The 54,496-nt window shown below is 66.1% G+C and carries 46 protein-coding genes, 1 tRNA gene and 2 pseudogenes (1 of these 49 only partly in view); 20 read left to right on the top strand and 29 right to left on the bottom strand.

The features are described 5' to 3' along the window. Positions 1-7,909 (top strand): non-ribosomal peptide synthetase (locus tag AC5Y4N_RS20105; protein ID WP_499940547.1); only part of this gene is annotated, 7,909 nt, incomplete at its 5' end. 56 nt (positions 7,910-7,965) lie between these two features. Further along, positions 7,966-8,748, top strand: coding sequence for a methyltransferase domain-containing protein (locus tag AC5Y4N_RS20100; RefSeq protein WP_499912014.1), 783 nt, complete (start codon positions 7,966-7,968; stop codon positions 8,746-8,748). Positions 8,749-8,751: 3 nt separating this feature from the next. Here the strand turns inward: AC5Y4N_RS20100 and AC5Y4N_RS20095 are convergent, their stop codons facing one another. After that, on the bottom strand, positions 8,752-9,069 hold the full coding sequence (locus AC5Y4N_RS20095; RefSeq protein ID WP_499912016.1) for a WhiB family transcriptional regulator: 318 nt from the start codon (positions 9,067-9,069) through the stop codon (positions 8,752-8,754). Between the two features lie 167 nt (positions 9,070-9,236). Between AC5Y4N_RS20095 and AC5Y4N_RS20090 the strand changes: the two genes are divergently transcribed. Beyond that, positions 9,237-10,070 (top strand): glycoside hydrolase family 16 protein, encoded by an 834-nt coding sequence (locus AC5Y4N_RS20090; RefSeq protein WP_499912018.1) that lies wholly within the window; start codon positions 9,237-9,239, stop codon positions 10,068-10,070. 72 nt (positions 10,071-10,142) lie between these two features. Here AC5Y4N_RS20090 and AC5Y4N_RS20085 read toward each other — a convergent pair whose 3' ends face one another. Beyond that, complete coding sequence (locus AC5Y4N_RS20085; RefSeq protein ID WP_499912020.1) at positions 10,143-13,004, bottom strand: MMPL/RND family transporter; 2,862 nt, start codon at positions 13,002-13,004, stop codon at positions 10,143-10,145. Beyond that, positions 13,001-13,432 (bottom strand): MmpS family transport accessory protein, encoded by a 432-nt coding sequence (locus AC5Y4N_RS20080; RefSeq protein ID WP_499912136.1) that lies wholly within the window; start codon positions 13,430-13,432, stop codon positions 13,001-13,003. Before AC5Y4N_RS20080 ends, AC5Y4N_RS20085 begins: the two co-directional genes overlap by 4 nt. A gap of 298 nt (positions 13,433-13,730) precedes the next feature. Here AC5Y4N_RS20080 and AC5Y4N_RS20075 point away from each other — a divergent pair, with 298 nt between their 5' ends. Genes AC5Y4N_RS20075 through AC5Y4N_RS20065 form a run of 3 tightly spaced genes read left to right on the top strand, consistent with a single transcriptional unit; the run spans position 13,731 to position 15,094 of the window. After that, a complete protein-coding gene (locus AC5Y4N_RS20075) occupies positions 13,731-14,120 on the top strand; it encodes a DUF732 domain-containing protein (RefSeq protein ID WP_499912022.1) in 390 nt (129 codons plus the stop codon). A gap of 16 nt (positions 14,121-14,136) precedes the next feature. Further along, complete coding sequence (locus AC5Y4N_RS20070; protein WP_499912024.1) at positions 14,137-14,583, top strand: DUF5078 domain-containing protein; 447 nt, start codon at positions 14,137-14,139, stop codon at positions 14,581-14,583. A gap of 13 nt (positions 14,584-14,596) precedes the next feature. After that, entirely contained in the window at positions 14,597-15,094 is a 498-nt protein-coding gene (locus tag AC5Y4N_RS20065) for an Rv2253 family sensor-like surface protein (RefSeq protein WP_499912027.1), read from the top strand. 6 nt (positions 15,095-15,100) lie between these two features. Here AC5Y4N_RS20065 and AC5Y4N_RS20060 read toward each other — a convergent pair whose 3' ends face one another. From AC5Y4N_RS20060 to AC5Y4N_RS20040, 5 genes are read right to left on the bottom strand one after another with little or no spacing between them, the layout of a single operon-like run. Further along, the gene (locus tag AC5Y4N_RS20060; protein WP_499912030.1) at positions 15,101-15,565 is read right to left on the bottom strand and encodes an SRPBCC family protein; all 465 of its coding nucleotides are present in this window, start codon (positions 15,563-15,565) and stop codon (positions 15,101-15,103) included. After that, positions 15,565-17,127, bottom strand: coding sequence for a dipeptide ABC transporter ATP-binding protein (locus AC5Y4N_RS20055; protein ID WP_499912033.1), 1,563 nt, complete (start codon positions 17,125-17,127; stop codon positions 15,565-15,567). The genes AC5Y4N_RS20060 and AC5Y4N_RS20055 overlap by 1 nt, the downstream gene beginning before the upstream one ends. Continuing rightward, positions 17,121-17,924 carry an ABC transporter permease gene (locus tag AC5Y4N_RS20050; protein WP_499912036.1) on the bottom strand — a complete coding sequence of 268 codons (804 nt, stop codon included), beginning with the start codon at positions 17,922-17,924 and terminating at the stop codon, positions 17,121-17,123. Before AC5Y4N_RS20050 ends, AC5Y4N_RS20055 begins: the two co-directional genes overlap by 7 nt. Further along, positions 17,921-18,865 (bottom strand): ABC transporter permease, encoded by a 945-nt coding sequence (locus tag AC5Y4N_RS20045; RefSeq protein WP_499912038.1) that lies wholly within the window; start codon positions 18,863-18,865, stop codon positions 17,921-17,923. Before AC5Y4N_RS20045 ends, AC5Y4N_RS20050 begins: the two co-directional genes overlap by 4 nt. Beyond that, positions 18,865-20,373 carry an ABC transporter substrate-binding protein gene (locus tag AC5Y4N_RS20040; RefSeq protein ID WP_499912040.1) on the bottom strand — a complete coding sequence of 503 codons (1,509 nt, stop codon included), beginning with the start codon at positions 20,371-20,373 and terminating at the stop codon, positions 18,865-18,867. The genes AC5Y4N_RS20045 and AC5Y4N_RS20040 overlap by 1 nt, the downstream gene beginning before the upstream one ends. A 35-nt stretch (positions 20,374-20,408) precedes the next feature. Here AC5Y4N_RS20040 and AC5Y4N_RS20035 point away from each other — a divergent pair, with 35 nt between their 5' ends. Continuing rightward, the gene (locus tag AC5Y4N_RS20035) at positions 20,409-21,470 is read left to right on the top strand and encodes a glycoside hydrolase family 183 protein (protein WP_499912042.1); all 1,062 of its coding nucleotides are present in this window, start codon (positions 20,409-20,411) and stop codon (positions 21,468-21,470) included. 47 nt (positions 21,471-21,517) lie between these two features. Further along, entirely contained in the window at positions 21,518-22,036 is a 519-nt protein-coding gene (locus AC5Y4N_RS20030; protein WP_499912043.1) for a hypothetical protein, read from the top strand. 4 nt (positions 22,037-22,040) lie between these two features. Here the strand turns inward: AC5Y4N_RS20030 and AC5Y4N_RS20025 are convergent, their stop codons facing one another. After that, on the bottom strand, positions 22,041-22,802 hold the full coding sequence (locus tag AC5Y4N_RS20025; RefSeq protein ID WP_499912045.1) for a deoxyribonuclease IV: 762 nt from the start codon (positions 22,800-22,802) through the stop codon (positions 22,041-22,043). Between the two features lie 159 nt (positions 22,803-22,961). On the opposite strand from AC5Y4N_RS20025, the gene AC5Y4N_RS20020 reads away from it, so the two are divergent. Continuing rightward, positions 22,962-23,363, top strand: coding sequence for a hypothetical protein (locus tag AC5Y4N_RS20020; RefSeq protein ID WP_499912047.1), 402 nt, complete (start codon positions 22,962-22,964; stop codon positions 23,361-23,363). 9 nt (positions 23,364-23,372) lie between these two features. Here AC5Y4N_RS20020 and AC5Y4N_RS20015 read toward each other — a convergent pair whose 3' ends face one another. Next, a complete protein-coding gene (locus AC5Y4N_RS20015; protein WP_499912049.1) occupies positions 23,373-24,677 on the bottom strand; it encodes a cytochrome P450 in 1,305 nt (434 codons plus the stop codon). 79 nt (positions 24,678-24,756) lie between these two features. Here AC5Y4N_RS20015 and AC5Y4N_RS20010 point away from each other — a divergent pair, with 79 nt between their 5' ends. Together AC5Y4N_RS20010 and AC5Y4N_RS20005 are read left to right on the top strand one after the other, a co-directional pair. Further along, positions 24,757-25,785: an NAD(P)H-dependent amine dehydrogenase family protein gene (locus AC5Y4N_RS20010; protein ID WP_499912140.1), complete on the top strand. Its 1,029-nt coding sequence runs from the start codon at positions 24,757-24,759 to the stop codon at positions 25,783-25,785. Between the two features lie 68 nt (positions 25,786-25,853). Further along, complete coding sequence (locus tag AC5Y4N_RS20005; protein WP_499912051.1) at positions 25,854-27,632, top strand: Hsp70 family protein; 1,779 nt, start codon at positions 25,854-25,856, stop codon at positions 27,630-27,632. Between the two features lie 6 nt (positions 27,633-27,638). Here the strand turns inward: AC5Y4N_RS20005 and AC5Y4N_RS20000 are convergent, their stop codons facing one another. Genes AC5Y4N_RS20000 through AC5Y4N_RS19985 form a run of 4 tightly spaced genes read right to left on the bottom strand, consistent with a single transcriptional unit; the run spans position 27,639 to position 31,412 of the window. Then, positions 27,639-28,712, bottom strand: a complete 1,074-nt coding sequence (locus tag AC5Y4N_RS20000) for a class I SAM-dependent methyltransferase (protein WP_499912053.1) — start codon at positions 28,710-28,712, stop codon at positions 27,639-27,641. Beyond that, the gene (locus tag AC5Y4N_RS19995; protein ID WP_499912054.1) at positions 28,712-29,335 is read right to left on the bottom strand and encodes an MBL fold metallo-hydrolase; all 624 of its coding nucleotides are present in this window, start codon (positions 29,333-29,335) and stop codon (positions 28,712-28,714) included. Before AC5Y4N_RS19995 ends, AC5Y4N_RS20000 begins: the two co-directional genes overlap by 1 nt. Continuing rightward, positions 29,332-30,417, bottom strand: a complete 1,086-nt coding sequence (locus tag AC5Y4N_RS19990; protein ID WP_499912056.1) for an S-(hydroxymethyl)mycothiol dehydrogenase — start codon at positions 30,415-30,417, stop codon at positions 29,332-29,334. Before AC5Y4N_RS19990 ends, AC5Y4N_RS19995 begins: the two co-directional genes overlap by 4 nt. 26 nt (positions 30,418-30,443) lie before the next feature. Beyond that, positions 30,444-31,412: an NAD-dependent epimerase/dehydratase family protein gene (locus AC5Y4N_RS19985; RefSeq protein WP_499912058.1), complete on the bottom strand. Its 969-nt coding sequence runs from the start codon at positions 31,410-31,412 to the stop codon at positions 30,444-30,446. 101 nt (positions 31,413-31,513) lie between these two features. Between AC5Y4N_RS19985 and AC5Y4N_RS19980 the strand changes: the two are divergent. From AC5Y4N_RS19980 to AC5Y4N_RS19970, 3 genes and pseudogenes are all read left to right on the top strand, one after another. Further along, a pseudogene (locus tag AC5Y4N_RS19980) lies at positions 31,514-32,532 on the top strand (class I SAM-dependent methyltransferase). A 23-nt stretch (positions 32,533-32,555) separates the two neighbouring features. Beyond that, entirely contained in the window at positions 32,556-33,380 is an 825-nt protein-coding gene (locus AC5Y4N_RS19975; RefSeq protein ID WP_499912059.1) for a serine hydrolase domain-containing protein, read from the top strand. A 118-nt stretch (positions 33,381-33,498) separates the two neighbouring features. After that, positions 33,499-34,011, top strand: coding sequence for a DUF3145 domain-containing protein (locus tag AC5Y4N_RS19970; protein WP_499912061.1), 513 nt, complete (start codon positions 33,499-33,501; stop codon positions 34,009-34,011). Between the two features lie 57 nt (positions 34,012-34,068). On the opposite strand, the gene AC5Y4N_RS19965 is transcribed toward AC5Y4N_RS19970, so the two are convergent. Beyond that, positions 34,069-34,989 carry a diacylglycerol kinase gene (locus AC5Y4N_RS19965; RefSeq protein WP_499912064.1) on the bottom strand — a complete coding sequence of 307 codons (921 nt, stop codon included), beginning with the start codon at positions 34,987-34,989 and terminating at the stop codon, positions 34,069-34,071. After that, on the bottom strand, positions 34,986-36,569 hold the full coding sequence (locus AC5Y4N_RS19960) for an FAD-binding oxidoreductase (protein ID WP_499912144.1): 1,584 nt from the start codon (positions 36,567-36,569) through the stop codon (positions 34,986-34,988). The genes AC5Y4N_RS19965 and AC5Y4N_RS19960 overlap by 4 nt, the downstream gene beginning before the upstream one ends. A gap of 47 nt (positions 36,570-36,616) precedes the next feature. On the opposite strand from AC5Y4N_RS19960, the gene AC5Y4N_RS19955 reads away from it, so the two are divergent. Next, positions 36,617-37,189, top strand: a complete 573-nt coding sequence (locus AC5Y4N_RS19955; RefSeq protein ID WP_499912066.1) for a TetR/AcrR family transcriptional regulator — start codon at positions 36,617-36,619, stop codon at positions 37,187-37,189. Further along, on the top strand, positions 37,189-38,697 hold the full coding sequence (locus AC5Y4N_RS19950; RefSeq protein WP_499912070.1) for a glycerol-3-phosphate dehydrogenase/oxidase: 1,509 nt from the start codon (positions 37,189-37,191) through the stop codon (positions 38,695-38,697). The genes AC5Y4N_RS19955 and AC5Y4N_RS19950 overlap by 1 nt, the downstream gene beginning before the upstream one ends. Positions 38,698-38,718: 21 nt before the next feature. On the opposite strand, the gene AC5Y4N_RS19945 is transcribed toward AC5Y4N_RS19950, so the two are convergent. From AC5Y4N_RS19945 to aceE, 8 genes are all read right to left on the bottom strand, one after another. Beyond that, entirely contained in the window at positions 38,719-39,534 is an 816-nt protein-coding gene (locus AC5Y4N_RS19945; RefSeq protein WP_499912073.1) for a PDDEXK-like family protein, read from the bottom strand. 181 nt (positions 39,535-39,715) lie between these two features. Continuing rightward, positions 39,716-41,137 carry an acyl-CoA carboxylase subunit beta gene (locus tag AC5Y4N_RS19940; protein WP_499912076.1) on the bottom strand — a complete coding sequence of 474 codons (1,422 nt, stop codon included), beginning with the start codon at positions 41,135-41,137 and terminating at the stop codon, positions 39,716-39,718. A 29-nt stretch (positions 41,138-41,166) separates the two neighbouring features. Next, complete coding sequence (kasB, locus tag AC5Y4N_RS19935; protein ID WP_499912078.1) at positions 41,167-42,420, bottom strand: 3-oxoacyl-ACP synthase KasB; 1,254 nt, start codon at positions 42,418-42,420, stop codon at positions 41,167-41,169. A 27-nt stretch (positions 42,421-42,447) separates the two neighbouring features. Then, positions 42,448-43,698 (bottom strand): 3-oxoacyl-ACP synthase KasA, encoded by a 1,251-nt coding sequence (gene kasA, locus AC5Y4N_RS19930; RefSeq protein WP_499912080.1) that lies wholly within the window; start codon positions 43,696-43,698, stop codon positions 42,448-42,450. Next, positions 43,695-43,997: a meromycolate extension acyl carrier protein AcpM gene (acpM, locus tag AC5Y4N_RS19925; RefSeq protein WP_499912082.1), complete on the bottom strand. Its 303-nt coding sequence runs from the start codon at positions 43,995-43,997 to the stop codon at positions 43,695-43,697. The genes kasA and acpM overlap by 4 nt, the downstream gene beginning before the upstream one ends. A 76-nt stretch (positions 43,998-44,073) precedes the next feature. Continuing rightward, positions 44,074-44,979, bottom strand: coding sequence for an ACP S-malonyltransferase (locus AC5Y4N_RS19920; RefSeq protein ID WP_499912146.1), 906 nt, complete (start codon positions 44,977-44,979; stop codon positions 44,074-44,076). Positions 44,980-45,135: 156 nt separating this feature from the next. After that, positions 45,136-46,416, bottom strand: a complete 1,281-nt coding sequence (locus AC5Y4N_RS19915; RefSeq protein ID WP_499912083.1) for a PucR family transcriptional regulator — start codon at positions 46,414-46,416, stop codon at positions 45,136-45,138. Positions 46,417-46,516: 100 nt separating this feature from the next. Continuing rightward, positions 46,517-49,306 (bottom strand): pyruvate dehydrogenase (acetyl-transferring), homodimeric type, encoded by a 2,790-nt coding sequence (gene aceE, locus AC5Y4N_RS19910; protein WP_499912085.1) that lies wholly within the window; start codon positions 49,304-49,306, stop codon positions 46,517-46,519. 120 nt (positions 49,307-49,426) lie between these two features. Between aceE and AC5Y4N_RS19905 the strand changes: the two genes are divergently transcribed. The 4 genes from AC5Y4N_RS19905 to AC5Y4N_RS19890 all read left to right on the top strand — a co-directional run bounded on the left by AC5Y4N_RS19905 (position 49,427) and on the right by AC5Y4N_RS19890 (position 51,180). Then, positions 49,427-50,002, top strand: a complete 576-nt coding sequence (locus AC5Y4N_RS19905; protein WP_499912087.1) for an Rv2240c family protein — start codon at positions 49,427-49,429, stop codon at positions 50,000-50,002. 86 nt (positions 50,003-50,088) lie between these two features. Then, complete coding sequence (locus AC5Y4N_RS19900) at positions 50,089-50,511, top strand: DUF3052 domain-containing protein (protein ID WP_499912089.1); 423 nt, start codon at positions 50,089-50,091, stop codon at positions 50,509-50,511. Then, positions 50,511-50,972 (top strand): peroxiredoxin, encoded by a 462-nt coding sequence (locus tag AC5Y4N_RS19895; protein ID WP_499912091.1) that lies wholly within the window; start codon positions 50,511-50,513, stop codon positions 50,970-50,972. The genes AC5Y4N_RS19900 and AC5Y4N_RS19895 overlap by 1 nt, the downstream gene beginning before the upstream one ends. Positions 50,973-51,108: 136 nt before the next feature. Then, positions 51,109-51,180, top strand: a tRNA-Val gene (locus tag AC5Y4N_RS19890). Between the two features lie 51 nt (positions 51,181-51,231). Here the strand turns inward: AC5Y4N_RS19890 and AC5Y4N_RS19885 are convergent. The 5 genes and pseudogenes from AC5Y4N_RS19885 to AC5Y4N_RS19865 all read right to left on the bottom strand — a co-directional run. Next, positions 51,232-51,483: a hypothetical protein gene (locus AC5Y4N_RS19885; protein ID WP_499912093.1), complete on the bottom strand. Its 252-nt coding sequence runs from the start codon at positions 51,481-51,483 to the stop codon at positions 51,232-51,234. 243 nt (positions 51,484-51,726) lie between these two features. Further along, entirely contained in the window at positions 51,727-52,227 is a 501-nt protein-coding gene (locus tag AC5Y4N_RS19880; protein ID WP_499912095.1) for a nitroreductase/quinone reductase family protein, read from the bottom strand. 808 nt (positions 52,228-53,035) lie between these two features. Then, positions 53,036-54,061 (bottom strand): annotated as a pseudogene (locus AC5Y4N_RS19875) (serine/threonine-protein kinase); the annotation flags it as partial. Between the two features lie 30 nt (positions 54,062-54,091). Further along, positions 54,092-54,490: a VOC family protein gene (locus AC5Y4N_RS19870; RefSeq protein ID WP_499912097.1), complete on the bottom strand. Its 399-nt coding sequence runs from the start codon at positions 54,488-54,490 to the stop codon at positions 54,092-54,094. Further along, on the bottom strand, positions 54,483-54,496 hold the end of the coding sequence (locus AC5Y4N_RS19865) for an oxygenase MpaB family protein (RefSeq protein WP_499912099.1). Its footprint extends 802 nt past the window's final position; only the last 14 of its 816 coding nucleotides appear in the window; the start codon falls outside the window, past its right edge; the stop codon is at positions 54,483-54,485. Before AC5Y4N_RS19865 ends, AC5Y4N_RS19870 begins: the two co-directional genes overlap by 8 nt.

Genomic DNA, 54,496 nt, shown 5'->3' with positions numbered 1-54,496 from the left:
AGTCTGTGACCTGGCCAGCCCGCCCGCATTCCGGGCAGCGTTGATCCGCACCGGCACGGATCGGCACCAGGTGGTGCTGACCAATCACCACATCGTGCTGGACGGCTGGTCGCTGCCGATCCTGCTGCAAGAAATCTTCGCCGGCTATCACCAGCAGCGCCTACCCGTGCCCGGCTCGTACCGCAGCTTCCTCAGCTGGCTGGCCGGGCGGGACCAGGCGGCCGCGCGCGCGGCATGGGCCGAGGTGCTGGCCGGGTTTGACACTCCCACCCTGGTGGGTGCACCCGGCCGACTGAGTCTGGGCCCGCGCGCGGCGCTCTCGCGTCAGCTCTCCCAGGAGACCACCACGGCGCTGGCTGAGCTGGCCCGAGGCCAGCACACCACCGTGAACATGGTGTTGCAGGCCGCCTGGGCGCAGATATTGATGGAGTTGACCGGCAGCCACGACGTGGCGTTCGGCACTGCGGTGTCCGGTCGTCCGCCTGAACTGGCCGGTGCGGAGTCGATGGTCGGCTTGTTGATCAACACCGTGCCGGTGCGCGCGAACGTCACGGCGACAACGACGACGGCGGGGCTGTTGAAGCAGCTGCACCACTTCACCAACCGCACCCTGGAACATCAGCATCTGGCGCTGCCGGAGATCCACCGCGTCACCGGTTTGGATCAGCTGTTCGACACGCTGTTCGTGTTCGAAAACTATCCAGTCGACGCCGCCACGTTGGCGAGCTCCAACGGCCTGGGCATCACCGAGTTCAGCGGCAGGGAGGCCACCCACTATCCGCTGACTCTGCAAGCCCGGCCCGGCCTCCAGTTGAGCCTGCGCCTCGAATACGACACCGACCTGTTCGCCGCCGACAGCATCGACGCACTCGTCGAGCGGTTGCGAAAGCTGTTGTGCGCCATGGCCGCCGACCCCAGCCGGCGGTTGTCGTCGATCGAGGTGCTGGACGCTGTCGAGCGTTCTCGGCTGGACGAGTTCGGTCACCGCGCGGTGTTGACCCAGCCGGGGGCGCCGGTGTCGATTCCGGTGCTGTTCGCCGAGCAGGTGACACGCACCCCGCAGGCGGTGGCGCTGCGTTGCGACGGCCGCTCGATGACCTACCGGGAATTGGACGAGGCGTCTAATCGCTTGGCGCACTTGCTCGTTGCCTGCGGAGCCGGACCGGGCGAATGCGTCGCCCTGCTGCTGCCCCGGTCAATCGACGCGGTCGTAGCGATCGTCGGAGTGCTCAAGACCGGCGCGGCGTACGTCCCGATCGATCTGGCGCATCCTGACGCGCGGATCGAGTTCATGGTCGACGACGCCGCGCCGGTCACGGCGATCAGCACATCGCATTTGCGGTCGCGGCTGGATGGCTGCGACGGGTTGGCGATCATCGACGTCGACGACCCGCGCATTCCGACCTATCCCGCGACACCGTTGCCGGCTCCGGCGCCCGACGATGTCGCCCACGTCATCTACACGTCCGGCACTACCGGCACCCCGAAAGGTGTTGCGGTCACCCATCACAACGTCACTCGACTGTTCCAGGGACTCGACGTCGGTTTCGCGATGGGGCCGGCACAGGTGTGGACCCAGAGCCACTCGTTGGCCTTCGACTTCTCGGTGTGGGAGATCTGGGGCGCGCTGCTGCACGGCGGGCGCCTGGTCGTCGTGCCGGAAACCGTCGCGGCATCTACAAAAGACCTGCGCGCCTTGCTGATTGACGAGCGCGTCACCATGCTCAGCCAAACGCCGTCGGCCGTCGCCGCGCTGACCCCCGCGGGCCTCGACGCAACAGCGTTGATGGTCGCCGCCGAACCCTGCCCACCAGAGGTGGTGGAGCGCTGGGCGCCGGGGCGGGTGATGGTCAACGGCTACGGGCCCACCGAAACGACGGTGTATGCCGCCATCAGCGCCCCGCTGGTCCCCGGCGCGGCGGTGGCGATCGGCTCGCCGGTGCCCGGGGCCGCCCTGTTTGTGCTCGACACCTGGTTGCGCCCTGTACCGCCGGGCGTGGTGGGCGAGTTGTATGTCGCGGGCCGGGGTGTTGGGCTCGGGTATCTGCGCCGACCCGGTTTGAGCGCTTCGCGTTTTGTGGCGTGCCCGTTCGGCACTCCCGGCGCACGCATGTATCGCAGCGGGGACTTGGTGCGCTGGGCTCCCGACGGTCAGCTGCACTATCTCGGCCGCATCGACGAGCAGGTCAAAATCCGCGGGTACCGCATCGAACTCGGCGACGTACGCGCGGCGCTGGCCGGCCTGGACGGCGTCGAACACGCCGTCGTCATCGCCCGCGGAGACCGTCCCGGCGAGCAACGACTGGTCGGCTACATCACCGGCACAGCCGACCCCGCGCAAGCCCGCGCTCAGCTGGCGCAGCGCCTGCCTGGCTACATGATTCCCGCCGTCATCGTGCCCATCGAGGCCCTGCCGCTGACCGTCAACGGCAAACTCGACATCCGCGCCCTCCCGCTGCCCGAATATCAGCACAGTCAGCAGTACCGGGCACCGGCCAGCGCCGTCGAGGAGATCCTCACCGGCATCTACGAACAAGTCCTGGGACTCACCCGCGTCGGCATCGACGACTCCTTCTTCGATCTGGGCGGCGATTCATTGACCGCAATGCGGGTGATCGCGGCCGTCAACACAGCGCTGGATGTCGATCTTGCCGTGCGCACTCTTTTCGATGCACCGACGGTCGCCCAGCTCGCGCCCTGCATCGGTGCGGAAGGACAGCGGCGCAAACCACTACTGGCCGTCCAACGGCCGCAAACCATTCCGCTGTCCTTCGCCCAGAGCCGACTGTGGTTCGTGAACCGGTTCGAGGGCGGCGTCGCGACCTACAACATGCCGACCGCCTTCCGCATCAACGGGCCGCTGGACGTCGACGCGTTGGGTGCGGCACTGGACGACGTCATCGCCCGCCATGAGTCACTGCGTACCGTTTTCCCCGAGATCGACGGCGTCCCCTACCAAGAGGTGGTGCCGGCCCGGGCGGGGATGTGGCGGCGCGGCGGTCCGGCGGCCGTGCGTTTGCCGGAGCAGGACGTCGCCCGAGAACTGTTCGCGCTGGCCGAGTACCGGTTCGACTTGTCAGCGGAAATCCCGATCCGTGCGCAGATCTATTCGACGGGTCGACTGCAACACGTGGTGGGAATCGTCGTGCACCACATCGCTTTCGACGGCTGGTCCTTGGCTCCGATGTTCAGGGACATGGCTCAGGCGTACGGTGCGCGGCGACGGGGACAAGCCCCCGATTGGGCGCCGCTGCCGGTGCAATACGCGGATTACACGGTGTGGCAACAGGATTGGCTTGGCGCGGAGTCCGACCCGGACAGTGTGATTGCCGCGCAATTGCGATATTGGCGTCAGGAGCTGTCCGGTCTTCCCGAAGTCGTGTCGCTGCCGACGGATCGGCCGCGTCCACCACAGCCCAGCTACCGGGGCGACTCCGTCGATGTGCGCATCGACCCGCAGCTGTGGGCCGGGGTCAAGGAGCTGGCTGCGGCGCACAACACGACGGTCTCCATGGTGTTGCAGACCGTCATGGCCGTGTTGTTGCACCGCGTCGGGGCGGGCGACGACGTGGCTATGGGCGCGCCGATCGCCGGCCGCACGGACAATGCGCTCGACGATCTCGTCGGGTTCTTCGTCAACACGTGGGTGTTGCGGGTGGGTGTCAAAGCAGCCGACCGGTTCAGCGACGCGCTGGCGCGGGTGCGCCAGAAGGCGCTGGACGCCTACAGCAACCAGGACGTGCCGTTCGAGCGAATCGTCGAGCAGGTCAACCCGACTCGGTCTGCGTCGCATCATCCGCTGTTCCAGGTGCTCATGGCGTTCCAGAACAATGCGCGACCAGGCGCGCTGGCGTTCGATGACGCCACCGTGGAGCAGCTCGCGGTGCCCAACAACACCGCACGGTTCGACCTTGACTTCGAACTCAGCGAGGTGCCCACCGACGACCCGCACGCGCCGATGGCGGCCGGCCTCGTGTCGTATGCCACCGATTTGTACGACCGAGGCACCATTGAACGGTTGGTCACCTGGTTTGGCCGCGTCATCGAGGCCGTGGTGGCCGACGCCTCGGTGGTGGTGGGCGACGTGGCGTTGCTCGATCGCGCCGAGCGAGATCTGTTGCTGGACAAGTGGTCCGGCGCCGACGCGGGGGCACCGGTGGCCGTCGCTGCGCAGTTGCTGGCTGCCGCGGCGATGGCGCATCCCAACGGGACGGCGGTTCTTGAGGGGACCCGCCGACTTTCCTACCGGGAGCTCGACGAGCGGTCGACGCAGTTGGCGCGGACGTTGATCGACACAGGTGCGGGTCCCCAGCGCACGGTCGCCGTGGCGATGGACCGATGCCTGGATCTGGTGGTGGCGTGGTGGGCCGTTCTCAAGGCGGGAAGTGCCTACGTACCAATTGATCTCGCTCATCCGGTCGAACGCATCGCGGCGGTATTGGACGCAGTCGAGCCGGTATGTGTGCTCACCGGTGATGCCGGCAGTGTCCCGGGCGCCGGGGCCCGACCAGTGCTGCGCATCGACGGGCTGGACCTGTCCGGGCGCTCCGCCGAACCCGTCACGGACGCTGACCGCACAGCGCCGCTGACCGCTGACACCGTCGCGCATGTGATCTTCACGTCGGGATCCACCGGGACACCCAAAGGCGTGGCGGTGAGCCACGCCGGTCTGCTGGCAGTGGCCGCACTCGGCGAGACGTTCGGATTGCACCCGGGCACGCGTCTGCTCATGGTGGCGGCGCCGACCTTCGACGTGTCGGTCGGGGAGATGCTGCTGGCCGCCGGCTCGAAAGCCACGTTGGTGGTGGCGCCGTCGGAGGCCTATGCCGGCGAGGCGCTGACCACACTGCTGCACGACCAGCGTGTCAGCGCGGCGGTGGTGACGCCGACCGTGCTGGCGTCGCTCGATCAGGCGCGGCTCGGCGGAGTCGACACACTGGTCACCACAGGGGAGGCCTGCCCCGCAGAGCTGGTGGCGGCCTGGGCACCCGGCCGTCGGATGTTCGACGCCTACGGCCCCACCGAATCCACGATCTGGGCCACCCGCAGCGCAGCGCTCGTGCCGGGCGGAACGGTCGGCATCGGCACCCCGGTGCCGGGTGTGCGCGCGCTGGTGCTCGACGCCCAGCTGAACCCGGTTCCGATCGGCGTGGTGGGTGAGCTGTACCTGGGTGGGCCAGCAGTGGCGCACGGCTATCTGGGCCGCTCGGAGTTGACCGCGGAACGGTTCGTGGCCGACCCGTACGGGCCACCGGCGACGCGTCTGTACCGAACCGGGGATCTGGTGCGCTGGACCGGCACCGGAACACTGCACTACCTGGGCCGCGCCGACAGCCAGGTCAAACTGCACGGTCAACGCATCGAACTCGGCGAGATCGAGAGCGCTCTGCTCGCGTGCCCGCAGGTGACCCAAGCCGCGGCTGCGCTGCAGCACAGCACCAACGGACCGCACCTGGTCGGCTATGTCGCCCTCGAGCACACCACCACCGCCGACCGCGATGCCGAGATCGTCGAACAGTGGCAACACGTGTACGACGACCTGTACGCCACCGAGGTCGACGAGCCTGGCCTCGGCATGGACTTCCGCGGCTGGAACAGCAGCTACACCGGCGATCCGATACCGCTCGACGACATGTTGGAGTGGCGCTCGGCGACGGTGGACCGAATTCTCGCCCTGCAGCCGCGCCGGGTGCTGGAGATCGGTGCCGGCTTGGGCTTGGTGCTGTCCGAGGTCGCCCCGCACTGCGACCACTACGTCGCCACCGACATGTCGTCGGTGGCCATCGACAACCTCGCTCGCTTGCTGCAGCGCCTGCAGCTCCCGTGGCGTGACCGGGTGCAACTGCTGACCCAGCCTGCGCACGTCACCGAGGGGCTGGCCCGGGGCTACTTCGACACGATCGTGCTCAATTCGGTCGTCCAGTATTTCCCCAACGAGCAATACTTGGCCGACCTCATCGGCAACGCGGTGCAGCTGCTCGCCGACGGGGGTGCGCTGTTCATCGGCGACGTCCGAAATCACAGCCTGCAGATGCCATTTCAGACCGCAGTCGCGTTGGCCCGTGCCACGTCGACCGACAGCGTGGAAATTCAGCAACGTGTTCAACGCGCGATCCGCAGTGAACCCGAATTGCTTTTGGCGCCAGAGTTTTTCATTGCCTGCGTGGCTGACCAGCCCGCAGTGGCCGGGCTCGACATCCAAGTCAAACGCGGTTCGGCCGACAATGAACTGAACCGGTACCGCTACGACGTCGCCATTTACAAGCAACCCGCACCCGTACAGTCACTAGCGTCTGCGCCCACGTGGGCCTGGAATGACTGTGGGGCCCTGCACGCCCAGCTGAGTGCACAGCGGCCCCACGCCGTCCGCATCAGCGGGATACCGCGGACCGGTCTGGTTGCCGACGTCGGAATCGAAGCGGCGCTGGCCGCGGGACTTTCCGTCGCCGACGCCGTCGCGCAGGCCGCGGCAGCCACCCCCATCGACACCGCCACCCCCGAACAGCTGCACCGCCTCGGCGAAACGCTCGGCTATCACGTCGCCGTCACCTGGGGCGCCCAGCCCGGCACCCTCGATGCCGTCTTCCTTGCGCCCACCGACACCCGACGCACTCCGCTGCTCACCGATCTGTACCTGCCCTCGCCTGCGGGACACCACCGCAGCACCTATGCAAGCGATCCCCAAACCAACACCAAGATCAGCGGGGTGCGTCAGCGGCTGAGCGCACGGCTGCCCGACTTCATGGTGCCGACGCACATCGTCGTGCTCGACGAGTTTCCGCTGACCTCGTCGGGAAAGATCGACCGCAAGGCACTTCCGGCGCCGGTGTTCGCCGCCACCGCCTTCCGGGCGCCACGCACACCGGTCGAAAAAATCCTCGCCGACATCTACGCCGACGTCCTGGGCCTCGAGCGCGTCGGCGTCGACGACTCGTTCTTCGAACTGGGCGGTGACTCACTGTCGGCGATGCGAGTGATCGCTGCAATCAACAGCGCCCTTGACGCCCGGCTCGCGGTGCGCACCATCTTCGTCGCGCCGACCGTCGCGAGTCTGAGCCAACAGCTACACGACCGCGACAGCGGAGTAGAAGTAGTGCCGCTGGAGGTGCTCAAAGAGGGCACGGGCGTTCCGCTGTTCTGTATTCACGACGGTCTCGGGTTGAGCTGGTCGTATCGCGCGTTGGGCGCATATCTGGACTGCCCGATCGTGGGAATCAACCAACTTCCCAACAATGGCGACGGCCCACCGAAATGCATTCGGCGGATGGCGCAAAGCTATGCGGACCGGGTGCAAGCCTTCTACCCGGAGGGTCCCTACAAACTGCTCGGCTGGTCTCTCGGCGGAGTCGTCGCTCATCAACTGGCGGTCGAGCTTCGACGCCGCGGCTGCATTGTCGAACGCCTGGTATTGCTCGACGACGCAGTGAGCGCGCACCGGGTCACCTCAGGCCAACAAGCCGACGAAGACCACATTCTCAGGCAGATTCTGCAGGCAAGCCATATCGACATTCCGCAACCGTCCGAACCTCTGACCTACCGTCAGACAGCAGAGCTCATTCGTGGGCGTATGCGCATGGGCGACGTAGCGCTCGCATCCACGGCACTGTTGGAGTTCATGGTCCGAAGCGTCACCGTCAACCAGTCCTACCTCGCGGACTGCCGGCCCGAGGTATTCGGCGGCGATTTGGTCGTTTTCACCGCCGCTCGGACGACGAATGGTGACGGCCCATCACATGCCGAAAATTGGCGGCCGTACGTCGACGGGAATATCACCAGCCACTCCGTCGACTGCACCCACTACGAGATGCTGATCGCCGAAACGCTCGACTTGTACGGAGAGCAACTGAAACTTTCGTTGGAAACTCCCGACGGCGTTGCCGCTCAGCAATTATCGGCGCCGGTGAGTTAGGCGCAGAATTGGCTGATTCACAGCCCACCGTCGCACCCGTCAACCATGATGTCGTCATGGCTGGGACCACCCGAGACATTGCGGACATGCCCAGGGGCGGCCCAAACGCGTCGTGGCTGGATCGGCGGTTGAGAACCGACCGGCTGGAATACCTCGACCGCGACGACGTCGACGACCTCAAGCAAAAAGTCGTCCGCTCGCTCGACCGGTCCGGCCAGCGCAAGTTCGGCGTACATCGCAGGGTGGCCCGAGTGGTGCTCGATCAGGTGGCCGACGTGCCGTCCCCGAAAATCCTGGAGCTGGGCGCCGGCCTCGGCGGCCTGTCGCGCAGGCTGCTCGAGAATCACCCGACCGCTGAGGTGACGATCACCGACATCGACCCGTCGTTCGTCGCCGCCGTCACCGCCAGCGATCTGGGCAGTCATCCGCGGGCCATGGTCCGGCAGATGGACGCCACCGCGATCGACGCCCCGGACGGCTACTACGACCTGGCGGTGTTCGCCTTGTCGTTGCATCACTTGCCGCCGGAGATGGCCGCCCGCGTATTCGCCGAAGGCACCCGGGCAGCGAAGAAACTGATCATCGTCGATCTGCGCAGGCCGCCGGCGCCGCTGCACCTGCTGGTGCTGGGGGTGACGCTGCCGCTGACTCGGCTGGTCCCGCTGGTGCACGACGGGTTCATCAGCTCACTACGCGCCTACAGCCCGTCAGCGCTGCGTGCGCTCGCGCAGTATGCCGATCCCACCATGACCGTCGACTTCCTCACTCGACGTTTCGGCCCGACGGTGGCCGTCGCCAGTCGGGACGGGTCCTCCAAACCTGTTGAGGCGCAAGGCTAGACGTCATGCCGGCTTGCCGGCGTTGCGCTGCTTTCGGTAGCTGTCGAAGAACTCCGCCCAAGACCTCACTTCAGGGTGTCGTTTGAGCAGTGCGCGACGCTGACGTTCGGTCATGCCACCCCAGACACCGAACTCCATCTGGTTGTCGAGTGCGTCGGCGGCGCACTCGACCTTGACGGGGCAGTCCCGGCAGATGACAGCCGCCTGATGCTGGGCTGCCCCTCGAACGAACAGCTGCTCCGGATCGACGGAACGACAGCGGGCCCGCGACACCCACGCGAAGCGGGCTTCGACAGCGGGAACGGTTTGTTTGTCACACACCTGCGGTCCACTCCTGGCTCGAATGTTTGCCGTACCTGAGTGGATCGTCGCGTCCAGTCCGGCCGCGGGCATGCGTAGTGCACTACCTGACTTGGCGCCCGAGCGAGGAAACGCCGCAACGTTGCCCGGTGTGCCGCTCCGGTTCTGGTGACCTCTATTGTCTAGCTGTGCCTGAGATGGATCGTCGCACCATGATGTTGATGACGGGGCTCGGTGTGCTTGCGGCCGCGGTTCCCACGCAGATGCCCTTGGCTGGCGCTTCACCAGCCGATCGGGTGTCCCCGCCCGCTGCGCCGCCGGCCGATGCCACTACTGGGAGCTACATCTTCCAGGACGAGTTCGACGGCCCGGCCGGATCTGGACCGGACCTGTCGAAGTGGCTGGTGGTCAACTGGGACACTCCGGTCACGCCGCCGATCGAAGGGCACTACCGCGACCGCAACGTGTTCCTCGACGGGAACTCCAACCTCGTCATTCGCGCGTCGCGTGAGGGGGACGAGTACTTCAGCGGCAAGATCCAAGGCTTGGCGCGGCTCGGCATCGGCCACACCTGGGAAGCGCGGATCAAATTCAACTGCCTGACGCCTGGCTGCTGGCCCGCGTTCTGGTTGCTCAACGAGGATCCGCTGCCCGACGGCGAAGTCGACATCGTCGAGTGGTACGGCAACAACCGATGGGCTCCCGGAAGCACGGTGCACGCCGCGTCGGACGGCAAGACATGGGCCGGTCGCGACATCCCAGAACTGGTCGACGGGGACTGGCACACCTGGCGCTGCCAGTGGGACGAGAAGGGCTTCCGGTTCTGGCGTGACTACGTCGAGGGAGCACGGCCCTATCTCACGGTCCCTGCCGTTCCGATCAAGGGGCGCTGGCCGTTCAACCAGCCCGGCTACACGATGTTTCCGATCTTCAACGTCGCGGTCGGCGGCCCGGGCGGTGGCGATCCCAACCTGGGCAACTACCCGGCGGACATGCTCATCGACTGGATCCGCGTCTGGTAACCACCGCCACGACGGCGTGGCGAGCGGGGGCAGCGGAACTCAGTTTCCGAGATTCCTAGAGATTCCTACCGGTCAGCCGGGTTGCGCGGTTTCAAGCTCACGGGTCTTCGGCGACGGCCACGGACGTGGCACCGGGCGTTCTCGCACCCGCTGCGGCCACCAGAACCACCGTCCGAGCAGCGTGGCGATCGACGGCGTCATGAACGACCGGATGATCAACGTGTCGAACAGCAGACCCAGACCGATCGTCGAGCCGACCTGGCCGACCACACGTAGGTCGCTGACCATCATCGACATCATCGTGAACGCGAACACCAGACCGGCTGACGTAACGACGGCACCGGTGCCGGCCATCGAGCGGATGATCCCGGTCCTGATCCCGGCGTGGATCTCTTCCTTAAACCGTGACACCAACAGCAGGTTGTAGTCCGAGCCCACCGCCAGCAGGATGATCACGGACATCGCGATGATCATCCAGTGCAGGTGCAGACCCAGAATGTACTGCCAGATCAGCACCGAAAGCCCGAACGATGTGCCCAGCGACAGCAGCACTGTCCCCACGATCACCGCGGCGGCGACCACGCTTCGGGTCAGTATCAGCATGATGATGAAGATCAGGCAGATAGACGCTATGCCGGCGATCAACAGGTCGAAGTTCGCGCCGTGCTGCATGTCCTTGTACGTCGACGCCGTGCCGCCGAGGTAGATCTTCGAACCCTCCAACGGGGTGCCCTTGATGGCCTCGAACGCAGCGTTCTTGATCAGGTCGATGTGCTTGATGCCCTCGACGGACGCGGGATCGCCTTCGTGAGAAATGATGAATCGCACGGCTTTTCCGTCGGGCGAGACGAACATCTTGAGGCCGCGCTTGAAATCGGGGTTATCAAACACCTCCGGCGGCAGGTAGAACGAGTCGTCGTTCTTCGCCGCATCGAAGGCCTGGCCCATCGCGGTTGCGTTCTGCTGCGCCGCGTCCATCTGGTTCTGCAGGCCGTTCTGCGTCTGATACATCGTCAGCATCATGTTGCGCATGGTCTGCATGGTCGAGATCATCGGCGGCATCAGCGTCAGCAGCTGCGGCATCAACGCGTCGAGCTTGTGCAGATCGACTGTCAGAGAAGCGATGTCGTCACTGAGCAGATCGATGCCGTCGAGCGTGTCGAACACCGACCGCAGCGCCCAGCAGATGGGGATGTCGTAGCAGTGCGGTTCCCAGTAGAAGTAGTTGCGGATCGGCCGGAAAAAGTCGTCGAAATCGGCGATGTGGTCGCGCAATTCGTTGGTGTCTTCGACGGTCTTGTCGGTCTTTCCGACCATGCTGTGCGTGATCGCGTTGAGCTGCTTCATCAACTCATACATGTGCTGCATGTTGTCGATGGTCTTCTGCATCTCGTCGGCTTGCACCAGCATGTCGGCCATGCGGTCTTTCAGATACGTCTGATTCATCGTCTGGGTGGTGCCGTTCATGCTGATCAAGAACGGGATCGACGTGTGCTCGATCGGGGTGCCAAGCGGCCGGGTGATGCTCTGCACGCGGCCGATACCGGGAATGTGGAAGATGTTCTTGGCAATTCGGTCGATCACCAGCATGTCGGCCGGATTGCGAACGTCGTGGTTGGTTTCCACCAGCAGCAGCTCAGGATTCATCCGCGCTTGCGGGAAATGCCGGTCGGCGGCTTGATATCCCTCGTTGGCCGGGATGTCCTTGGGCAGGAACTCTCGGTCGTTGTAGCTGGGCACGTAGCCCGGCAGCGCGGCGAGGCCGACCAGAGCAAGAACCATCGATGCGACGAAAATCGGCCCGGGCCAACGCACTACGGCGGTACCGACCCGCCGCCAGCCGCGGGTGTTCAATCTCCGCTTCGGATCGGCCAGGCCGAAGTGGCTCGCGACCGTCAGCAACGCCGGCGCCATCGTCAATGCCGCGAACACCGCGACCAGCATGCCCAGCGCGAGCGGAATACCCAGTGTCTGGAAGTACGGCAGACGGGTGAAGTGAAGGCAGAACGTCGCGCCCGCAATCGTCAACCCAGAGCCGAGGATGACGTGCGCGGTGCCGTGATACATCGTGTAGAACGCGGTTTCGCGGTCTTCGCCGTTCTGGCGGGCCTCGTGATATCGGCCGACCAAAAAGATCGCGTAGTCGGTGCCCGCGGCGATGGCCAGTGTGGTCAGCAGGTTGACCGCGAACGTCGACAAGCCGATCAGGTTGTAATAGCCCAGCGTTGCGATCACACCGCGCGCCGCCGCCAGCTCGATGAACATCATCGCGAGCACCAGCAGCACCGTGACCACGGAACGGTAGACGAACAACAGCATCACGAAGATCACCAAAATCGTGATGCCGGTGATCAGCTTTAGGCTCTTGTCACCGGCGTGGTGCTGATCGTTGGTCAGCGCCGCGGGTCCGGTGACGTAAGCCTTCACCCCGGGCGGCGGGGTAGCGCTTTGAACGATTTGGCGCACCGCTTGAACGGACTCGTTCGCCAAGCTTTCGCCCTGATTGCCGGCCAGATACAACTGCACGTAGGCGGCTTTGTTGTCGGCGCTCTGCGAGCCGGCGGCCGTCAGCGGGTCGCCCCAGAAGTCTTGGACGTGCTCGACGTGCTTCTTGTCGGCCTCGAGCTTGTCGATCAGTCCGTCGTAGTAGCGGTGGGCGTCATCACCCAGGGGCTTGTCGCCCTCGAGGACGATCATCACCGAGCTGTTGGAGTCGAACTCCTGAAAGTCCTTGCCCACCCGCTGCATCGCCTGCATCGACGGGGCGTCCTTGGGAGCCAACGACACGGCGTGGGCTTCGCCGACCTTTTCCAGCTGCGGGGCGATGAGGTTGACCAGGACCACCACCGCGATCCACCCGAGCAGGATCGGCACCGAGAACAGCCGAATGAACCGGGGGATCATCGGGTGTGCCCCCACGTGAGTGTTCGTCATGCGGACTTCACCAAGCAAAACGTCTGAGCGTTCAGCCCGTCGTTGGTTTTCTCGTCCTTCACCTCACCGTTGACGGTGATGCGGCATCCGATCATGTCGCCGTTGCCTTGCGCCACGATGTTGGCGCTGGCGGCGGGAGCGGTGGTGGTCAGAGTGATGGACCAAGGCAGCGGCACGTCCTTGACTTCCTGTGGCTGCGCATTGAGGTCGAGGTAGTTGATGGTCGCCACGGCGCCGGGCTCTCCGAAGATCTCGTATTTGACGGTTTTGGGATTGAACGGTGCGGGGTCGTTGGCGAGTCCGGCTCCAGGCCTGGTGAGTTCGGTCTTACCGAACACTTGGCGAAGCCGGTCGACGCCGAACGCCGCAAGAGCGACCACAAGCAAGATCACGATGAGGATCCACGCGCGCTTGAGCGCTCTGAACACGCCCGCTTTCCGGCGGGACGTGGTCGTGCGGGGACCACGGCCGGGTGCCGGCGCGGCCGCATGGGCAGGACCGTCTGCGACCCCCTGAGCGGCGCCGTCCGGGCCGGCAGGAAACCAGGTGTCGTTGCGTGTCTGCGTCATCCGCACCCCCGCCTTCCCTTCCCTACACTCGCCACGAATTCTGACAGATTAGTCCATTTAACTGAATCGGTCGCATCGAGGCTCTAACTGGGGATTCGCCGGCCGCGCGACCACCCGTTCTTGCACACCTGCTATCCGGAGGGGATACGATGCGCCCATGAAATTAGCCAGGGGGGCGACCGCAGTCACCGCACTAGCCGCAGCGCTGGTGCTGTCCGCGCCGGCGCACGCCGACCCGGACACCGACTTCGCCGAAGAGCTTCACACGTACGGCATCTACGGGCAAAAGGACTACAACGCCTGGATCGGCAAGATCGCCTGCAAGCGGCTGTACAACCATCTGGACCCGGACGCCTACGCATCGGCGCAGTTCATCTTCCGGCAGTTGCAGAGGGGCAGCACCACCGAACAGGCATGGCAGTTCCTCGGTGCCGCAGTGCGCACCTACTGCCCGGAGCAGTTGCCGATCCTGGGCGCCGTGACACAACCGCCGCCGCCCCTCGACACCAGCCAGCAGCCTGGGTCGTCATTCTCCGCCGAGGCGTAAAACCAAGGGAGTCACAATGTTTCGTAAAGCGAGCATGGCGATCGCTGTTCTCGGTGCCGCAGCGATGGCGGTGCCACCTATCGCCTCGGCCGATGCGACGGACGACTATCCGATTCCGAACCGCATGCTGAAAACCACCTGCACCGCCGAACAGATCATGGCGGCCGCCCGAGATGTCGAACCCGTCTATTACGAGCGCTACATGATCGACTACAACAACCACCCGGGTCAGCAGCAAGCGACCCAGGATAAGATGCACTGGTTCTACTCGATGGACTACGCCGGGCGCCGGGCGTATTCGGAGGAACTGGTCACCCACTTCGCCGATCCGCTGACCGCCGCATGGCCTAACCACGCGAAGCTGTTCTTCAACAACAAGGGTGTCGCCGCGCACACCACCGACATCTGCCACAACTACCCGCCGGACGACCAGTCGGTGTGGAATTACGACGCTCACTGGTGATTGCGTCGGCGACATGACACGCCACCACGTCCGCGGTTTCGTTGCGGCGGCTGCCGCGTCACTGGGCCTCGCGGTGTGTCTTGCCCCAATGGCGGCGGCCGATCCGTCGTGGAACGGCAAATACGAGGTGACGTTCTTCACCGCACAGAAGAGCGGCACCAGCATCGCGGCTAACCAGTCCGAGTCCATGCACATCGACACCTACACGTTTTCGTCGTCGTGCTCGTCGGGCAAGTGCGTCGCGACGATCGTCGACGGTCCTGCCCCGAGGAATCCCACAGTGCCGCAGCCGGTGCAGTTCACCTGGGACGGCTCTGCGTGGACGTCCGACACCACGTTCCGGTGGGATTGCCTGCTGCCGGACGGCACGATCGAATGGAATCCGGCGAGCTCTCGTGTGACCTACACGCCGCAGCCGGACGGGTCGCTGACCGGGGCGTGGCACGCCGACATTTCCGAGGGCGCCTGCCGCGGGACTGTCGACATGCCGATGCAGGCACTGCCGCTTTAGGAGGGTTCAGCCGCTCGTGGCGAAGTGCCGGCGGATGTTCGCCAGCATCGCGGCATGCGCCCGCACCGCCTCGCGGACGGTCAGCGCGGCCAAGATCCATGGCGCTTCAATGTGCAGATTCTCCGAAATCCTTGTGCCGGAGTCGGTCTCGACAAATGAGATAATGCTGCGCAGTCGCACCGCCGGGAATTGCCGCGCCGTTGCAGTCACGTCGCCGGCCGTGGGCACCTGCACGCGTGCGGTGTATCGGGTTCGTAACGTCAACGGCCCCAGGACAATCCGGTCCGCGACGCGGTAAGTCTGCACATACCCGTTCGGGCCCTCGATGCGGGCGATGCTGTGCACCGAGACCACCAGCGGGTGGACCAGCGGCATGTTGTGCAGATCGACATAGAAGTCGCGAACCCTGGCTGGCGGTGCCGCGACGTCTTCGGTCAGCGTCCGCTCCGCGGTGCGACGCCGCCACGTCACTATGCGCACCGCGGTCGTTCGGGCGGTACCGCGGCCAGAAGCGTGCGGGTGTAGGCGTGCTGTGGCTCGGCGAAAATGTCGGCTGCAGAGCGGTATTCGACGATCTCGCCCTTGCGCATCACCGCGACCTGATGGCTCATCTGCCGCACCACCGCCAGATCATGCGCGATCAGCAGATACGTCAGGCCGAGATCGCGTTGCAACCCCAGGAGGAGCTCGAGCACCCGCGCCTGCACCGAGACGTCCAGCGAAGCGGTCGACTCGTCGAGGATCAGCAACTCCGGTTCGGCGGCCAGCGCGCGCGCGATACTGACCCGTTGACGCTGGCCGCCGGACAGCTGGTGGGGATAGCGCGTCGCGAATTCGCTTGGCAGCCCGACCATTTCCAGCAACTCGGCCACCCGCCTACGCCGATCTCGGCGGTTGCCGGCCAGCCGGTGCACCACCAGCGGCTCGACGATCGAGGACCCGACTCGCATACGCGGATCGAGCGACGAGTACGGATCCTGCAACACCAAGCCGATCTGCCGGCGCAGCGACTTGTCGCGGTTGCCGAATACGTTCACCTCGCCCAGCAGCGCGGTGCCGGCGTCTGGAGCAAGCAGCCCAGTCAGCGCCTCCGCCACGCTCGATTTGCCGGATCCGGACTCGCCTACCAGCGCAAGAGTGGTCCCTTGGCGAATCTCGAACGAGACATCTTTGACGCCACGCTCGCGCGCCGTCAGCCCCTGCACCCGCAGCAGCACTGGCACGTCGTCGGACGGCGCCGGCGGACCCTCGGCTTCGATGACAGGCCGCGCTTGTAACAACTCTCGGGTGTATGCATGCGCCGGATGGTCGAACACGTCCAGAATTGGTGCTTGTTCCACCGCCTCGCCGTGGCGCAGCACCGTGACATCGTCGGCGACCTGGCCGATCACACCGAAGTCGTGGCTGATCCACACCACCGCCGTGCCGAAGTCGAGCTGCAGGTTTCGCACCAGCTCGATGATCTGAGCCTGCGTCGTCACATCCAGCGACGTGGTCGGCTCGTCGGCGATCAGCAGCTCCGGATCGCACGCCAACGCGATCGCGATCATCACCCGCTGCCGCTGCCCCCCCGAAAGCTGATGCGGATAGCTCGACAGCCGCGCGGCGGGGTCGGGCAGTCCCACCGCCTCCAGCAACTCCAACGCTCGCCTCCGTGCCTGGCGTCGTGTCATATCACGGTGCGCCTCGAGGGATTCGGTGACCTGACGCTCCAGCGTCAACAGCGGGTTGAGCGACGTGCCGGGATCTTGGAACACGAAGCCGATCCGGCCGCCGTGGACACTGCGCAGAACCCTCGCCGACGCGCCGACCAGCTCGACCGGCGAATCCTTGTCGCCCTGCAGCACACTGGAGCCGTCGACAACCGCCCCCGGGGCGTCGAGCAGTCCGGTCGCGGCCAGCACGGTCATCGACTTGCCGGAGCCCGATTCGCCGACGATCCCCAGGGTCTGTTCGCGCGCGACGTCGAAGGAGATGCCGCGCACGATGTCGCGGCGGCCGATGCGCACGCGAAGATCACGCACGCTCAGCATTGACGTGCCTGCTGCCTGGGGTCGAGCGCGTCGCGAAGTCCGTCGCCGAACAGGTTGAACGCCAGCACGGTGACGAAGATCGCCACTCCGGGAAAAACACTCATCCACCACGCCCGGTGGATGAAACCCTGCGCATCGAAAAGCATGCGGCCCCAAGACGGTTGGGGTGGCTGAATGCCCAACCCGAGGAAGGACAGCGCCGCCTCGGACAGGATCGCGAACGCCAGCGACAGCGACGTCTGCACGATCAGCGGCCCGGCGATGTTCGGCACGACGTGCCGCCCGAGAATGTAGAGCCGCCCGGTGCCGATGGCGCGCGACACCGCCACGAACGGCTCCACGCGCACCGACAGCGTGCTCGCGCGCGCCACCCGGGCGAAGATCGGGGTGTACACGACACCGATGGCCAGGATCGTGGTCGTGGTGCCCGGTGCCAGCACTGCGACGATCGCAAGGGCAAGCAGCATCACCGGGAACGCGAACATCACGTCGACGACGCGCATCAGCACGGTGTCGGTCCAGCCGCCGGTATATCCGGACACCACCCCGACGGTGACGCCGACGACGAACGCGAAAGCGACTGCGGCCATGGCGATTTGCAGCGACGCCTGCGATGCCACCAGCACACGAGAGGCGATGTCGCGGCCCAGCTCGTCGGTGCCCAGCCAGTGCGCGCCGCTGGGTGGCTGCAGCGCGCTCGCCACGTCGACGTCGTTGACGCCGTACGGCGCGATCCACCGTGCGAACACAGCCGCCACGGCAATCCCGGCCAGCACGATCGCGCTCAGCCGCGTCATGACAGCCGGATCCTCGGGTCCACCACCGCATACAGCGCGTCGACCACCAGGTTGATGAGCAGAAACATCACGGCGATCAGCAGAACCGCACCCTGGATCACCGGATAGTCGCGGGCCGCCACGGCTTGATACACCAGCCGGCCGAGGCCCGGCCACGCGAACACGACCTCGACCACGATCACCCCGCCGAGGATCGTCGCGAGTTGGATACCGGTGATCGTCAACACCGGAACCAGCGCGTTGCGCAAGACGTGACGCAACGTCACGACCCGCGGCGGCAGGCCCTTCGACCAGGCGGTGCGCACGTAGCCCATCGACGCCACCTCCAGCACCGCCGAACGCACGTAGCGCGTCATGATCGCGGCGGCAACGATGCCCACCGTGACGCCGGGCAGGAGCACGTGGCGCAGCCAGGCCGCAGGGTTCGTGGTCAACGGCACGTACCCCGATGTCGGCAGCCAGCCCAGAGTGGCCGCGAACACTCCGATCAAAAGGAGTCCCATCCAGAAATCCGGTATCGACACACCGAACTGGCTGCACACCCGAATGAGCGCGTCCGACAACCGGCCTCGGTGCAAAGCCGCCCAGGTCCCTGCCGGAAGCGCCACGGCGAGCGCGATTGCGATGCCGACGACGGCAAGCGAGATCGTGGCGGGAAGGCGGTCCAGCAGCGTGATCGTCACCGGCTCACCGTTGCGGAAGCTGACACCGAGATCGCCGGTGAGCGCCGAGCCGACGTACGAGAAGAACTGTTCGACGAGGGGGCGATCCAGGCCACTGGCCGAGCGCAGCGCGTCGTAAGCCTCCGGTGAGTAGCGAGTGCCGAGCGCGATGCGTACCGGATCACCGGGGACCAGATGCACCAGCGCGAAGACCACCACCAGCACGCCCAGAAGCACCACCAACGCGTGCGCGACCCTGCGCGCAAGGAACTTCGGCATCACGTCAGCCTTGCGGTGCGGAAGCGGATGGCCCCGTCGGGCCGGGTCTGATAGCCGGACAGGCGCGGGCTCCACGCTTGGATCACCGACGGGTTGTAGAGGTAGATATAGCTGACCTCATCGGCGATGATGGTCGCCGCACGAGCGTAGATGTCTTTACGCGCATCCCGCTTGACCTCGATGCGGCCCTCGTCGAGCAGCCGGTCCACCTCCGCATTGGAGAATTTCTGGGCGTTGCTCTTTCCGCTGCTGTGATGTTGCGCGTAGTAGAAGTCGTCGGGATCGATGTTGCCGAGCCAGCCCATCATCAACATGTCGAAGTTGCCGTGGTTCTGCTCGTCGAGCCAGGTCGCGAAGTCGACGGTGCGGATCTTCACGTCGACGCCGAGTGGTTCCAGGTTGTCGGCGACGATCTGCGCCGCGGTGACGGTCTCCGGGTATTCGGTCGTGACCAGCATGTCGAGGCGGCGCCCGGCCAAAGACGTTGCGCCAAGCAGGGTTTCGGCCTTGCCGATGTCGCGGCTGTAGCGATGGTAGGGGGTGTACCACGGGCTGGTCTTGGGGATCGCCAGCTGGTTGGCCGTTGCGGTGCCGTAGCTGGTGGCTTGGACGATCGCATCGCGGTCGATCGCGTAGGCGATCGCCTGCCGCACGCGCACGTCGTTCCACGGCGCGCGAGCCTCGTTGAGCGCCAGATACCAGTAATCGGTGCTGGGCGCGACGCCGAGCCGGAGCGAATCGTCGGTGCGCAGCTCGTCGACCCGCTGCGCGGGAACCGAATCCGTCCAGTCGATTTCGCCGGCCTGCAGTGCCGACAATGCGGTGGAGGGCTCGGAGATGAAGCGGAATGTCACGCCCGACACCGCCGGAGCGCCGCCCCAGTAACGCGGGTTGGCTTTCAGTGTGATCGAGTCGCCGCTTTTGGCGCCGACGAACACGAACGGCCCCGTGCCGATGGGATGGGTTGCGATCTGGCCACTTTCGACGTTATGACGGGAGACGATCGCCATGCCCTTGAAGCCGCCGATGTTGGTCAGCAGATTGGGTGTGGGCTGTTTGACACCGATCCGCACGGTGGCCGGGTCGGGTGCTGCGACGCTGGTGACGGCGCTGAATTTGTATGCGTTGGAGAGCTTTTCGCCGATGATGCGGTTGAACGAGTAGACGACGTCGTCGGCGGTCAGCGCGGTGCCGTCGTGGAACGTCACGCCTTTGCGCAAGTGGAACGTCCACGCCAGCTGATCGGGACTGACCTCCCACGATTCGGCGAGCGCCGGGCGCATCTCCAGGTTCTCGTCCGGTTCGACGAGCGTGTCGAAGACGTTTTCGAGCACTTCGAATGAGAAGTAGGCGCTGGTCTTCTGCGGGTCGAGTTGGTCGGGTTCACCGGCGATGGCAGCCACGAGATTTTCCGACGCCTGCTCACCGAGCTCCACCCGATGACCCGCCGAGCAGGCGGTGAGCCACAGCGCGACGAGCACGAACAGTGCCAGTGCGCGTCGACTCATCGCTTCACGGTATAAGCCATGGCATCTTTGGTCCCATGCTGACGGGCAAGCTGGCCGATGTGACCGGCCCGGGCATCACCGAACGGTGGGGTGTCACATGCACTGACCTGGGCGCGTCTGTCGTCGCGCCGAACGGAAAGCTGGTGTCGGTCTTCGGCGACACGTTCTCGGGCCGGCGCGTCGGCGAGGGCGATTGGCGCTCACCGGTAGTGCTGATCGGCAGCGGCGACGCGAACACTGAAATCGTCTACGAGCGTGCGGGCGGCCCCGATCCTGACTACGCCCACCAGCTCTGGCCGTATGTTCACGACGATGCCGGCAGCTTATGGATGCGCGGCGGGATCAGCACCGTGATCCCGTCGGACTTGTTGCGCGTCGAGGATTCGCTGTACCTGCATGCGATCGTCAATCACGGCTTCGGCACCGTGATGTGGACGGAGATCTGGCGCTCCGACGACAGTGGCGTCTCGTGGACCCACATGGGGGAGGACGCGAAGTTCCCGGGCGACTTGCACGGCGGGTATGCGCAGTGCTGGTCGTGGGACTACGACCCGACGGCCCAATGGGTTTACGTGGTGTCGACCGGGTTCCAGCGTGACAAGGGCATCATTCTGCGCCGCGTGCGGCCCGAGGACATCGGCGACCGGTCCGAATACGAGAGCTGGAGTTTCGCCGGCGGTCGATGGCGATGGGGTAGCGAGCCGACGCCGATCAGGCCCGCCGGCGAGACGTGGGGAGAGCTGACGTTCCGGCGGATCGACGACGGCAGGTGGGTTTTGGGCGGGTTCCTGTCGTCGGGCTACTCGCTGGGCTACCGCGTGATCAGCTCACCGACCGCCGACATGCACACCACGCCGATTCAGCGCCCGATTGTCGGCGCGGGGTGGGCCGACGAGGACCACGGCGGCAACAAGGTTGCGCAACTCTACGGCGGTTACGTGCTGCCGGGCTCGCGGTTCGACGTGGTGGGCGGCTTCGGGCTGGTGGTGTCACAATGGCATACCGCATCCGGATGGCCTTATCGCGCAATGCAATTCAAGGCTTCAGTCAGTGACAGCACCCGTCGGCGTCCAGACGACGATCCGGTCAATCTGTGAATACCGGCGTTCGGGGTGGCAAACGCTGTGATACTAGCGTCGTGCGCATGACTCGAGTGCTGATCGCTGCCGTCACCGCAGTCGTCGCCGCCGGCGGTATGACCGTCGGTGTTGCCGGGCGCGCCTCAGCGCGACCGGTCGACGAGCCGATGTACGGCATCTACACCTACCACCAGGACGGCGCGCCCGATGAGACATGGACCATCTACGCGACCTGCGTGCAGGCCGGGTGTGTGCTGCACGTGTCGAGCATCGTCTCGCCCAGCTACGGGCCGGATAGCGACTATCCCGGATACGGCGGCGACGCGCGCAAGGTCAACGGCTTGTGGACGTGGCTTGTCACGAAAGACCGTGGGGTGCAGTGCCCGGACGGCACCTGGACGAAAGCGCAATACAGCTATGCCTGGGACCAGGCAACTCTGGCCGGCACGCTGACCGTTCTCACCCCGGATCAATGCGGGCTCAAGCCGGGGATGACGAAAAAGCCGTTCACGTTGGCGTACAAGGAACCGCTTCCGATTCCGATCATTCTCGATCCGCTGAATCAGATCGAGAACCTCTGGTAGCCGCCTAGCCGCGGGTCTTGTCGCGCAGCAGCGCGATGTCGTCCTTGCGGCCCTGATCGGCGGTTTCGCAGATGACGGGCGCGTCGGCGGCCGTGACGACCGCGACCAGCAGCTCGACGTCGATCTCGCCCGTGCCGAGGTTGGCGTGCCGGTCGCGGCCGGAACCTTGCGGGTCCTTGGAGTCGTTGCAGTGCACCAGGTCGATGCGGCCGGTGATCGCCTTGATCCGCTCGACCGCGTCGACGAGCTCCTCGCCCGCCGCCCAGGCGTGGCAGGTGTCCAGGCAGAAGCCGATGTTCTGGTCGCCGATGTAGTCCCACAGCCGCGCGATGGTGTCGAATTGGCGGGCTATCGCGTGGTCACCGCCCGCGGTGTTCTCGAGGTAAACCGGCACCGTGGTCTCGAGCTGCTGCAGCGCTTTGCGCCACCGCTCGAAACCGGCCTGCAGGTCGTCGTCCTCGGCGGTCACGTGACCGCCGTGCACGATCACCGCGGCGGCGCCGATCTCGGCGGCCGCATCGCAGGTCTGCTGCAGGATCTTGCGCGACGGGATGCGCACCCGGTTGTTGGGCGAGGCCACGTTGATCAGATAGGGCGCGTGCACGTAAATGGGCAACGGCGATTCTCGCAGCCGGGCCGCGTCGGCGCGCGGCTTGGGCGCCTTCCAGCTCTGCGGATTGCCCAAGAAGATCTGCACTGCCTCAGCGCCTTCGGCGGCCGCGGCGGCCAGCGGGTCTTCTGGGCTGACGTGCGAACCGATGAGCACCCGCTTAGTCTAAGTCGGCCGGCCGACAGGTAACGGTCCGCGGGCAGAGCACGACAACTCGGTCGTGATGTGGCATCGATTGGGCAACGGACGGCCTGTCGATGCCTCGCCCGGTGGTTCTGCGCTATCTTCGCACCGGCAGCCACAGACGGAGGTCACGTGAAAAGACTGTTTGCCGTAGCCGCGGGCTCCGTCGCGCTGGTGTCCATCGGTGTGCTTGCGGCCGGCGAGGCCAGCAGCGACAACAACGGCGCGGCCGACGTCTCCGGGCAGACCTACGCCCAGGCCGTCAAGATCCTGAAGTCCATGGGCTACAAGCCGGTGTTTCAGGGATCGGTCGGCAGCGATGTGCCGCAGGCCCAGTGCATCGTGGAAAGCCAGAAGTTCATGGTGAACTCGCGGGTGGCGCTGATGCTGAACTGCACCAAAGCCGCACAACCGCCGCCAGGCGCGAACCAGGCGCCGGGCGTGCCGGGACCGCCGCATGTCGGCTCGAACGGGGTGACCACCGTGACGCCCACCCCGGTGGGGCCGCAGCCGGGAATGCCGATCCCCGGCTGATCGTCGAGGTCAGATCGCAGAATCGGGCGGTGTCCAGGCGACCGGAAGGTGCTTGATCCCGTGGATGAACGCTGACAGCAGCCGGGCGGGTTCTTCGGTCGCGACCAGGTCGGGAATTCGGCGGTGCACTTCGTCGAACGCGACCGTGATCTCGCGCCGGGCCAGGTTCGCGCCCAGACAGAAATGCGCGCCGCCACCGCCGAACCCCACGTGCGGATTCGGGTCCCTGCTGACGTCGAACAGCCAGGGGTTCGCGAACTTGGTTTCGTCGCGGTTGGCCGAGCAGTACCACATCGACACCTTGTCGCCGGCGGCCATCTCGACACCGCGCATCTCGACGTCGCTTTTGAGCGTGCGACGCATGTACACCACCGGCGACGACCACCGGACGATCTCCTCGACAGCCGAGTGCCGAAGCCCCTCGAAGTCGGCCCACCACTTGTCCCGCTCCTCCGGGTAGCGGGTCAGCGCCAGCAAACCGTGGCTGATCGCGTTGCGGGTGGTCTCGTTGCCCGCGATCGCCAGCAGCAGAAAGAACGACGCGACCTCGCTGGAGGTCAGCTTCTCCCCGTCGACCTCCGCCTGCACCAGGCTGGTGGTCAGGTCTTCACCCGGATGGGCCCGCCGATCCTCGGCGAGCGCGGTGGCATACGCGCCGAAATCGATCGACGCCTTGATGAAGTCTTCGAGGTCGCCGGCGATGTCGGGGTCGCCGAAGCCCAGGATCACGTTGGTCCAACCGAAGACGGTGTTCTCGTCCTCGTCGGGGATGCCCATCATGTCGCAGATCACCTGTAGCGGCAGCGGACCCGCCAGTTCGGCGACCGCCTCACCCTTTCCGTCGGGGTGCTTGGCGATCATGGCGTCGACGAGTCCGCGCGCGCGGTCGCGCACCGAATCCTCCATGCGGGCCACCACCCGGGGCGTGAACGCCCGGCTGACGATGTTGCGCAGCCGTTGGTGACGCGGATCGTCCATGACGATCATCGACCCGAAGTACTCAGCCAACTCGGGGATGTTGTCGCCGATCGTGATCGACGGCACCGAGCTGAAGATCTGCGGGTGGCGGCTGGCGTAATGGACGTCGTCGTACAACGCCAGCGCCCAGTGGCCGGCACCGGCGTCGTAGCCGGTCGCGTGCTCGTTGTCCTGCGCTACCTCCCAGAACGAGATCGGCTTCTCGCGGCGCAGAGTGGCGAACGCGCCGTCGCGGAAGTCGTCGTCCTGCCCCCAGAAATCCCACGTTCCGAGGTCTATCTCCGACAGCGGCACCTCTGGTGGGGCGACACCGTTCACCTTTGTTGCGATGCCCATAACGCACAGTAGCCCCGGCGCCTAGGGTGAGGCGGTGATTAAGCGGATCGTGGTGTGGGGCACCGGCTTCGTCGGCAAGATGGTGATCCCGGAGATCGTCAGGCACCCGTTGTTCCAGCTCGTCGGCGTCGGGGTGAGCAACCCGGCCAAGGTGGGCCGCGACGCCGGCGAGATCTGTGGACTTGCCGATCCGATCGGCATCACGGCCACCGACGACGTCGACGCGCTGATCGAGCTTCGCCCTGATGCGCTGGTGCATTACGGGCCGACCGCCGCGCACGCCGACGACAACATCCGGCTGATGTCCCGGTTCCTGCGCGCCGGCATCGACGTGTGCTCCACTGCGATGACGCCATGGGTGTGGCCGACGATGCACCTGAACCCGCCGGAGTGGATCCTGCCCATCACCGAGGCGTGCGAACTCGGCGAGGCGTCCTGTTTCACCACCGGGATCGATCCCGGCTTCGCCAACGACCTGTTCCCGATGACGTTGATGGGCCTGTGCAGCGAGGTGCGCCGGGTACGCGCCTCCGAACTGCTGGACTACACCAACTACGAGGGCGATTACGAGAACGAGATGGGCATCGGCAAGCCGCCGGAATTCACGCCGATGCTCGAGCATCGCGACGTTCTCGTGTTCGCCTGGGGCGCAACCGTGCCGATGATCGCCCACGCAGCGGGCATCATGCTCGACGAGATCACCACCACGTGGGAGAAGTGGGTGACGCCCACCGAACGCACCACCGCCAAGGGCGTGATCAAACCCGGAAACGTTGCTGCGGTGCGCTTCACGATCAACGGCATCTACCGAGGCGAGACCCGCATCCAGCTCGAGCACGTCAATCGGATCGGCCACGACGCCGCTCCCGAATGGCCGTCGGGCACGCAGGACGACGTCTACCGCGTCGACATCGAGGGAACTCCAAGCATCTTCCAAGAGACGGCTTTTCGCTTCACCGACGGATCTGGCCGCGACGCCGCCGCGGCCGGATGTCTGGCCACTGGCATGCGTGCTCTGAACGCCGTGCCAGCCGTCAACGACCTGCCGCCCGGATGGGTCACCACGCTCGATTTGCCTTTGATACCGGGGGCGGGGACGATTCGCTGAGTAACTGATCGGCCGGTGCCGGCGATGTCATCTAGCAGAGGCACTCGTTTCGTTCGGGCTAGGAGCACATGACAGACGCGGTAGGGCTGTCGGTCGGCGCGACGCAATTTGCTGGCGTACAGCAGGGGCGCGCCGCGGTGACGCGGCAGTCGGTACTCACGCTCTGCCGCGGTCGCGTGCCCGAGATCGGCGTGCCAGGGGAGAATCCGCACCTTCCGGCGCCCGGCCTGGTGGTAAGCGGGTTCGTCGACCGGGTCGGTGACCCCGTCGGCATCGTGGCTTCGGACGGCTCGGTGCACCGGGGCGAGATCCTGGTCGCCGACGCGCTTCGCGCGATGCTGTACGCGGTGACCGATGGTCGCCCGAGCAGCTCGGTCGCCGTGGCGTACCCGGCGCATTGGCGCGAGGCGGCGGTCGACGCATTGCGCAGCGCACTGGCCCGCACGCCGCAATGGCGGCGCAACGACCGGCCGGTCGAGGCGGTCTCCGATGCCGCGGCGGCGGTCTGCGCGCTGCAGTCCGTTCGCGGCCTTCCAGGTCATGGAGTGATCGCGCTGTGCGACTTCGGCGGCACGGGCACCAGCGTCACGCTGATCGACGCGCCGCACGGCTACACGCCGCTGGGTCCCACGCTTCGGCACACCGACTTCTCCGGAGAGCTGATCGACCAGGCGCTGCTGACACACGTGGTTGCCGACCTGTCGGCAGCCGCGACCGTCGACGCCGGTGGCACCTCGGCGCTGGGGCCGTTGCATCGGTTGCGGGCACAATGCCGAGGCGCCAAGGAGCGGCTGTCAGCCAGCACGGTGACGGCGATGACCGTGCAACTGCCGGGCTTCTCCGGAGACGTCCGGCTGACGCGCGCCGAACTCGAGGAACAGATCCGGGCGCCGCTTGCCGAACTTCTCGTCGTGGTGGCCGAGATGCTCGACCACGCCGGGGTTCACCCGAGCGATCTGACCGCCATCGCGTCGGTCGGTGGTGGCGCGCGCATCCCGCTCGTCACCGCGATGCTATCCGAGCGGTTCCGCGTCCCTGTCGTCACGATGCCTCGCCCCGAGCTCGCCGCGGCCACCGGCGCCGCGCTGCGCGACGCGTGGGGGCCGGCTGACGACCGGGCGACGGCTGTCGTTCCAGCTGTTTCGGCGGCTGCTCCGGCCGTGTTCGCCGACGCCGACGCGCAATCGAGCACATTCCGCGCGCTCGCGTGGTCGGAGGCGCATGACATCCCGCCGATCGTGCGGCCGGTCGAGCCGGATTCCGAGCCGGTCGCGGCGGCGACCGGCATGTCCAGCGCGCGGCCGCAGCTGTTGTTCGACGCGACCGCGGACGCATCGGCGCCAACCAAGGCGCCGCGGTACCGGCGTCGCTCCACGGTGCTGGCCGTCGCGGCTTCGGTGTTGCTGCTGCTCGGCGCCAGCGCGTTCGTGGCATTCGGCCGCGATTCCGCGCCCGCGTCGAGCACGTCGCCGCCTGCTCCGTCGAGCACCGCCGCGCCGAGTGCGGCAGCGGCTGCCCCACAAGGCGCTGCCCCGGCGCCACAGTCGCAGGATCCGCCGCCGCGCACGGTGTACGCCGTTCCTGCACCGGCGACCCAGTACCAGGCCCCAGCCACGCAGTATCAGGCGCCGGCGACGCAGTATCAGGCGCCGGTCGCCGCGCCGAACGCAGCCCCGCCGCCGGCGGCGTCCGAGCCGCCCCCCGCCGAGGCACCGGCTGAAGCACCTCCTGCGCCGGCCTCCGAGCCGAGTCCCCAGGCGCCTCCGCCGACGAACACGCTGCCGCCGATCACGTTCAAACTTCCGCCGATCCCGGGCCTGCCCGACACAGTCACCGTTCCGCGGTAGGGCTGGTCAGCGGGGCCAGCTGCTCTTCAACAGCGACATCTTGGCCAGCGGAATCCGAACCCGCTTCGGGTCGGCGGCGATGCGCTCCCGCAGACCGGCCTGCAGCCGCTCGGTGACTCGTCCGGCGCGCGAGCTGTCGTCGAGGGCGGTCAGCAATGTCGGGAACACCGAGGCCTTGACGAAGGCCGTCCAGTTCGTCGCGAAAGAGGTTGCGCTGTGGTCTTTTTCGAACTTGGTCCAGTACTGGTCCTCGGCGTCGAACACCTCCACGTGCTCCAGCGTCAGGCCGGCGAAGCGGTTCTTCGGCGCGAACGGCGCCGTCAGCTCCGCCTCACTGCGGCCGACCGACGGGATAGCCATCCGCCGCACTTCGTCGCTGCTGACCACACCCTCAGCCGTCATGTCGGTCAGCTCAGCCGCGAGTGCTTCGAGCAGCGGCTGGTAGCCGGCGTCGCCGTCGTCGGCCGCCATGGTCAGCACCACCACCCGGCCACCGGGTACCAGTTCGCGGCTTCGGGCGGTCAGGAAGGCGATCCAGTCGTCGGCGGCTTGTCTGGCGTAGGCCGTCCTGGCCCCCGCGTCGCAACTCAACTCGACGTGGATGTGGTCGGGAATCCCGGCCGGCACGCGGCTGAGCCAGTGCACGGCCCACGAGCTCCAGCCCAGCGTTACCGTGCTGGTGGGCGCCACCTGCTCGTACACCGAACGGCCGATCGCCGATGCGAACGTCGCCGGGTCGTCACGCAGATAGGTCTGCGGATCGGAGGCCAGCGTCTCGAACAGTCCCGTGTAGTCGTTTTCGGCAAGGTCGGCGTGGAAGACGACGATCGCGCGGCCCGCCTCGGCGCGGGTGCGAAGGATCGATATCGCCGCCCCGATCGGCAGCAACGAATTGTGTCCTGCGCTGGCGCCATAGTCGGCGATCACGATCGTGTTCGGAGTTTGCGGCAGCTCGACGTCTCGGGCCGCCCGTTGCAGCAGTTCGACCGCGGGCAGCGACACAGGCTGTACCCGCGAGCTGCCTCGGAACATGCCGCCGGCCTCCAATGGCGCCGGGCGGACGAGGCGGCCGCCTGTCATCAGTGTCCCCGGGCCACCCATTCGTCGTAATGCACCAGCTCTCCAGCGATCGTCGTGGTGTCGCCGTGCCCGGTGTAGACGACGGTGTCGCCGGGCAACTTGCCAAGCTTCTCCGAGATCGACGCGAGGATCGTCGGGAAGTCGGAGTAGGAGCGACCCGTCGCGCCCGGACCGCCCTGGAAAAGCGTGTCACCGCTGAACACCGCACTCAATTCGGGTGCGTGCAGGCACGTCGAGCCGGGAGAGTGGCCAGGAGTGTGGATCGCGCGCAACTCGGTGCCGCCGACGGTCAGGACGGTGCCGTCCTCGAAGGGCCGAAAAGGCTTGTCCGGATGAGTCATTCGCCACAGCACCTCGTCGGCAGGATGCAAGAGCACCGGCGCGTCGAGCGCTTCACCGAGCTGAGGTGCGACGGTCACGTGGTCGTTGTGGCCATGCGTGCACAGCACCGCCACCACGTTGCGGCCGCCGACTGCGTCGATGATCGGAGCCGCGTCATGGGCGGCGTCGATCACCACGACGTCGTCGCCATCGCCGACGAGCCAGATGTTGTTGTCGACTTCCCAACTGCCGCCGTCGAGTTCGAAGGTGCCGTGGGTGACCACGCGGTCGATGCCGGTCACAGGATCACCACCGAGCGCAGCACCTCACCGTGGTGCATCTTCTCGAATGCCGCCTCGACGTCGCCGATGCCGATGCGTTCGGTGACGAACTTGTCCAGCGGCAGTCTGCCCTGCAGGTAAAGGCTTGTGAGCGTGGGGAAGTCACGCTCGGGCAGACAGTCGCCATACCACGACGACTTCAAAGACCCGCCACGCGAGAAGAAGTCCAGCAGCGGCATGTCGATGCGCATGTCCGGGGTCGGCACGCCGACCAGCACCACGGTGCCGGCCAGGTCACGCGCGTAGAACGCCTGCCTCCAGGTTTCCGGACGGCCCACCGCGTCGATCACCACGTCGGAGCCGAAGCCGTCGGTGAGCTCCTGGATGGCTTCGACGACGTCGGTGTCGCGCGCGTTGATGGTATCGGTGGCACCGAACTCCTTGGCCCACTGGAGCTTTCGGTCATCGGTGTCCACGGCGATGATCTTGCGCGCACCGACCAGCCGGGCACCGGCGATCGCCGCGTCGCCCACGCCGCCGCAGCCGATCACCGTAACCGTGTCGTCGCGGTTGACATTGCCGGTGTTGATGGCCGCGCCGAGCCCCGCCATGACGCCGCAGCCGAGCAGCCCCGCCACGGCGGGATCTGCGGCCGGGTCGACCTTGGTGCACTGGCCCTCGTGCACCAGCGTCTTGTCGACGAACGCGCCGATGCCCAACGCCGGGGTCAGCTCCGTGCCGTCGGTCAGGGTCATCTTCTGCGCGGCGTTGTGAGTGGTGAAGCACAAATGGGGCCGACCGCGCTTGCAGGCCCGGCACTGGCCGCACACGGCGCGCCAGTTCAGGATCACGAAGTCGCCGGGCGTGACGTGGGTGACTCCCTCGCCGACGGCCTCGACGGTGCCGGCGGCTTCGTGGCCGAGCAGGAACGGGAATTCGTCGTTGATGCCGCCTTCGCGGTAGGTCAGGTCGGTGTGGCACACCCCGCACGCCGCGACGTCGACGATCACCTCGCCGGGGCCGGGGTCGGGCACCACGACGTCGACGACTTCGACCGGTTCGCCCTTCTTCCGCGAAATCACGCCGCGCACGGTTTGAGTCATGAGCGCAAACCTACTAAAGCTTGCGCTCAGAGCTTTCCGACGGTTTCGGCGATCGCCTCGTCCAGGCCGCCGGATCCGTAGCCGAGCGCGGTGCGATATGGCGCCGGATCGAAATAGAAGCCGCGGGTCAGGGCCAGCGCGAAGTCGGGCAGATGCAATCCGCCCTCGCGGCGTTGCAGCGTGTGCCACATGTGCAGCGGGAAGAGTCCGCTGCGCACCAACGTATCCGGTACCACGCGGGCTTCCCGCGGCCGGCCGAGCACCGCCGCGATGCGCTCCAGTAGTTGGCTCCAGGACAGGTTTTCGTCGCCGACGAGCGCGGGACCGTGAAAGCGACGCTCGAGGGCTCCGACGATCGCGTCGGCGACGTGCTTGATCGCGACCGCGTTGGTGCCGCCGTTCGCGCTGAGCAACGGCAGCGGCGAGCGAGCGTATTTCACCAGTGGCCCCCAGAGTGGCTCGCGGCCGGGAATCGTCCCGAACAGGTAGGGAATTTCGAGCGCCGTCAACGCCATATCGTCACCCGCCGCCGCGAGAGCGGCTTCCTCTTGCTCGCGGCGCACCCGAATGTAGGGGTGGTGTCGAGCCAGTTCCAGATCCGGCCAGATTCTGTCGAAATACGCGAAGTAGGAACTGCACACCAGCGCTCGGTCAGCACCGGCCTCCTTGGCCAGCCGCACAACTCGCACCGTCGGCTCCACGTTGGCTTGGCGGAAGAATTCGTACGCCGGCCGCGGCGGCACCACGCGGTCGTCTTTGCCGAGTGCGAACACGACCGCGTCGCAGCCGGCGAACGCCGGACCCAGTTCCTCGTCGCTGCAGGCGTCCAGGTCAGCCAACTTGACCTCGACACCGTCGGGCAGCAGCCCCTCGGCCGGCATGTCGAGGGCAAGCACCGAGACCGTGTGGCCGCGTTCGCAGAGTCGCCGTACGGCGTGATAGCCGATGAGGCCCGTACCGCCCAGAACAAGCACACGCAGTCCGCTGTCGGACATTCGGATCGGCCTCCTCGTATGCAGCCTTTGGCGGCAAGCGCTGACGTAGGTTTCACACCGTGAGCACAGTCGAAACCACAGAAGAGTTCGCCGCACGCACGATGGGTGCGATCGACAGCGCGAGTCTGGCCCTCCTGCTATCCATCGGCCACCAAACCGGACTGCTGGACACGATGGCCGAACTTGGCGCGTCGACGAGTTCGGGAATTGCCGACGCCGCCGGGCTCAACGAGCGGTATGTGCGGGAATGGTTGGGCGGCATGACCACCGGACGGGTGGTGGACTACGACCCGCCGGGACCTACGTTCTGCCGCCCGAGCGCGCAGCAGTGCTCACCCGTCGCGCCGGTCCCGACAACCTTGCGCGGGTCGCGCAGTTCATCCCCCTACTCGGTGAGGTGGAGCAGAAAATCATCGGCTGCTTCCGAGCCGGGGGTGGGCTGCCGTACACCGAATATCCGCGCTTTCACTCGGTGATGGCCGAGCAGAGCGGCGAGGTGTTCGACGCCGCACTGGTCGACGTGATCCTGCCGCTGGCCGAAGGCCTGCCCCAGCGCCTGCAAGCCGGTGCCGACGTGGCCGACTTCGGTTGCGGCAGTGGACATGCCGTGAATGTCATGGGCCGGGCGTTTGCCGCGAGCCGATTCACCGGCATCGATTTCTCCGAAGAAAGCCTGGCCGTCGGTGCCGACGAAGCGCGCCGACTGGGCCTGAGCAATGTGGCATTCGAGCGGCACGACGTGGCCGACATGAACGTCGTCGAGGCCTACGACGTCGTCACCGCGTTCGACGCGATCCACGACCAGGCGCATCCGGATCGCGTCCTGGCCAACATCTATCAGGCATTACGTCCCGGCGGCGTTTTCCTGATGGTCGACGTCAAGGCGTCCAGCCGGCTCGAAGACAACGTGGATGTGCCACTGGCCACGTATCTCTACACCGTGTCGACCATGCACTGCATGAGTGTGTCGTTGGCATTCGACGGCGCCGGGCTCGGCACGGCGTGGGGCCGCCAGCTTGCGTTGTCGATGCTTGCCGACGCGGGCTTCGAAGACGTGGTGGTGCAGGAAGTCGAAACCGATCCGATCAACTACTACTACGTGGCCGCCAAAGGCGGCTGACCGCCGCCACTAAGCTGCGACAAATGTCAGCTCTCGACGCAATCGCGGACTGGCCCGTCGACCACGCGGCCGCGGCCGTCGTCGATCCCTCCGGCGTGCTGGCCGAATTCGGCGACCAGGATCACGAGTTCGCGCTGGCTTCGGTGACCAAGCCGTTGGTGGCGCGCGCGGTACATATTGCGGTGGAGGAGGGTGTACTGGATCTGGACACCGCGGCGGGGCCCCCCGGTTCGACGGTGCGCCACCTGCTGGCCCACGCGTCCGGCTTGTCGATGCGCTCTGACGAGCGGATCAATGAGCCGGGGCAGCGCCGGGTCTACTCCAACTACGGCTTCCAGGTGTTGGCCGAAGCGGTGCAGGACAAGTCGGGCATCGAGTTCGGCCGTTACCTGCACGACGCGGTGTTCGAGCCGTTGGCCATGGACCACAGCCGGCTCGACGGAGGCGCCGAGGCGGCCGGCTACGGCTGCACCTCGACCGCGGCCGACTTGGCGCGGTTCGCCGGTGACCTGCTGCGGCCGGTGCTCGTGGCCGCCGAGACCCACGAGCAGGCAACCACCGTGCAGTTTCCCGGTCTCGACGGCGTCTTGCCCGGATTCGGTGTGCAGCGGCCCAACGACTGGGGCCTGGGTTTCGAGATCAGGGACGACAAGTCGCCGCACTGGACCGGCTCGTCGAACTCGCCGCGCACCTATGGACACTTCGGTCAGACCGGCACGTTCCTATGGGTCGATCCGGCGGCTGACCTCGCGCTGGTGGTGCTCACCGACCGTGGCTTCGACGACTGGGCGCGCTCGCGCTGGCCGGAGCTGTCCGACGTGGTGCTGGCCGAGTTTGGTAACGGCTAGCGCGGCACACTAGCGCAACAGGTGTCACACAAGGCACAATAGGCACGCACGACTCAAGCTCACCGGTTACACCAGGTCGTTGGGGAAGACGTCCCTCGTGGAGCCGAAGGAGCTGAGCATGCGTGCGTCGAACCAGTTCGCCGACGCGACGACGGGCGTGGTGTACATCCACGCCTCACCCGCGGCGGTGTGCCCGCACGTCGAGTGGGCGTTGTCGTCGACCCTGGAATCCCGCGCGAACCTGAAGTGGACGCCTCAGCCGGCGATGCCGGGGCAGCTTCGCGCGGTGACGAATTGGGTGGGGCCGGTGGGCACCGGCGCTCGGCTGGCGCATGCGCTGCGGGCGTGGCCGGTGCTGCGGTTCGAGGTCACCGAGGATCCCAGCCCCGGCGTGGACGGTCAGCGGTTCAGCCACACGCCGCAGCTGGGCATGTGGAGCGGGGCGATGAGCGCCAACGGCGACATCATCGTCGGCGAGATGCGGCTGCGCGCACTGATGGCCGCCGGCGCCGACACACTGCTGGCCGAGCTCGACTCTGTGCTGGGCACCGCGTGGGACGAGGCGCTCGAGCCCTACCGCGACGGCGGCCACGGCGCCGAAGTGAGCTGGCTCTCCCGCGGCGTGGGGTAGGCCGGTTCGCCGAGCGTGAGCGCACTGCGAAATTCGCGACTGTTCTTCGCAACCAGCTCACGTTCGCTCGGGTTGCGGCACACAGATCTTCAGCGCGCCGCTGACCGCTGACACTTCTACCGGAAGCGGCATCGCGAAGTCGCCGTCGGCGTAGGCGTTGATCTCCGGGCACTCGACGGTGACCGTGGAGGCCCGATCGGTGGTCACGTCATCGAGGTGGATGTGCGTGCCCTTGAAGACCGTCGGGAACAGCCGGACCAGCTTCGCGCGCGACGCCGTATGCACCATCGTGATGTCGAGCAGGCCGTCGGCGGGATCGGCGTTGGGACAGATCCGCATTCCGCCGCCGTAGCTCTTCGTGTTGCCGAACGCGGCGAGCGTCAGGTCCGCGACGATCTCTCGCTCGCCGTCGAGCACGAGCCGAAACGGCAACAGCCGCAGCTTCGAAAGCTCTGCAACCATCGCGAGGTTGTAGCGCATCCGTCCGTGCGGCCAGCGCATTCGGTTGGTCCGGTCGCTCACCAGCGAATCGAACCCGGCGGCCATCACGGTGCCGAACCATTTCTCCGTACCGTCGCGGCCACGGATCAGCCCGAGGTCGACGGTGTCCACCCACCCGTCGGCCACCACATCCGCGGCAGCTTCGGGATTCTTTGTGGGAAGGCGGTATTCGCGGGCGTGGTCGTTGCCCGTTCCGGCCGGGATGATGCCGAGCGGAATGTCGCGGCGTGCCAAGGCTTGCAGCGCAAGCGAGATCACGCCGTCGCCGCCGACGATCACCAGCGCGTCGGTTCCAGCCGTCAACGCTTCGTCGATGAGCCGACGGGCGTGGGTGGCATCCCGCCCCACGATCCCGACCACGTCGACACCGCGCTTCTGCAGGTGTGCCACCGCCCGTTCGGCCGCGTGCGGCGCATTGCCGTGCCCCGACGCGGGATTGGTCAGCAGCGTGACGCGGCTGATCTCGCGCTGCGTCATGAGGGCGGAATCAGCTTGCCCGGGTTGAGGATTCCGGTCGGGTCAAGGGTTGCCTTGACGGCCCGCAACACCTCGACGCCGAGGTCGCCGATCTCGTCGCGCATCCACGGCCGATGGTCAGCCCCGACCGCGTGGTGGTGGGTGATCGTCGCCCCGGCGGCCACCATTGCGTCGGTCGCGGCTGCCTTCGCCGCACGCCACTGTTCGATCGGATCGCCGCGCTGGCCGGCCACCACCGTGAAGTACAGCGACGCCCCGGTGGGGTAGACGTGCGAGATGTGGCACAGCACAAGGGCCGGCGTACCAGATGCGTCCAGCGATGAGGTAAGTGCCTGTGTCACACCCTCTTTCACGTTTCCGATGTTCGACCATGTGGTTGCTGTCTCGAGCGTCTCGCACAGGGCGCCGGCCGCCAACAGCGAGTCGCGAAGGTACGGTGCGCTGAATCGGCCGTGTTCCCAGGCTCGTGCGGGCGCTTCACCCAAGGACGTCGCGCCGTGCTCCAACAGCACCGCGCGGGTTTCCGCGTGGCGGCTTTCGGCATGTGCGGCCGTGCCCTCGAACAGGGTGATGGCAAGGCAGCCCCCGGTGATGGTCGCTTCGCCGATGCTGTCGGTGGTCGCGAGGTTGACGCCCGTCTCGGCTTCGTCCGACAGCCGGATGACGGTCGGGCCGGTGCCGATCTGCGTGACGGCGCGCAAAGCCTCTGTGCCGGCGGCGAAGTCGGGGAACGACCACGCTTCGTAGCGAGTGCACTCGGGTATGCGATGCACCCGAACCCGTACCCGGGTGATCACCCCGAACACGCCTTCCGAGCCGATCAGCAGATGCCGCAGATCCGGTCCCGCCGCCGACTCGGGTGCGCGCCCGACGTCGAGTGTCCCGGCTGGCGTGACTGCGCGGACGCCGCGGACCATGTCGTTGAATCGGCCGTAGCCGGCCGAGTCTTGCCCCGACGAGCGGGTGGCTGCGAAGCCGCCGATCGTCGCGAACTCGAAGCTCTGCGGATAGTGCCCCAGCGAAAATCCGCGCTCACTGAGCAGGCGCTCGGCGTCTGGTCCGGTCAATCCAGCACCCAGTACCGCCTCGCCGGACACCTCGTCGAGCGAGTGCAACGCGTTGAGCCGACGCAGATCGAGCGCGATCACCGCGCCGAATCCGTTCCGCAGCGGGTCGAGCCCGCCGACTACACTGGTGCCGCCACCGAACGGGACGACGGCGATGCGCTGTTCCGAGCAGTGCCGCAGGATCGAGGCGATCTGGTCCTCGTCGCCCGGCAGCACCACCGCGTCGGGAGCATCCTGTTCGAACTGCTTGCGCCGCAACAGATCCAGAGTCGACTTTCCTCCCGCGTGCAGCAGGCGCGCACGGTTGTCGACGAGGACGAACTCCGGTCCGACGATTGCAGTCAATGCGTGGTGGTCGGCGGGGGTCAATGCAGACGACGGCAGCCGCACATCGTCGATATCGGGCCCGGCGATCTGGGCGTCACTTACCCCGAGTGCCCGCTCGAGCAGCGAGCGAATCCCGTCGGACAGCGGCTTGGCCGCTGCTGGGTCGCCCCAGGCATTCCACGTCATCGGCGGCAGCAGGCCCGGGTTGGTTGGCATGCGTTACAGTATTACAGATGCTGTCAACCAGTAACGGCCAGGACATCGGGGAGCGCATCCTCGATGCCGCCGCCAGCTGCGTCAGCGCATACGGCATCGACCGCGTCACGCTGGCCGAGATCGCCCGCCGTGCCGGCGTCAGCCGACCGACCGTGTACCGGCGCTGGAGCGACACCCGGCAGATCCTCGCGGCACTGCTGACCTCGCGAGTCGTCGGCGTGTGGCGCGACGTGCCCTCGCACGGGCACGGCAGGCAAGCGCTGGTGCGGCGGATCGTCGCGGTGGCCGACCGATTGCGCCGCGACGAGCTGATCATGTCGGTGCTGCACAGCGACCCGGCATTGGCGATGGTGTACATCACCGAACGACTGGGCACCAGCCAGCAGGTGCTGATCGACGCGGCCGCGGCGGAAATCGAAGCGGCACAACGCGACGGCAGCGTCCGAGCGGGCGATCCGCGAAAGCTCGCGGCGATGGTCTTGTTGATCACCCAGTCGACGATCCAGTCGGCCCAGATTGTCGCGCCGATTCTCGACGAGCGGGAGCTGGCCCGTGAGTTGACCCACTCATTGAACGGATACCTGTCCTGATGGTCCATCCCGCCGCGCTCAATGCGGCCCGCCGTGCCGCCGATCTGGCCGCGTTGGCCGACGGCGCGCCGGTCGACGTCGTCGTGATCGGTGGCGGCATCACCGGAACCGGCGTGGCACTCGACGCGGCCGCCCGCGGCCTGCGCACGGTGCTCGTCGAAAAACATGACCTGGCGTTCGGCACCAGCCGGTGGAGCAGCAAGCTCGTCCACGGCGGCCTGAGGTACCTGGCGAGCGGCAATGTCGGGATCGCGCGGCGCAGCGCCGTCGAACGCGGAATTCTCATGACGCGCAACGCTCCTCATCTCGTCCGCGCGATGCCGCAGCTGGTCCCACTGCTGCCGTCGATGAGCCGCGCCAACCGCGCGTTGGTGCGTACCGGATTTTTCGCCGGTGATGCGTTGCGCCGGCTGGCAGGCACCCCGGCGTCGACGCTACCGCGGTCCCGTCGGGTCGACGCCCGCCGCGCCGTGGAGCTGGTGCCGGCGGTACGACGTGACGGCCTGGACGGTGGACTGCTGGCCTACGACGGACAACTCGTCGACGACGCGCGGCTGGTGGTGGCCGTCGCCCGCACCGCCGCCCGACACGGCGCGCGCATCCTCACCTACGTCGCCGCGTCAGACGTCAGCGGGGATTGCGTGCGGCTCACCGACCAACGGACAGGGGAGTCGCTCGTCGTGACCGCACGCGCGGTGATCAACGCGACCGGTGTGTGGGCCGGCGACATCGACAGGTCGATCAAGTTGCGGCCCAGCCGCGGAACCCATTTGGTGTTCGACGCCGCGGCATTCGGCAATCCCGTTGCGGCACTGACTATCCCGATACCCGGCGAGATCAACCGCTTCGTGTTCGCGATGCCCGAGCAGCTGGGCCGCGTGTATCTCGGGCTGACCGACGAGGACGCGCCGGGGCCGATTCCCGACGTGCCGCATCCCAGTTCGGATGAGATCGCGTTTTTGCTCGACACCGTCAACACCGCCCTTCGAGCCGGCCTGGGCCGTGACGACGTGATTGGTACGTACGCCGGACTGCGGCCGTTGGTCGACACCGGACAGGGCCGCACCGCTGACATCTCCCGCGACCACGCGATCATCGAGTCCGATTCAGGAGTGTTCAGCGTCATCGGCGGCAAGCTCACGGAGTATCGGCACATGGCCGAAGACGTTCTTGACCGTGCGGTACAAACGCGTGGCTTGGCCGCCGGGCCGTGCCGCACGCGCAATCTGCCGCTCGTCGGCGCCGTCGGTGCGGTGGCTTCCGGTCTGCCGGCGTCACTAGTTGCCCGCTTCGGCGCTGAAGCATCGGACGTCATCGCATCGGCCACCCGCGAGCGGCCGCAAGAACCTGTCGCCGACGGAATCGACGTCACACGAGCCGAATTCGAATACGCGGTCACCCACGAGGGAGCGATGACCGTCGACGACATCCTCGACCGGCGCACTCGCATCGGGCTGGTGCAGACCGACCGCGAGCGCGTGGCTGCGATCGCCGAGAAATTCCTCTGAGTAAAATGCTGCCTGGATAGGCTAGGCCGTCCGCTCGGTGACCATTCTGAGGATTTGCTCAATCTGCTCGCCAACGACATAGCCGAACCGCCACTCGTTATTGCCTTGTCGAAGAAGCTTCCAGGCAAATGAGGGAGGCATGTCATGCGGTGCCACATGAGTGTTGTGGTCATTATTGAGGTTGGTGAGTGAAATTCCCAGCCACAGTCCATTCACTGGGCCGGATTTGAAGGGCCATACACTAATTATCGGCCCTTTTCCCAAGGTAAGAAAGACTGAGTTCACCGCAGCATACGTCACAGAGTAGCCATGCCGGCGGGCGACAGACTCGTAGCTATCCATGAGAGCTTCAATTTTACGTTCGGCGGCAATTAGCGACCATTTCGCTTTGTTAGCAGGAGGACTCGTGGTTCCCCTCGCCGGCAAAACGCTCAGCTTGATACGTTTGTCCTTCAAGAAGTCCAGGTAGTCTTTCACGACTGCATGGGCTGTTGATTGTCGCTCCAGAAGTTCCACCATCTCAGATAAGGTGAAAACCGCAATAGACTGACCTGCTGGCGATGGAGAGCTTCGAAGTGTGTCGTCAAAAGTGAAGACCGCGGCTCTGATTGGCCCAGCCACCCACCGCTGCAGACGCTCGCGATAGTCCGTCACCTGAGCCAAGACGCCGGGGTCTCGCCGCACCTTGTTTTCGATTATGTAGTGAAGACTTCCATTTTCCGGGAGGCGATAGGTGGCCAGGATATCTATCCTTTTTCGGCCATCGGAAATTTCCTCTGCAGATTCAGAGGTGGGCCGAGACCCCGGGTCATCCGGGCTTCTTTCCAACTCGATCATGCTCAGCCACCCATCGTGCGGGATTCCAAGCTTCGCCCGAAGCTCCGCATTGATAGCACGCAATCCCGAATTATCTGAACTCTCGGAGTCGAGTATCCACGCCCAAAAGGCAGTCGCCGTTAATTCTTTAGTTGCGAAGTCGAATATGTTTTTCCTGCGTGACATCGACGCCCTGAAGAAATTAGAGCGGGATGTTCTTGTGCCGGCCTCGCCGCGGCGGGGCTTCCGCCAAGGCCTGAGTCAGCGCGCTGCGCGTGTGCGCGGGGTCGATCTTTGCATCCACCACGCCGATCTCGATCGCGGAATCCACTCCGCCGGCGATCTTTTCGTGCTCGGCGGCCAGCTGCTCATGCAGCGCCTCGCGTTCGTGTTCGGGTGCGGCGGCCAGCCTCTTCTTGTGAAGGATTCCGACGGCAGCCTTCGCGCCCATGACCGCGACTTCTGAGTCGGGCCACGCGAACACCTTGGTGGCGCCCAGCGAGCGCGAATTCATCGCAATGTAGGCCCCGCCGTAGATCTTTCGGGTCACCAGCGTGACGCGCGGAACCGTGCATTCACCGAACGCGTGCAACAGCTTTGCGCCGCGGCGCACCACACCGCCCCACTCCTGGTCGACGCCCGGCAGATAACCCGGCACGTCGACGATGCAGATCAGCGGGATACCGAACGCATCGCACAGCCGCACGAAACGCGCTGCCTTCTCTGCGCTTTCGGAATTCAGGCAGCCGCCGAGACGCAGCGGATTGTTCGCCAGCACACCGACGGTCCGGCCCGACAGCCGGCCCAAGCCGATCACCATCGACGGCGCCCACTTGGCCTGGAATTCCTCGAACGGCGCGTCGTCATCGAGCAGGGCCAGCACGATCGGGTGCACGTCGTAGGCGCGTCGCGGCGAATCGGGCAGCAGCGCATGCAGGTCGGTGTCGCCCGCCTCGGCTTTGGAGCGGTCGAAATGGCCCTGCTGGCAGAACAATCCGACCAGCCGACGCCCGCGCTCGTACGCATCGAGCTCGTCGTCGGCCACGATGTGGCACACACCGGACTTCTTGTGGTGCGTGTCGGGACCGCCCAGCGATGCCATGTCGACGTCCTCACCCGTGACACTGCGCACCACGTCGGGCCCGGTGACGAAGACCCGGCTCTCCGGCGCCATCACGATCACGTCGGTCAGCGCCGGGCCGTACGCGGCGCCACCGGCCGCGAAGCCGACGACCACCGAGATCTGCGGGATGTAGCCCGACGCCCGGATCATTGCCTCGAACACCAAACCGACGGCGTGCAAAGCTTTCACACCTTCTGCCAGCCGCGCGCCGCCGGAGTGCCAGATACCGACGATCGGGCTCTGCTCCTCGATCGCGAGGTCGTAAGCGTCGACGATGTGCCGGCAGCCTTCGACACCCATCGCGCCGCCCATCACGGTTCCGTCGGTGCAGAACGCAATGGTGCGGACACCGTTGACGGTGCCGGCCGCGGCGAGCACGCCGGAGCGATCCCGCTCGTGCAGCAACTCGAGGCTCTGGTCGTCGAAGAATGTGGAGAGCCGCAGCAGCGGGTCCCGGGGATCGAGCGATTCGCCGACAGCCTCAGGCGCCATGGTCGTCATCGGTGTCTCCTAGCTGGTTTGAAAAACCGTCAGTACTTCCCGAAGGCGAGAGCCACGTTGTGCCCGCCGAATCCGAAAGAGTTGTTGATCGCGTACTTGAAATCGCCGACCCGAGGCTCACCGTGGACCACGTCCAGGTCGATCTCGGGATCCTGGTTCTTCAGGTTCAGCGTCGGCGGGATCACTCCGTCACGCAACGCGAGAACAGTCAGGATCGACTCGACCGCCCCCACAGCGCCCACCGAATGGCCGAGCGCCGACTTCGGTGCGTATACCGCGGCGTCATGGCTGCCCAGTGCATTGCGGATGGCCTTAGACTCCGCGAGGTCGCCGACGGAGGTGCCGGTCGCGTGGGCGTTGACGTGGTCGATGTCGGTGGGCTGCAGACCCGCGAGCTGGATCGCCCGCGTCATCGCATATCCCGCCTGCTCACCGTTCGGGTCCGGCGCCACGATGTGATAGCCGTCCGAGGTGATCGCCGCGCCCATGATCCGCCCGAGGATGGTGGCGCCGCGAGCTTTCGCGTGCTCCTCGGTCTCGATCACCATCAGCGCGCCGGCCTCGCCGAAGACGAATCCGTTGCGGTCCTTGTCGAAGGGTCGGCACGCCCCGGCGGGGTCGTCGTTGGTGGTGGACAACACGATTCGCATCTGGGCGAAGCCAGCGATCGGTACCGCCTCGATTCTCGTCTCGACGCCGCCACAGATTGCGACGTCGGCTTCGCCGAGCGCGATGTTGCGCCACGCATGAGCGATGCCCTCGGACCCGGAGGCGCAGGCCGACACCGGGGTGATGACCCCGGCGCGGGCCTTGCGCTCCAGCCCGACCGCAGCGGCCGCGGCGTTGGGCATGTACTTCTGCACCGCGAGCGGCGAGACCGCTCGCATTCCCTTCGCGCGCATGTCGTCGTAGCCAAAGACCAGCTCCTCGGTGGAGCCCATCCCGGTGCCGATCGACACCATCAGCCGCCGCGGTTCCACCTCGGGCGATCCCGCGTTGTCCCACACCCGCCGGCTCAACACCGTGGACATCTTCTGCAGGTACGAGAGCCGACGCAGTTCCACCTTCGTCAGTTCTTGGTCGAAATCCTCCAGAAGGTGCCCGCCGATGCGCACCGGCAGGTCGTACTCCTCGACAAACGGATCCTCGAGCTTGCGAATACCGCTTTGCCCGTCCAGCAACTTCTTCCAGGTGTCCTCGGCGTCGGTCGCCAACGCAGTCGTCATCGCGATACCGGTGACGACCACGCTGGGAAACCCGTTGCCCGTAGACAGCAGTGCCATCGCTATCCGAGAATCCTTCCGCCGCTGTCAGTACTTCCCGAACGCGAGCGCGACGTTGTGGCCACCGAACCCGAACGAGTTGTTGATGGCGTACTGGTAGTCGCCGTAACGGGGTTCGCCCGCAACGACATCCAGGTCGATCTCAGGATCGGGGGTTTCGTAGTTGAGAGTCGGCGGGATGACCCCGTCACGCAGCGTGAGAACCGTCAGCACGGACTCCAGCGCCCCGACCGCGCCGATGGAGTGGCCGAGTGCCGACTTCGGCGCGTACACCGGCGCGTGCTGGCATCCCGCAACCCGAATCGCGTTGGCCTCGGCGACATCGCCGATCGAGGTGGCCGTGGCGTGGGCGTTGACGTGGTCGATGTCGCTGGGGGACAAGCCCGCAAGCTCCATCGCCCGCTTCATCGCCTTGCCGGCGCGTTCGCCGTCCGGCGCGGGCGCCACCATGTGGTAGGCGTCCGACGTGATGCCGGCACCCATCAGCCGGGCCAGCGGCTTGGCGCCACGGGCCTTCGCGTGCTCTTCGGTCTCGATGACCATCAGTGCACCGGCTTCACCGAACACGAACCCGTCGCGGTTCTTGTCGAACGGCCGCGACGCGCCTTCCGGGTCGTCGTTGCGGGTCGACATCGCCCGCATCATCGAAAACGCCGCGATCGGCAGCGCCTCGATGCCGCCCTCGACACCGCCGCAGACGGCAATGTCTGCGTCACCCATCACGATCTGCCGCCACGCGTGTGCGATGGCCTCAGAACCCGACGAGCACGCCGACACCGGGGTGATGACGCCCGCGCGGGCGCCGAGCTGAAGCCCGACCACCGCGGCCGCACCGTTCGGCATGATCATCTGAACCGCGAGCGGCGAGACCTTGCGGGGGCCGCCCTCGTTCATCAGGTCATAGGTCTCGACGATCTTCTCGCCGCCGCCCAGACCGGTGCCGATGACGACCGCGAACCGATCCGGGTCGACTTCCGGGGTGCCTGCGGTCTCCCAAATCCTGCCGCCGAGCAGCTTGGCCATCCGCTGGACGTAGGACATACGCCGCAGGTCAAGCCGACCCATGTGGTCGTCAACCGGGTCCTTGAGGTGGCCGCCGATGCGGACGGGCAGATCCCACTTGGTGACGAACTCGTCCTCGAGCACGTGGATGCCGCTCTCACCGGCCAACAAACTCTTCCACGTGCTTTCGACGTCGGCCGCGATCGATGTGGTCGCCTCGACGGCGGTTACCACAACGCTGGGGTAACCGCCGTTAGCAGTGGAAGGTTTTGTCATGCGCGCTCCGCTTCGATCTTCGCGCGGATCGCCTCGGCAGCCTCGGGGTTCTCTTCCTCGAGCTTCTGGATGTAGGTGACCACGTCACCGACGGTGCGCAGGCCGGCGAGGTCCTCGTCGGGGATCTTCACGCCGTACTTGTCCTCGGTCTGCACGGCGATCTCCACCATCGACAGCGAGTCGATGTCCAGGTCGTCGACGAACGACTTCTCCGGGGTGACTTCCGACGGCTCGATGCCGGTGACCTCTTCGATGATCTCGGCGAGACCGGCGATGATTTCTTCCTGAGTAGCAGGCACTATGGCTCCTTCTATCGATGGTGCAACTGGTAGAGGTGATACGTCCGTTATGCGGTTGTACTGGCGAGGAGCCGGCTTATAACGCCGCTAACCCGTCCAGGTCTGCGGGTGATTTGACGGCATGCGTGCCGATCCCCCGAAGTTCGCGTTTTGCGATACCGGTGAGCGCCCCGGCGGGCGGGAACTCCACGATCGCGGTGATGTTGCGCTGACGCAGCGTTTCGGTGCAAAGGTCCCAGCGCACGGGCCGAGTCAACTGCGCGACCAACTTGGTCATCGCGTCCTGTGCCGAGGCTACCGGCTGACCGTCGGCATTGGAGAGCACGACGGCGGTGGGCTCGGCGGTTTGCATGGTCGCGGCCGCCGCGGCATATGCCTGCTGAGCCGGCGCCATGAAGTGGGTGTGGAAGGCGCCGGCCGTGGCCAGCTGGCGGACCCGGGCCTTCTCCGGCGGGTTCTCGGCCAGCTTGGCCAGCGCGTCGAGGCGGCCCGCGGCGACGATCTGCCCCGCGGCGTTGCGGTTGGCCGGGACCAGTTCGAGGTCCTCCAGTCGGGCCAGCACGTCGGCCTCGGCACCGCCGAGCACCGCCGACATCCCGGTCGGCTCCACCGCGCACGCCTTGGCCATCTCGCGGCCGCGGGTCGCGGCCAGCGCGACGGCGTCGTCGGCGGAGATGATGCCGCCGATCGCGTAGGCGGCGATCTCGCCCACCGAGTGTCCGGCCAGGATCACCTCGTCGTCGGCCAGCAGGCCGCGCTGGGTCAGTTCGCGATGGGCCAGCAGCGTCGCCGCGACGACGAGCGGCTGGGTGACCGCGGTGTCGGTGATCTCTTCGGCCGACGCGATGGTGCCGAGCCGGACCAGGTCCAGGCCGCTGATCTCAGACCATGACGCCAAGGTGTCCGCGGCGCCGGGCAGCTCCAGCCACGACGAGAGCATCCCGGGGGTTTGCGAGCCCTGGCCCGGACACAGCAGCGCGATCGTTCGGTGAGCCGACGGATTTTGAGGCACGGATTAAGAGAACACTGTGAAAGTGGTTTTACGCGGTGTAAGAGATTATGAACCTCGTCTTAGGTTTTTGTCGAGGCTCCACAAATCCGCATGTGATGCGACTCCATTGCAATCGAAATGCAACCCTCAACCCGCCCGATGCACCCCTCGAGCCGGCGTGACGTGCGCCACAGCGGGTTGATAAACCGTGCCGCGGTTCGTGGCCTGCGACGCCAGCCGGCCGACGGTCGCGGCGACCCGCAGCACGTAGGCGTCGCGCGGGGTGGTGGGGTCGCGCCCGGTGAAGTCGGTGATCCGCTTGAGCCGATATCGCACCGTGTTGGGATGAACGAACAGTTTCCGCGCGCAGGCCTCGATGGCACCGCCCGAGTCCAGGTAGGCGTCCAACGTCTCGGTCAGGGCGGGGCCGGCGTCGGCCAGCGGCCGCATCACCTCCGCGTCGAGCACGGCGATCGCGGACGCGTCGCCCAGCAGCGCCCGCTCCGGCAGCAGCTCGCGGGCGAGCACCGGCCGAGGCGCACCGCTCCAGCCGGCCACCGCGTTCATGCCGGCGATCGCCTCGGTCGCGCTGGTGTGTGCGGCGGTGAAGGTCGGTGCCGTCGGTCCGATCACTACCGGTCCGTCGGCGAAGACGTCGACGAGCTCGCGCAGGAACTTGTCCGTCGCGCTCAGCGGTCCTGAGACGATTGCGATCAGCCAGGTGCCATGCACGTCCGACAGCGCGGCGCGGTTATGGCGTGCGGCGATCTCGCGAACGTCGTCACTGGCAAGGTCGATGCGGTCGGCTCTGGGCAGGCCTACCACGACCGTGGCCGGCGCGGTGGTGTCCCAGTTCAACGTCGCAGCCCGGGACTGCAACTCGGGACCGGTGTCGCCGCGCACGACGGCGTCGACGAGGTTGGCCTCCATCCGGCTGTCCCAGGCGCCGCGGGCCTCGGCTGCGTCGGCGTACGCGGATGCCGCGGTGAACGCCAGGTCGCGGCTGTACCGCAGAATTCCGGTCGTCAGCGCGGTCGCCTGCTCCTCGGAGCGGGCCAGCATCGGGACCACTTCTTCGAAGAACTCCATGGTGACCCGGACCATGTCGACGGTTTGCCGCAAGGCGATGCGCTTGGTCAGGTCCTGCGGCACCACCTCGAACGCCTGCACGGTGTAGCTGACGTTGCTCTTGGGGTTACTCATCCACTCGACGAAGTTCACTACCGCGGTCTGCACCACTAGGTGCACGCTGGCCCGCTGCGAGGCCTCGAGTTCGGAGAAGAACGGCAGCCGCTCCTGCATGGCTGCGACCGCCTCGGTGGCGAACCGGCCGGAGTACTGCTTGAGCTTGCGGAGCAGCGAATCGGGGACGTTGTCGAGCAGCTCGAGCGTCGACTTCGGCGGTGCCGGCCGATCATTGTCGGGCATCCCTAAAAGTTACGCTTCTCTCCTGGAGAGACCTTCCAATGGGGCCGAAGCTCCGCTCGGATTTTTACCACGCCACAGCGGTGAACTCGCTGCGACCGGATCAAGCCACACCCGGGTCGGACGTCTGTTCCGGTGCTGCGAGCACGTCGTCGATGCGGTAGCGGCGGGCAGCCTCGGCGGCGACGGACGCGTCGATCTCGCCGTCCCGCGCCAGACCCGCGAGCACGCCCACCGCAATCGACTCGGCGTCGGTGTTGAAGAAACGCCGGGCGGCCGGGCGAGTGTCGGAAAACCCGAAGCCGTCGGTGCCCAGCGTGATGTAAGTGCCCGGCACCCAGGGCCGGATCTGTTCGCTGACGGCTCGCATCCAGTCGGACACCGCGACGACGGGCCCGCGGGCCTCGGCCAGCGCCTGGGTCACGTAGGGCACTCGCGGCGACTGGTCCGGGTGGCGCAGCCTCTCCTTCTCTATTTCGACGCCTTCACGGTTGAGTTCCCCCCAGCTGGTCACCGACCACACGTCGGCGGCCACGTCCCAATCGTCGGCGAGCAGCTTGGCGGCCCGCAGCGCCTCGGGCATCGCGACTCCCGAGGCCAGGATCTGCGCGGGATACTTACGCTCTTCCGGCGCGGGCCGGTAGCGGTAGATGCCCCGAAGCAGGCCTTCGACGTCCAGGTCCTCGGGCTCGGGCGGCTGTACGTAAGGCTCGTTGTAGATAGTGAGGTAGAAGAAGACGTTTTCCGGGTTCTCGCCGTACATCCGGGCCAACCCGCTTTCGATGATGTGGGCGATTTCGAAGGCGAATGCCGGATCGTAGGACACCACAGCGGGATTGGTGGCCGCCAGCAGCAGCGAGTGACCGTCGTTGTGTTGCAACCCTTCGCCCACCAGCGTCGTGCGGCCCGCCGTGGCGCCCAGTGCGAAGCCGCGGGTCATCTGGTCGCCGGCAGCCCAGAAGTTGTCGCCAGTGCGCTGGAAGCCGAACATCGAATAGAAGATGTAGATCGGGATCATCGGCTCGTTGTGTGTCGCGTACGACGTTCCCGCGGCGATGAACGACGCCGACGAGCCGGCCTCGTTGATGCCCTCGTGCAGGATTTGGCCGGCCTCACTTTCCTTGTACGCCAACATCAATTCGGCGTCGACGGAGGTGTAGAGCTGGCCGTTGCGATTGTAGATCTTCAGCGACGGGAACCACGAGTCCATGCCGAAGGTCCGTGCCTCGTCGGGAATGATGGGGACGATCCGCCAACCAATCTCCTTGTCCCGCAACAGTTCTTTGAACACCCGTACCGTCGCCATCGTGGTGGCCACTTCTTGGTGGCCCGAACCCTTCTTGACCGACTTGTACGTATCGCGCGGTGGGAGCGTCAAAGCCTTTGACTTGGTGCGCCGTTCGGGTACGAAGCCGCCCAGTGCGCGTCGACGATCCAGCAGATAGCGGATCTCCGGCGCGTCGGGTCCAGGGTGGTAGTACGGAGGAAGATACGGATTTTCGTCGAGTTCCTTGTCGGAGATCGGAATTCGTTGTGCATCACGGAAGTACTTGAGATCCTCCAGCGCAAGCTTTTTCATTTGGTGGGTGGCGTTGCGGCCCTGGAAATGCTTGCCCAGCGAGTAGCCCTTGATGGTCTTCGCGAGAATCACGGTGGGCTGGCCCTTGTGTTCCACTGCCGCGCGGTAGGCGGCATACACCTTGCGGTAGTCGTGGCCGCCGCGCTTGAGGCTCCATATCTCGTCGTCGGACATGTTCTGCACCAGTGCCTTCGTGCGCGGGTCGCGGCCGAAGAAATGCTCACGAACGTAGGCCCCGTCGTTGGCCTTGTACGTCTGGTAGTCACCGTCGGGCGTGCTGTTCATCAGGTTCACCAGCGCGCCGTCGCGGTCGGCGTGCAGCAGCGCATCCCACTCTCGGCCCCACACCACCTTGATCACGTTCCAGCCGGCGCCGCGGAAGAACGACTCGAGCTCCTGGATGATCTTGCCGTTGCCGCGAACCGGCCCGTCGAGGCGCTGCAGGTTGCAGTTGATGACAAACGTGAGGTTGTCCAGCGCCTCGAGCGCGGCCACATGCGCGGCGCCGCGGCTCTCCGGCTCATCCATTTCGCCGTCGCCGAGGAACGCCCACACGTGTTGGTCGGAGGTGTCCTTGATGCCGCGGTCGTGTAGGTAGTGGTTGAACCGGGCCTGGAAGATCGCGTTGAGCGGGCCCAGGCCCATCGAGACCGTCGGGAATTCCCAGAAGTCCGGCATCAACCGGGGATGCGGATACGACGGCAGCCCCCCGCCTGGATGACTATGTTCCTGTCGGAATCCGTCGAGCTGGTCGGCGGTGAGCCGGCCTTCCAAGAAGGCTCGGGCGTAGATGCCGGGGGAGGCGTGGCCTTGGATGAACACTTGGTCGCCGCCGCCGGGGTGCGATTTGCCGCGGAAGAAGTGGTTGAAGCCGACTTCGTACAGGGCCGCCGACGACGCATACGTGGAAATGTGGCCGCCGACGCCGACTCCCGGTCGTTGCGCGCGGTGCACCATGATCGCCGCGTTCCACCGAATCCAGCGCCGGTAGCGACGTTCCACTTCCTCGTCGCCGGGGAACCACGGCTCGAGTTCGGTGGGGATGGTGTTGACGTAGTCGGTGGACGTCAGGGCCGGGATCGCGACGCGTTGTTCGCCGGCGCGTTCCAGTAGCCGCAGCATCAAGTACCTGGCACGCGCCGGACCGGAGCGCGCCAAAACGTCGTCGAATGACTCAAGCCATTCACCGGTTTCTTCCGGGTCGATGTCGGGCAGGTATGCCGCGACGCCTTCCCGGATTACCCGTACTCGGTCGGAATCACTTGAGCCGCTTGAGCTTTGGGCTAGGTCACGGCGCGCGAACTCGGTGGTCAACGCACTACTCCTCGTCAGGCGGTGCACGGATAACCTCTATCGTGCCCCTATCGTGCCCCACGTGCACCGGCCCCGGAATTTTCGGGTTGTCGCGGGCGCCAGCCGGTAACCTCATCCGCTGTGGCGGGGGTCCGCGCGATGCGGCGATGGCGAGTCGGTGCTCTGGCATCCGGGCTGACTGCCACGGCGGTCATGGTGGTGGTCGGCTGCACCACCATGACGCGCGGAGAACCGACCGTCGACAGCGCCGACGCTCGCAGCTATCGCAGCTGGGTGGCGGAGTCGTCGTCGCAGGCGGTGGCGTCGGCGAGCGAGCGGGAGTCCACTCGACAGGAGTCGCTGACCGCTGAGGCCGTGGCGAACGCGTGCGAAATGCTCAGTGGCACCAGCGTCGACGCCGTGACGGCCATCAACGCGTATGTCAACGCGGTGGCCACGCGCAACGAGGGGGACGTGGTCGCGAAGGGCCAGGCCGCCGTTGACACGCTCAATGGCGCCGCGGACAAGGTGGCCAGCACTCTCGATTCCGCGCTGTTGCCTCATATGCACGACGCGTTCACGGCTTGGGTGGACGCCACACGTGCGGTCGCCGAAGCCATCGCCGAACGCTATGGCCAGCAGGAATTCAACGCCGAAGTGGACCGGTTCAACAACGCCAACGAGATCGCGTTGGACACCTGCGGCGGTTCGCACTGAGCAAACTGGCCGATGATGCTAGGGCGCTGCGGCCTGGCGTGCGACGATAGGGCGGACAGGGCTCGCGTATTGAGGAGGTCTCGACGGTGGTGGCGGCGGGTGACGCCCCGAACTACGCCCGCAGGCTGGGCATCCAAAAAGATCAGGTTGTTCAGGAGTTGGGGTGGGACGAGGACGTCGACGACGACATCCGTGCCGACATCGAGGAGGCCTGCGGCTCTGAGCTACTCGACGAAGACGCAGACGAGGTTGTCGACGTCGTATTGCTGTGGTGGCGCGACGGTGACGGCGACCTGGTGGACAGGTTGATGGACGCGATCACGCCGTTGGCCGACGACGGCGTCATTTGGGTGCTCACGCCGAAGACCGGCAAACCCGGTCATGTGGTGCCGGCCGAGATCGCCGAGTCGGCGCCGACAGCGGGGCTGATGCAGACGTCCTCGGCGAACCTCGGCGACTGGAGCGCAAGCCGGCTGGTGCAGCCGAAGTCACGGGCAGGGAAACGCTAATGCTGGACGTGGGTAGCCAGGCCCCCGATTTCACCTTGCGCGACCAGAACCAGCAGCCGGTGACGCTGTCGGATTTCCGCGGTCGCAAGAACGTGCTGTTGGTGTTCTTCCCACTGGCGTTCACCGGTGTGTGCCAGGGCGAGCTCGACGAGATCCGCGACCATCTGCCCGATTACGAGAACGACGACGTGCAGACGCTGGCGATCTCGGTGGGACCGCCTCCGACGCACAAGGTTTGGGCCACCGAAAGCGGCTACACCTTCCCGGTGCTGTCGGACTTCTGGCCGCACGGCGCGGTGGCGCAGGCGTACGGGGTGTTCAACGAAGAGGCCGGTTTCGCCAACCGCGGCACTTTCGTGGTCGACCGGGAAGGGATCATCCGGTTTGCGGAGATGAAGCAGCCGGGCGAGCCGCGCGACCAACGGCTGTGGAAGGAAGCACTGGCGGCGCTGCCGTCGTGACGTCCCGCCCTCCCTTCGGCGAGCGTGCGGGTTTGTACGGCGACACGCCGGTGTGGGGCGGCCGTTAGCGATCGGTCGTCGGCGACGAGCGAGCGGATTTCCACACCGACGGCGCAGCCGGTAGCCTCCCGGCACGGGGCGCGTAGCTCAGTGGTAGAGCACTGGTTTTACACACCAGCGGTCGGCGGTTCGATACCGTCCGCGCCCACATCAGAGTCGCGGGCCGTGAACCGCATGGCGCCGACCCACGGTCGACCGGCTACAGGCACTCCGGCGGGCAGACGTGCTCGCCGGCGTTGTCCCACCACTTCCACGGCACGCCGTTGGGATTGGTCCGTGACGCCTGCTGCTGCTCCGGCGGCAACGGGTCAGCCGGTGGCGGTGAGCTGCATTGATGAAAGAAGAACCAGTTGGCGTCCCATACGCAGGCGCTGGCGGGGGCGGCGGCGCCGATGGCCACGCCGCCGCTGATCAGCGCGGCGCTGGCCGCGACGACCAATGCTCGCTTCATGTGTTGCTCCTAGCTTGTTAGTGAATTGGGCAGACGTCGTGGAACCGTCCGCATGTAGCACACGCAGCCCGGCTCTGTTCGGATGGCTGCGCTCGACTGACCCCTCGGCACTTGTACCACGCGCCAGAATCCGACAAGCCGAATTTCGGACAATGCTGCTGTATTAAGTCAATTCGCGGTGGTTGCCTCCGCGGTAACGCATGAGAGTTTCCTCCGCTACACCACCGGCCGGCCAGTCCGCCCCTACGTCGGGGTCAGCCGAAAAATCGGAATTGTCCGACCTACCGCGGCGGTCTTCGCCTTGTAATCGGCGAAGCCTTCGTAGTACTGCTCGGCGAGCCTGTAGAGGCGTTCGTAGTCGGCGGGATCGGTGACCTCCTCGGCGCGGAACGCCTCCCCGCCGAATTCGCATTCGGGATGCGCCTTGAGGTTGTAGTACCACTGCGGATGCTTGTCGCGCCCGTAGTTGGACGCGACGACGATCACGTCATCGCCGTCGTGAAAGTAAGCCAGTTGGGTCTGCCGTGGCTGGCCGGTCTTGGCGCCGCGCATGTGCAGGGTTGCCGAGGGGACGTTGAACATGCCCCAGCTCACCCGGCCATTGGTGATGCGGCCAAGCCACGGGTCAGTTTTCGACGCAATGTGGCGTGCGATGAACTGCCCGGCTCGCGAACGCGCGAAGTCGTTCAGCCTGCGCTTCAGTGCGCTGTCGGGAGGTGTCGGGTCGACGCGACGCAATGGCATGTGATGCTCCAAACCAGATCTTCAGCTAGTTGTGTTTTGTGCTGCCGTTGACACCATGCGTGGTGCTGATCAACTTGGCGTAGCAGTGGTTGTCGTCGAGGCGATGTTGCGTACACCAAGCCAACACGTCGCGGAAGTCGTAAGACCAGAGCCCGGCTACCGTGACCCAGTATTGGTGGTCCGTGTCGAAGGTGGTCCAGTCAGGAGACCACAGCAGCTTGACGTCGGGGTAAGCCTGGCGAAGTTGAAGGTGATCGTTGAGGATTGCCACATAGTCCCACTCGATCCCTTCGGCGCGGAGCCCCAGGTACTTCGAACTCAGTTGCGGAACCCAGCGCTCAGTGAGCGCCCGTAAGACTTCGGACCGGTCGCTGCCAGCGAGCGCAACGAGCCGGTTATAGGCGGCGGTTTGTGCATCAACCGGGCTGGGCGTAGGTGACGTGCTGGGCGTGGATGTCGGCGACGACGCCGACGTGGTGGGCGTCGACGCCGCGCCCGGCTCGGAACGGCCCAGCAAAATGTCGACGCTCGCTTTGGCTTCGGCCTCCGTGAACGTTGACTCGCCCTGACGGCCCACCTGCACGCGGTAGAACTTGGCCCCATCTGGCACGTCGGCGATTCTGAACTGAAGATTGCAGGAGTCGCGCAGCAGATAGCTGCTTTCGAATGTGCCCTTGGCCAAGAGCTTTCCCGCCTCGTCCGCCACGGTCACCGGAGCGCCGGGCCCGACGTCTGCCCGACTGCCCGCACCGGCACATCGATATCCCGACGGCAGGCCCATGGTGTCGATACTGCCCTCGATATGGACGGTGCCCGTCATCGTGAACGTCTGCGGTTCAGCAGGTTTCGTGAAGACTCTGACGGCAAGGTATGCGACCACACACAACGCCAGGAACACCGCAACTCCGGCCAAGGCCACGGGCCACCGCTTCGTCGGCGCGGGGGGCGGCGGTGGTGCGACGCCCGTCGGCGCGGCCGCCCACCATTGCGTGCCCGTGGTCTCAGCATTCGCCAACGCCCGTGCGAATTCCATGCACGACGGAAATCGAGCGTGGGGTTCCTTCGCAAGTGCCTTACCGAGCACCGGATCAAGCGCTGCCAGCTCGGGGCGACGGTCGGCTAACCGTGGCGGCTGGGCGTTTAGATGCTGACCGATCACCACGGCCGGATTCGAGTGTGCATACAGATGGGCCCCGGTGAGCAGGTGAAAAGCGGTGGCTGCCAACGCATACTGGTCCGCGCGCCCGTCGAGCTGTGCACCGGTCAACTGCTCAGGAGCGGCGTAGGCCACCGTGCCCACGGTCATGTTGGTGACCGTCAGGCCGCTGCTCTCGCCAAGGTCTCTTGCCACGCCGAAGTCGCCCAACAGAATTCGCCGCTCGCCGTCATCGAGCTCGGCGATCAAGATGTTGGCCGGCTTGACATCGCGGTGCAGAAGGCCTCGGGCGTGGGCATAGTCAAGCGCGGAGGCGACGGCCGTGACGATCTCTCGTACCGCTACCACCGGCATTCCGTGGGGAAACCGCTCGTGCAACATGCGGGCCGCGTCGGTGCCGTCGACGTAGTCCATCGAGATCCACAGCCGTCCATCGTTTTCGCCGCGGTCATGGATGCCGACGATGTGGGGATGCCACAGCTTGGCGGCCAAATCGGCTTCGCGGTGGAATCGCTCACGGTAGTCGGGGTCGGCGGAGATGTCGGCGCGCAATACCTTGAGGGCGTCCTGGCGAGGCAGACGGGGGTGCTGGGCAAGGTAAACCTCACCCATCCCTCCTGACCCCAAGAGTCGCAGGATGGTGTACCCCGCGAATGCCGTGTTGTCAGCTAACGGCATGGCCCCCCTTTACCCACATGGCGGCGGCCTCTAACCCGGCGGAGCGAAGAACTCCAGGGCTATGCCGTCGGGGTCACGGAAGCTCAACCCGGATCCGTAGCCGGCGTCGACGATCCCGCCGTGGCTGATTCCGAGCTGGTTGAGCCGTTCCATCCACTTCTCGAGTTCACGGCGATCGGCCACGCCGAAGCCGACATGGTCCAAGCCGACCCGGAACTCGGTGAATCGCTCGTCCGGCACGCCGCGCTCATGTTGGTGGATGCCCAGCAGCGTGCCGCCGTCGAGCAGCCACACCAGGTGTCGGAATCCGGCGTCGGTGTGCTCGTCGAGCACCGGCTCCGCATCGAGCAGCCGTCGATACCACGGACCACTGACTTCCATGTCCTTTACGGTGAGCGCGACGTGCGCGAGACCCGGAAAACTAGACAACACGCC

Source organism: Mycobacterium sp. NGS19 (assembly GCF_059813155.1).
The sequence above is the reverse complement of the archived record's forward strand: the minus strand, read 5'-3'. Positions and strand labels throughout refer to the sequence as shown.

Coding starts and splice junctions, on each gene's coding strand:
- AC5Y4N_RS19880 (WP_499912095.1), bottom strand. CDS start 52,227: ATGCCATTGCGTCGCGTCGACCCGACACCTCCCGACAGCGCACTGAAG.
- AC5Y4N_RS19940 (WP_499912076.1), bottom strand. CDS start 41,137: ATGACGACCATGGCGCCTGAGGCTGTCGGCGAATCGCTCGATCCCCGG.
- AC5Y4N_RS20085 (WP_499912020.1), bottom strand. CDS start 13,004: ATGACGAACACTCACGTGGGGGCACACCCGATGATCCCCCGGTTCATT.
- AC5Y4N_RS19975 (WP_499912059.1), top strand. CDS start 32,556: ATGTCAGCTCTCGACGCAATCGCGGACTGGCCCGTCGACCACGCGGCC.
- AC5Y4N_RS20050 (WP_499912036.1), bottom strand. CDS start 17,924: ATGACGCGGCTGAGCGCGATCGTGCTGGCCGGGATTGCCGTGGCGGCT.
- AC5Y4N_RS19895 (WP_499912091.1), top strand. CDS start 50,511: ATGCTGGACGTGGGTAGCCAGGCCCCCGATTTCACCTTGCGCGACCAG.
- AC5Y4N_RS20045 (WP_499912038.1), bottom strand. CDS start 18,865: ATGCCGAAGTTCCTTGCGCGCAGGGTCGCGCACGCGTTGGTGGTGCTT.
- AC5Y4N_RS19950 (WP_499912070.1), top strand. CDS start 37,189: ATGGTCCATCCCGCCGCGCTCAATGCGGCCCGCCGTGCCGCCGATCTG.
- kasB (WP_499912078.1), bottom strand. CDS start 42,420: ATGGCACTGCTGTCTACGGGCAACGGGTTTCCCAGCGTGGTCGTCACC.
- kasA (WP_499912080.1), bottom strand. CDS start 43,698: ATGACAAAACCTTCCACTGCTAACGGCGGTTACCCCAGCGTTGTGGTA.
- AC5Y4N_RS20015 (WP_499912049.1), bottom strand. CDS start 24,677: ATGGGCATCGCAACAAAGGTGAACGGTGTCGCCCCACCAGAGGTGCCG.
- AC5Y4N_RS19985 (WP_499912058.1), bottom strand. CDS start 31,412: ATGTCCGACAGCGGACTGCGTGTGCTTGTTCTGGGCGGTACGGGCCTC.
- AC5Y4N_RS19915 (WP_499912083.1), bottom strand. CDS start 46,416: ATGCCCGACAATGATCGGCCGGCACCGCCGAAGTCGACGCTCGAGCTG.
- AC5Y4N_RS20040 (WP_499912040.1), bottom strand. CDS start 20,373: ATGAGTCGACGCGCACTGGCACTGTTCGTGCTCGTCGCGCTGTGGCTC.
- AC5Y4N_RS20100 (WP_499912014.1), top strand. CDS start 7,966: ATGGCTGGGACCACCCGAGACATTGCGGACATGCCCAGGGGCGGCCCA.
- AC5Y4N_RS19990 (WP_499912056.1), bottom strand. CDS start 30,417: ATGACTCAAACCGTGCGCGGCGTGATTTCGCGGAAGAAGGGCGAACCG.
- AC5Y4N_RS20030 (WP_499912043.1), top strand. CDS start 21,518: ATGACTCGAGTGCTGATCGCTGCCGTCACCGCAGTCGTCGCCGCCGGC.
- AC5Y4N_RS20070 (WP_499912024.1), top strand. CDS start 14,137: ATGTTTCGTAAAGCGAGCATGGCGATCGCTGTTCTCGGTGCCGCAGCG.
- AC5Y4N_RS19970 (WP_499912061.1), top strand. CDS start 33,499: ATGCGTGCGTCGAACCAGTTCGCCGACGCGACGACGGGCGTGGTGTAC.
- AC5Y4N_RS19945 (WP_499912073.1), bottom strand. CDS start 39,534: ATGATCGAGTTGGAAAGAAGCCCGGATGACCCGGGGTCTCGGCCCACC.
- AC5Y4N_RS19955 (WP_499912066.1), top strand. CDS start 36,617: ATGCTGTCAACCAGTAACGGCCAGGACATCGGGGAGCGCATCCTCGAT.
- AC5Y4N_RS19885 (WP_499912093.1), bottom strand. CDS start 51,483: ATGAAGCGAGCATTGGTCGTCGCGGCCAGCGCCGCGCTGATCAGCGGC.
- AC5Y4N_RS19960 (WP_499912144.1), bottom strand. CDS start 36,569: ATGACGTGGAATGCCTGGGGCGACCCAGCAGCGGCCAAGCCGCTGTCC.
- AC5Y4N_RS20000 (WP_499912053.1), bottom strand. CDS start 28,712: ATGACAGGCGGCCGCCTCGTCCGCCCGGCGCCATTGGAGGCCGGCGGC.
- AC5Y4N_RS20065 (WP_499912027.1), top strand. CDS start 14,597: ATGACACGCCACCACGTCCGCGGTTTCGTTGCGGCGGCTGCCGCGTCA.
- AC5Y4N_RS20075 (WP_499912022.1), top strand. CDS start 13,731: ATGAAATTAGCCAGGGGGGCGACCGCAGTCACCGCACTAGCCGCAGCG.
- AC5Y4N_RS20005 (WP_499912051.1), top strand. CDS start 25,854: ATGACAGACGCGGTAGGGCTGTCGGTCGGCGCGACGCAATTTGCTGGC.
- AC5Y4N_RS20010 (WP_499912140.1), top strand. CDS start 24,757: ATGGTGATCCCGGAGATCGTCAGGCACCCGTTGTTCCAGCTCGTCGGC.
- AC5Y4N_RS20055 (WP_499912033.1), bottom strand. CDS start 17,127: ATGCTGAGCGTGCGTGATCTTCGCGTGCGCATCGGCCGCCGCGACATC.
- AC5Y4N_RS20035 (WP_499912042.1), top strand. CDS start 20,409: ATGCTGACGGGCAAGCTGGCCGATGTGACCGGCCCGGGCATCACCGAA.
- AC5Y4N_RS19965 (WP_499912064.1), bottom strand. CDS start 34,989: ATGACGCAGCGCGAGATCAGCCGCGTCACGCTGCTGACCAATCCCGCG.